We start from the raw sequence: 56,646 nt of genomic DNA, 5'->3' as shown, positions 1-56,646 counted from the left end.
CGCGGCGGCCGGCGTCCGGCTCCCCCGTCGGCTGCTCGGGTGCCGTGGTCTGCGCCGCGGTCGGTGCCGAGATCGGCGACGCGGGCAGCCCCAGTGTGGTCGGGTCCACGACCCCGGCGGTGAACGAGGACAGCGGCGCCTGCCCGGCGTACGGGTGCTCGCGCTGCTCACCGCGACGGCCACGGATCACGCCGCCGATCGCCGCGGCGAGCACGACGAGCAGCAGGATCAGCCACAGCACCGTCAGCGGCTGGAAGATCCCGCGCAGGGTGACGAGGAGCGGCTTCGTGGACTGCCACCCGGTGGTGGTGTTGCCGCGCTGGACGGCCTGGTCGGCACGCGCCAGGTCGATGGCGCTCGGCCCCTTGCCCGCGACCGAGTTGCCGGTGACGGTCGTGCCCTTCGACGGTCCGACCACGGTGACGCCGTGGGTGCGGGCGCCGGAGATCTCGTTGCCGTCCACGTCGGCGTCGGAGCCACGGCTGTAGATGCCGATGTCCGCGCCGGCGATCGTGTTGTCGCTGACCTCCGACGAGCGCACGCCGTCCAGGACCGCGATGCCGTTCTGGATGGACCCCTTGACGACGTTGTTGCGGATCGTGGTCTTCACGGCCTCCTGCCCGACGACGATCCCCATCCGGTTGCCGTCCATGGTGGAGCCGCTGACCTTGACGTTCTCGCCGCCGAGGACCTCGACGCCGTAGCGGCCGTTGTCCGACGCGGTGCTGTCGGTCAGGGAGTTGTTGCCGTAGTCGCCGGTGGGCATGCCGACCGCGTTCGGGCCGTCGGCGAGCGCCCCGCCGTTCAGCGTGATGCCGTTGCGCCCGTTGCGGTTCGCGGTGACCTGGCTGAGGACGATGCCGGTGGAGGCGCGGGTCATCTTGATCCCGTCCACCCCGTTGTCGTGCGAGTCGACCGAGGACAGCGTGCTGTTCGTCACGTAGCGGTGCAGGACGAGTCCGTCGATGAGCGAGTGTTCGATGGTGGAGTCCGACATGACGATGCCGTCCGCGCTGGTGAGGAACAAACCGTACGCGTTGCCGTCGAACTCGGTGTGCTGGATCTTCGCGGACACGAAGCTGTACGCGCCCGCGGCCGTGCTCTCGCCGGGGGTGGTGCCGTCGACCGCGCCGGTCGGCAGCAGGGTGCTGCCGAAGACGTCCTTCGTCGTGCGCAGGGTCTTCGCGGCCTGGGTGCCGGACGCCGCGTCGAGCGTGGAGAGGTCCGTGCCGGTGAGCGAGACGCCCCCGGTGGTGCCGCTCCAGAACCCGAGGTCGCGGAAGGCCGCGTAGCTCAGGGTGGCGGTGCCGCCCTGCACGCGGACGTAGGAACGCCCGTCGGTGGTGTCGGTGTCGACCTTGCCGGCCTGCGGGTCCCACGAGTCGATGACGACCGGGGCCTTGGCGGAACCGGCGATCTGGAGCGCCCCGGCCTGCGTGACGATCGACACGAAGCCGCGGTCGTCGCTCTGCAGGTGGATGTGCAGGCCGTCCGGGCTGGTGAGCCGCAGGGTCGCGCCGTTCTCGACGACGATGTTCTCGCTGAGCAGGTACGACCCGTCGGGCTGCTTGACGAACGTCGAGGGTGCGAGTCGCTTGAGGTCGTCGACGGTGTACGCCGAGCCGCGGGCGACGAGGACGAGCGTGTAGGAGCTGCCCGTCGCGAGTCGGTACGGCTTCGTCGTGACGAGTCCGCTCCACCGCGCGGCGGACGCGAGGGCCCGCACGTTGTAGATCCGCTCGTTCTCGGCGGCGACGAGCTTCGCCTCCTTGTTCGGGCTGCCCGGGTAGGCGTCGCCCGTGACGACGGTGGACCCGTCGGCGGCCCGGGAGCTGCCCGGGGTCGCCGCGTCGGCGGCCGTCGGGACGGTGAGGGCTGCGGCGCCGGCGAGCGCGAGGGCGAGCACGGCGCTCGTCGCGAGCCGGCCGGTGCGGGTGCCGCGGCGCGCGGCGGACGCGGGGGTGGGTCCGGTGCTCATGCTGCGGCGACCTCTCCGGCCTGGAGGCCCGGTGCGGGGACCGGGACACGTCCGGCTCCGGACGTGGTGGCGGCCGGGGCGACGGTCGTCGGCGCGGCCGGTGCGGGTGCCGCCGTGGTGGCGAACCCCGGTGCGGGGACGGTCAGCGGCGGGGCGACCGGTGCGGACTGCCCGGTCCCGTGGGTGGTCGGACGCTCGAGGGTCGCGGCGGTCTGGCCGTCGCCGCCCATCTGGTCGGCGTGCCGGGTGAGCCACCCCTGCTTGTTCATGGTGATGAACGAGAAGACCTTGATCGGCAGCGCGATGACGATGACCACGAGGGCGAGCACCGGCAGCACGAAGATGTCGAGCGGGTGGCGGCGGAGGTTCGAGAACCCACGGACGGCACGGCCGGCGAGCAGCCAGGCGATGGTGAACGCGGCGCCGATGACGCTGAGCTCGAGGCGGCTGAACAGCAGGTACCACATGGTGATGCCCATGGTCACCGGGGTGAGGATGATCTGCAGCACGGTGATCTTCGTCACGAAGGGCACGCGCCAGATCCAGCCCTTGGCGATGGCCGTCAGGTAGGTGCGGTACGAGTTGCGGCTCCAGCGGATGCGCTGCTTGAAGAACGCCTTGCCCGTGGCCGGGAACATCGAGAGGGCCTTCGCGCTCTCCTGGTGCACGGTCTTGAACCCCGAGGCGAGCACGAGCCACGTGAGGCGGCCGTCGTCACCGGCCACGCAGCGGCGACCGAGGAAGAACTCGTTCTCGAGGTTGTCCAGGACCGGCAGCACGGCCGAGCGGCGGTACGCGGCGGTGCGGCCGGACAGGCACGGGACGGCACCGGCGGCACCCATGGCGGGGACGTAGTTGAAGTACCGGAGGTTGACGAGCCAGTCGGCGATGATCCGCCAGATGCTCGAGTTGCGCTGGTACACGTTCTGCTGCGTGCCGACGCCGCCGACGGTGGTGTCGACGAACGGCATCTGCACGTTCTCGAGCAGGCCGGGCTCCCAGCTGGTGTCCGAGTCGACGAGGACGACGACGTCGTAGCGGGCGAGCCGGATGCCCTGCCCGAGGGCACTGCGCTTGCCGGCGTGGTGGAACAGGACCGGCTTCACGGTCGGGTCCCCGACGGCGACGATGCGGCGGTACGCCTCGGTGTCGGCGACGTCGAGCACGATGATGATCTCGTCGGGGTGCTGCGACCGCCACGAGTCGAGGCAGCGGAGCAGGATGTCGGGGTCCTCGTGGTAGCTCGGCACGACGACGGAGGTCGTGGTGCGGAAGCCGTTGCGGACCGGCTTCGCCCGCGCCGACAGCACGACGCGGTAGAGCCACAGGGCCCACACGATCACACCGGCGATGCCGACGGGGACGTACTTGAGTGCCTCGTGGCCGAAGGCGACGAGCTGGTCGATGACGACCTGGGTCGATGACTGGGATGCGGCGAGCGCGGCCAGGGTGTCCATGGGTTCGGGTCCTTCGGACTGGCGTGGGTGGGAGATCCGGGGTGCGCGGTGGTCAGCCGGGCGCAGACCGCCGGCGAGTGGGTGGCTCGCGGGGGCGGTCGAGACGACGTCGTCACCAGACGGTAGGTGGCCCCTGCGCGGACCGACAAGGGGATGCGGGGCACTCTTGCGCGTTCGCGCAAGCGGCTGCGGATGTGCGGTCCCCCGCGCCCGGTCCGCACCGGTGCGCGGCCCCGACGCCGGCGGGCACGTCGCCCGGCCCCGCTCGACCGGTCTCGCCCGGTTCTCTTTACATCGATGTACCTCGGCGGCCAGCATGGAGGGATGCACGCGCACCCCGGCACCGTCGCCGCCCCAGGTCTCCCGCTCGCCAGCCGCCAGGACGGGGAGTACCCGCGCCCCCAGATGATGCGGTCCCACTGGGCCGACCTCGACGGCACCTGGTCGTTCCGCAACACCGGCGACGACCCGGCCTGGCGCAACGGGTTCCCGGACGCCCGCGACATCCTCGTCCCGTTCCCGCCGGAGTCCGCCGCGTCCGGGATCGACGAGCCGGGGTTCCACCCGGTGGTCTGGTACGCGCGGGGCATCACGGCCGCCGACCTCGCCGCCGCCGGACACGACGAGGACCGCACGCGGCTGCTGCTCCACTTCGGCGCGGTCGACCACCGCGCCCGGGTCTGGGTCGACGGGCAGTTCATCGGCGAGCACGAGGGTGGGCACACGCCGTTCACGCTCGACGTCACCGAGGCGCTCACCGCCCCGGCGAGCGCCTCGGCGAGCGCCCCGGCGAGCGCCTCGGGCAACACCGATGCGGTCCACACGCTCGTCGTCCGCGCCGAGGACGACCCGCACGACCTCACCCAGCCCCGCGGCAAGCAGGACTGGCACGAGCAGGCGCACGACATCTGGTACCGCCGCACGACCGGGATCTGGCAGACCGTGTGGCTCGAGGCCGTTCCGGACCCCGCCGTCGCCGCACTGCGCTGGACGAACGTCGACCACGAGACCATGCGGCTGACCGTCCGGCTGGCGGGCGCCCACCCGGTCGGGACGCGCGTCCGCGTCGAGGCGCACTGGACCGAGCAGGACGAGCACCTCGCGACCGTCGAGGCCGTCGTCGGGCCGACCGCGCACGAGGTCGACGTCGTCGTCCCGATCGCCCGGCAGGCGAACGGCCAGGCCGAGCAGGAACTGCAGTGGAGCCCGGACGCACCGCACCTCGTCGACGCGGTCGTCACCCTGGTGGCCCCGGACGGGCACACCCTCGACGCCGTGAGCTCGTACTTCGGCATCCGCACCACGGCGATCGGCCACGGGCGCTTCCTGCTCAACGACCGCAGCACCGACGTGCGCAGCGTCCTGAACCAGGGCTACTGGCCCGAGTCGCACCTCACCGCCCCGACACGGCAGGCCCTGCGCCGCGAGGTGGAGCTCATCAAGGAGCTCGGATTCAACGCGGCGCGGAACCACCAGAAGATCGAGGACCCCCGCTTCCTGTACTGGGCGGACCGCCTCGGCCTGCTCGTCTGGGGTGAGGCGCCCGGCGCGTACGCGTTCTCGCCGACGGCCGTCCAGCGGCTCGTGCGGGAGTGGATGGACGCGGTGGAGCGGGACGCCTCGCACCCGTCGATCGTGACCTGGGTGCCCGCGAACGAGAGCTGGGGCGTGCAGCACATCGCGACGGACCCAGCGCAGCAGGCGTACGCCCGGGCGCTCGCGGACGTCACGCGCGCGCTCGACCCGACGCGGCCCGTCATCTCGAACGACGGCTGGGAGCACCCGGACTCCGACATCCTGTCCGTCCACGACTACGAGGGCGACGGGGAGCGCCTCGCCCGCACCTACGCCGACGACGAGGCCCGGACGCGCCTGCTCGCCGGGGTCGGCCCGGCGGACCGGCCGATCCTGGTCGGCGGCGCCGAGGACCGCGGGCAGCCGGTGATGCTCACGGAGTTCGGCGGGGTCAACCACCAGCCGGGTGCGCAGCGCGACGACGCTTGGGGCTACACGACCGCCGCGGACGGCGACGACTGGATCGCCCGGATCACGGCACTGTACGACGCGGTGCGGGCGAGCTCGTTCCTGGCGGGCAGCTGCTGGACCCAGCTCACCGACACGATGCAGGAGACGAACGGGCTGCTCAACGCGGACCGGACGCCGAAGGAGCCGATCGAGCGGATCCGCCGCGCCGTCCTCGGCCGCTGATCCCGGCCGCTGACCCCGGGAGGGGCGCCGCCGGGCCGGACCGCGGAACCGGACGGGAGGCCCGTGACCAGCTGGTCACGGGCCTCCCGTCCGGTGTCGGCCCCGTCGGGCCGGCCCTGCCGCTACTTCGCGAGGAAGCGCAGCACCGCCTGGTTCCACTCGTCGCGGTGCGAGGCGAGCACGCCGTGCGGGCCGCCCTCGATGACGTGCAGCTCCGCGTTCGGGATCGCCTCGGCGGTGCGCTTGCCGGAGACCTCGAAGGGCACGATGCCGTCGGCGTCGCCGTGGATGACGAGCGTCGGGACGTCGACCTTCGTCAGGTCGTCGCGGAAGTCCGTGGTCGCGAAGGCCGCGGTGCAGTCGAGCGTGCCCTTCGGCGACGCGAGCTCCGCGATCGCCAGGTCGTAGGCGCGCTGGTCGTCGCTCACGAGCGGCTTGTGGGTCAGCGAAACCTTGCCACCGGCGGTGTAGAACATGTCGACGAACTCGTGCAGGAACGCCGGGCGGTCACCCGTGATGCCGTTCGCGAACCAGTCGGCGAGGTCCTGGTCGACGCCGCCCTCCGGGTTCTCGTCCGACTTCCACAGGTACGGCGGCACGGCGCTGGCGAAGACGAGCTTGGCGACCTTGCCGGTGCCGTAGGTCGAGACGTAGCGGGCGAGCTCGCCGCCGCCCATCGAGAACCCGATGAGCGTCACGTTCGTCAGCCCGAGCTCGGTGATGAGCTTGTCGAGGTCCGCGGCGAAGGTGTCGTAGTCGTACCCGTTCCACGGCTGCGACGACTGGCCGAAGCCACGGCGGTCGTAGGCGATGACGCGGTGGCCGGCAGCGACGAGCGCCGGGACCTGGCCCTCCCACGAGCGGCCGGAGAGCGGCCAGCCGTGGATCAGCACGACCGGGTCGCCGGTGCCGAAGTCGTCGTAGTGCAGGTCGATGTCGTGGCCGTTTTCGGCGCCGACGGTGATGAACGGCATGGTGCCTCCGTGTGGTTGGTCTTCCAGGGAACGTCCGCGATGCAACGCGCAGCCGCTGGACGGCCGCTGGAGGTCGTGCGGCGAACGGACACGGCGCGCTCTGCCAGGATCGTGCGGGTGACGGACCAGGCGGAGACGACCCGCGCCTCCCGACCGGCCGCCCTGCGCCGGACGGTGACGGCCGTCCTGGAGGCGCGCTCCAGCAGGTGGACCACCCCCCTGCTCCTGTGGCTGGCCTCCCGCGTCGTCAGCACGGTGCTGCTCGTCACCGTCTACTGGCTCGCGACGGCGAACGGCTGGCACTTCGCCTCGGTGCGGCGCGACCCGTCCTTCGCCACCTTCTCCGGCTCGTGGGACGCGTCGTTCTACCGGACCATCGCCGAGCACGGGTACCCGACCGTCCTGCCGACGGACGGGGCCGGGCACGTCGTCCCGAACCCGTGGGCGTTCCTGCCGCTGTTCCCCGGCGTCGTGCGCGCCCTGATGACGGTGACCGGCGCATCGTTCTGGGTGGCCGGCATCGCGGTCGCCACCCTGTGCGGTGCGGGGGCCTGCGTCGTCCTGTACCGCCTCGTGCTCGCCGTGGCGGACGTGCGACGGGCGCGGTGGGCGACGGCGTTCTTCGCGTTCGGCGCCACCGGGTTCCTGCTGCAGGTCGCCTACGCCGAGAGCACGTTCCTGCTCCTGCTGTTCGGCGCCCTGCTCGCGCTCGTGCGGCGGCGGTACGGGCTCGTCGCGGTCCTCGGCGTCCTCGCGGCGTTCACCCGGCCCGGGGTGCTGGCACTCGCGGTCGCGCTCGCGGTGCACCTCGTCGTGCGGTGGGTCGCGGCGCGACGGGCGGGGGCGGCCGCGGCAGACGGCGGCGCCGGATCGTTCCCGTGGCGGGAGCGGCTGGCGGTCGTCCTCGCGGGGCTGGTCGTGGCGGCGGCCGGGCTGGCGTGGCCGTTCGTGGCGTCCGCCGTGACCGGGCACCCGGACGCCTACCTCGAGACGGAGCTGTCCTGGTGGGTCGGGTTCGTCGGGCGGCAGCACTTCGCACCGCTGACCCCGTGGTTCCTCATGGCGGGACGGTGGCTCGGTCCGGTGGGCATCGTGCTCGTGGTGGTCGTCCTCGCCGCCGCGGCGTGGTTCCTCCGCCGGCGGGACGTGCGGGCGCTCGGGCCGGAGGTCCCGGGCTTCGCGGTCGCCTACGTCGCCTACCTGGTCGCGGTGTTCCTGCCGCAGCAGAGCCTGCCGCGGCTGCTCATGCCCGTGGCGCCGCTGGGCGCGGCCGAGGCGTTCACGGCGACCCGGCGGCGTGCGGTCACGTGGCTCGTCGTCGGCGTGGGTCTGCAGGCGGTCGCGGTCGTGGTGCTCTGGTTCCTCGGGTACCCCTGAGGCCGCCTCGGGCGCTGGCGTCGCGGACGCTTGGGTGGCGCGCCTGTTGTGGGCGCTGGGGTGGGGTGCCAGGTGTGCGGCGCTGGCGTCCCGGGCGGCTAGGCGTCGAAGGTGTGGAACCAGGCGGAGCCGCCCGGGTGCTGCACCGTGATCATCTCGTCGAGGTCACGGTACGGGCCGTCCTGGTTGTGACTCGCCGACTTGATGCGGATGGTGCCGTCCTGCTCGGTGAAGACCTCGGACACGATCGTCGTGTGGTCGGGCGAACCGTTCGCGTTCCAGTCGAACATCACGATGTCGCCGACCTTGACGTGCTCGCGCTCGTCCGAGGTCCGGCGGGTGAGCCCGAAGGTCGCCGCGTTCTGGTCGAGCCACGGGTCCATCGCCGGGCAGTACGTCCAGGTCGCGGAGTGCTCGGCTCCGCCGGCGCGGTTGTACCAGTCGGCGCGCTGCTCCCACCCGCGGGCCTGCAGCGTCTGGTTGACGTAGTTCGCGCAGTCGCCGCCGATCGGGTTCATCGTCCCGTACTCGGCGGTGTTGTAGTCCTCCCAGTGGCGCATGGCGTACTCGAGCTGCCGGTCCACGTCGGTGGTCGCGGCGTAGGCGACCGTCGTCGTGGCGACCGCGGCGCTCGCGTCCGGCACCGGCGCGGCGGTGGGGGTCGGGGTCGCGGTGCTCGTGTCCTGGGTCGTGCCGCTCTGGCCGTCGTTCGCCTGGCTGCCGTTGCCGTCCGACGTGCGGTCCACCGACGGCGAGGGGGCGACCGGCTCGGTGAACAGGGCCACGTCGGCGCTGCCGGCGGTGTACATCGCCTGGTGCGGCGCCGTGAAGGTCACCCGCGAGGCGGTCGCCTCGACGTCCCGTGCCGCCACGCCGCCGACCGTGACACCCCGCACCGCGGCGAGCCCGGTCCCGGTGACCGTGACGGTCACACCGCCGGCGAGCGGGATCGTGCCCGGCTCGACCGACGAAGCCGCCGGTGCCGCGGACGCCGCGCTCGACGAGGAGCCCGTGGCGGTGGACGCCCCGCCGGAGGCCGCACCGGACGGCTTCCGCGTCGCCGGGCCGTCCGAGGAGCAGGCAGCGGCGACGAAGCCGACACCGGTGATGCCGGCGAGGGACAGGAGGGTGCGGCGCGTGATCGGAGCAGTCATGACCGGTCCAGGGTAGGCGACGCCGTCCGCGGATCGCCCGACCGCAGCGCCGTGGACCTCGGTGGGTCAGGCCGCCGGGGCGCTGATGTTCACGAGCCAGGAGACGCCGAACCGGTCGGTCACCATCCCGAACTCGTCGCCCCACGGTGCCGGTGTCAGCGGTTCGAGGACCGTCCCGCCCGCGGACAGTGCCCGGAAGTACCCACGCAGGTCCTCGGCGTCGGCGGCGTCGCCGGAGAGGGACAGCGAGATGTTGTTCGTCTCCGATCGCCCCATCGCCGCCGGGGTGTCCGACGCCATGAGGACGTACCCGTTCGTCGTCTCGAGCTGCCCGTGCATGACCTTGTCCGCGTCGGCCGGGTCCCCCTCGGCGCCCATCTCGGCGAACGTGCCGATGCGCAGGTCACCGCCGAACACCGACTGGTAGAACTCGAGCGCCTGCCGGGCGTCGTCCCGGAAGCCGAGGTAGGGGTTCAGCCGTGAGGTCATGATGGGCTCCTTCGTCCGTCGGCTCATCGTGCCAGCCCGATCCCCGGGCGGCAAGGACGTGCGCACCGGGACGGACGTACGCACGGGGACGGACGGGCGCCGGCCACGACGAGCGCCCGGCACGACGAGCACTGGAACGACGAGCACTGGAACGACGACAGCGCGGAACGACGAAGGCCCGGATCCGATCGGGTCCGGGCCTTCGTGCATCTGGTGGAGCTAAGGGGATTCGAACCCCTGACCTTCTCATTGCGAACGAGACGCGCTACCAACTGCGCCATAGCCCCAAGTGCTCGACCACGATAGCACCGGGTCGCAGCGAACCGAAATCGAGCCGCCGCGGTCGGGCGCGCCGCCCGTCCTGCCGCGTCAGACCGCGCGACGGCGACGCATGATCGCGTCGAGGTCGGTCTCGCCGTAGGCGTCGTCACCGATCACGCCCATGCCCGCCCACCGGCTCGGCGTGGCCGGTGTCTCCGGCTCGGCCGGGGCGGCGTCGGCCGGAGCGGCGGCAGCGGGAGCGGTGGCAGCAGGAGCCGCGTCGGCTCGGCCGGACGCCGTGGCACCGGAGCGGGAGGACGCCTCGGACGGTGCCGCGCGGAGACCCAGGCGCTCCGCCAGGCGTCCCTGGTCGTGCGAGGACAGCGCCGCGGCGGCCTGCTCGACGTCGGCACGCATCCGCGACACCCGGGCGAGCGACGGGTCGGACTCCCCCGCGCGGATGGCCGCGGCCTCGGCGTCCGCCTCGGCCTTCGCCTGCGCGACACGGTCCCGCAGCCGGGCGGCGAGCTCCGCCGACGACTCGGGTGACGGCCCGGGCTGCGTGGGCGTCTGCACGTAGAGCGGCTTCGGGAGCGGCCCCGGCGTCCAGCTCCGGTCGGCGGGAGCGGCCTGCGGCTGCTCGGTCGACAGCGGCGGTGCCGGGTCGGTCCAGGTGGTGGTCGGTGCGGAGGCCCGGCGCGGCTCCGGCGCACCGCCTGCGGCCCGCCGACGGCGAGCGGTCGCGACCTGGTGCAGCTGTGCGAGGACGGCGGCCGACCCGAGGGCGGCGACGAGTCCGGCGACCGCGAGCAGCCAGGCGCCGGGGGCGGTGACGAGGACGACGACCGCGAGGACGAGGCCGAGCGTGCCGAGGATCGTCGCACCGAGGCGCGAGCGACGCATGCGCATCGCGGTGAGCGCGGGCACCGAGGACGCCCGCTCGAGCACGGGCGCCTGCGCCGCCAGACGACGGGTGATCTCGCGCTGCCGAGCGGCCTCGTGCGCGCGGGTGATGGCGGCACGCTTGGCCTCCTCGGAGCGGGCGACGCGCTGCGCCTCCGCGAGGGACTTCGCGTTCATCTCGACCCGCACCTCGTCCGGCAGCTCGGCGGTCTGCGCGAGGATGCGGAGGGTCTGCTGCAGCCGGACGGCGTTGCGCTCCGTCGCGAGGTACTGCCGACGGGCGGCCCACGCGGGCATCAGGTAGACGACCCAGAGCACCGCCGCCACGAGCAGCACGATGCCGCCGCCCCAGGTCCCGAATCCCATGGGGCAACGGTAGGGGGAGCACACCGCCCGACCGCCCATTGCCGGGAGCGTGTCGAGCGAGTCGCGACCGAACCGGCGGACGTGCCCCGGGCCTCCCGGCCGGACCCGCCGGAGACGGCGACGGGACGGACCGCGCCGGTCAGCCCCGCGGGGAGGTCTGCAGCGGCACGGCCGCCTCGTCCCACGCGTCCGGCGGCACGCTGCCCACGCCGTGCGGGACCTGTCCGCGCACCCAGCGGTCGAGGACGCCCTCGCGGACCTCCTCGGCGACCAGGCCGAAGCAGAAGTGGTCGCGCCAGTCCCCGTTGATGTGGATGTACCGGCGGCGGAGCCCCTCGTAGCGGAAGCCGAGCTTCTCGACCACGCGCAGGCTCGGGGCGTTCTCCGGACGGATGCAGATCTCGAGCCGGTGGATGCCGACGGTGCGGAAGCAGTGGTCGGTCGCCAGCGCGACGGCGGTCGGCGTCACGTTGTGGCCGGCGGCGTCCTGCACCACCCAGTAGCCGATGGAGGCGCTCGCGAGCGAGCCGTACGTGATGCCCGACACGTTCAGCTGACCGACGAAGCGACCGTCGAGCTCCATGGCGAACGGGAGGCCCAACCCGGCCCGGGCGTTCGACTGCAGGGCGCGGATGCTGCCGCGGACGTCCGACGAGGCGAGTCCGGAGGGGTTGGTCGCCTCCCAGGTGCGGAGCCACGATCGGTTGCCGGCCAGCGCGAGGTCGAGGTCGCGGGAGTCGCGGACCCGGAGGGGGCGGATGGTGACCCGCCCGTGGGTGAGGGTCGGGATCGTCGTCATCGCTTCTGGTTCCTCCGGGGTCCCGCGCTCGGCGGGACGGGTGTCCCGCACGGGCCGGGGATCACCGGGCCCGTGCGGGATGGGTCGACTCATTCGCCCGCGTTGAACTCCTTGAGCCAGGACTTGAGGTCCGGGCCGAGGTCCTCGCGGTCCGAGGCGAGCTGCACGATCGCCTTGATGTAGTCGAGTTTGTCACCGGTGTCGTAGCGGCGTCCACGGAACACGACGCCGTACACGCCCCCTGTCCATTCCTCGGCGCTCGCCATCTTCATCAGGGCGTCGGTGAGCTGGATCTCGCCGCCCTTGCCCGGCTCCTGCTTCTCGAGGACGTCGAAGACCTCGGGGCGGATGACGTAGCGGCCGATGATGGCCAGGTTCGAGGGTGCCTCGCCCTGGGCCGGCTTCTCGACCAGGCCGGTGATCTTCACGACGTCGTCGGTGTCGGTCTCCTCGACGGTCGCGATGCCGTAGAGGTGGGTCTGCGACTCCGGGACCTCGAGCAGGGCGACGATGGTCGCCTTCTTCTCGCCCTGGACCTCGATCATGCGCTTGAGCAGCGGGTCCCGGGCGTCGATGATGTCGTCACCGAGGAGCACGGCGAACGGCTCGCGGCCGACGTGCATCTTCGCGCGGAGCACCGCGTGGCCGAGACCGAGCGGGTCGCCCTGACGGACGTAGTGCATGTCGGCGAGGTCGGTCGACTGGTTGACCTTCTGGAGCTTCTCGTGGTCGCCCTTCTTCTTGAGGGTCTCCTCGAGCTCCGAGACGTGGTCGAAGTGGTTCTCGAGCGCGTTCTTGTTGCGCCCGGTGATCATGAGGACGTCGGTGAGGCCGGCGTCGACGGCCTCTTCCACCACGTACTGGATGGCCGGCTTGTCGACGACGGGGAGCATCTCCTTCGGCATCGCCTTGGTCGCGGGGAGGAAGCGCGTGCCCAGCCCTGCGGCGGGGATCACGGCCTTCGAAATCTGGAAGCCCATGGGCAGACCGTATCCGAATCCCCCTTCACGGGCATGTCAACGGATAGGAGGACAGGGAGATCGGCGGGAAGCCGCATCACCCGTGCTCGCTACACTCGTCGCCATGACCGCCGATCTCGGGAACGAGAAGCGCGCCCTGCGAGCCGACCTCCGGCAGCGGCGGCGCAGCCGGACCTCGACCGAACGCGACACCGACTCCCTCGCCCTGACGGCGACGCTGCAGCGCTTCGTCGAGGAGCGTCAGATCACCTCCGTCGCGCTGTACCTGTCGGCGCCGGACGAGCCCGACGTCCGCCCCTTCCTGAACTGGGCGTTCGACCGGGGCATCCGCGTCCTGCTGCCCGTGACCCGTGAGGACGGCCTGCTCGACTGGGCGGTCGGCGACGGCTCGTCGGAGCGCGAGGGCCTGTTCGGGATGCCCGAGGTCGTCGGCGAGGTCCTCTCCCCCCTGGCGATCAACGACGTCGACGCGATCCTCGCCCCGGCCGCCGCGGTCGGGCACGACGGCGTCCGGATGGGCTGGGGCCGCGGGTACTACGACAAGACCCTCGGGTCCATGGCGAACCGCCCGCCCGTCTATGCTGTGGTGTTCGATGCGGAGTACCTCGACGAGGTCCCGCGCGAAGCCCACGACGAACCCGTGGACGGCATCATCACGCCGTCGCGCATCATCACGTTCCGGAGCTGACGTGCCCACCTACTCGTACCGCTGCACCGAGTGCGACAACGCGTTCGACATCAAGCAGGCCTTCTCCGACGACGCACTGACAGAGTGCCCGGTCTGCGGTGGAGTGCTGCGGAAGGTGTTCTCGCCGGTGGGGGTGACCTTCAACGGTGGGGGCTTCTACCGGACGGACTCGCGTGCGACGCCGAAGGGTGCGGGCAGCGGGGGGTCCGGGTCGGGATCGTCCGGGTCGGGGTCGTCGGGGTCCGGGTCGGGCTCGTCCGGGTCCGGGTCCTCCGGGTCCGGCTCCTCCGGGTCCGGGTCGTCCGGGTCCGGGTCGTCTTCGTCGGGAGCGTCGTCGTCGGGGTCCGGCTCGTCCGGCTCGTCGTCGGGCGGATCGTCGTCGGGCGGATCGTCCGCGTCCTGACCCACCCCGCGCCTCCTGGATAGGTTGGACCGGGCCGCCTCCCGGCGGCCGTCCACGACAGAAGGGGGGCTCGCGTGAAGGGCTTCAAGGAGTTCCTGCTCCGCGGCAACGTCATCGACCTGGCGGTCGCAGTGGTCATCGGTGCCGCGTTCACCGCCATCGTCACGAGCATCGTCAACGCGATCATCAACCCGCTCATCGGTGCGGTGTTCAACGCGTCGAGCCTGGACAAGGCCCTGATCTGGAAGATCCCCACCGTCTCGGGCGGGCACGCTCCGCTGATGTTCGGCTCGGTCATCGGCGCCGTCATCAACTTCGTCATCGTCGCCGCGGTCGTGTACTTCGCGCTCGTCGTGCCGGTGAACCACCTCAAGAAGGTCGCCTTCGACCGGGTGAAGAACAACGAGGAGCAGACACCGCAGGACGTCCCGCCCACCGACGTCGAGGTGCTCGTCGAGATCCGCGACCTGCTCCGTGCCCAGCAGGGTGGCGACGCCGCCGTCGGCGGGACCGGTGGAGGCGCCCACGTCGCCCCGCCGAGCGAGCCGGAGGGCCCCGGCATCGCGGGGACGACGAAGCTCTAGCGCCTGCGCAGTCGGCGGCCGCGCGGGGTTCGTGTCGCCGCCCCGGCCGAGGTCGCGCAACACGCCGCCGACCGCCCAGCGAGGTCGCACGACCTGACGCCTCCCGAGAGGGTCCGCGGCAGACCGTGCGACCTCGACGCCGTTCCCCGGGCGTGCCTCCCCAGACGTCGGCCCCCGCCGAGGTCGCGCAACCCGCCGCCCGCCAGACGCCCGCGTCGCACGAACCGCTGCGTTGCGAGGGGTTCGGCGGCTGATCGTGCGACCTCGACGTCGCCTACCGGGAGTGGCGGCGAGGCTCGGGGCGCCGCTTGCCGGGGTCGCACGACATGCCGCGGGCTCAACGCCGCGGTCGCACGACATGCCGCGGCCGAACACCGAGGTCGCACGAACTGCCGCCCCGAGAAGGGTTCGGCGGCAGTTCGTGCGACCTCGGCGCCGAGCGCCGGGTGTGGCGGCACGGGACGGGCGTCGCACTGGCGCGGCGGGCCTCCCCTCAGCGAAGTCGCACGACGTGCCGCGGGCCGGACGCCGGGGTCGCAGGACACGCCGCTTCCCGGGGACATGAGCGGCATGTCGTGCGACCTCGGCCCCCGCCCGGCCGCCTCCGGCCGCCGCCTCCGGCCGCCGCCTCCGGGCCGCCGCCGCGCCCGCGCCCGCGCTACGCCGGAGCGCGCTGCGTCCGGTGCTTCCGGGACATCTCCGCCGCGTACTGCAGCCCGGCCAGCACGTGGCCGATCGTTCCGAGCCAGACGAACACGAGCGCGATGTTCCGGATCCACTCGTGGTCCGCAGCCACCGAGGTCGACGAGAACAGCAGCACCGGCAGCCCGATGAACAGCAGCGCGGACCGGATCTTGCCCGTCCACGTCACGCGGAGGTCCGGGTTGCCGCGGAACCACGCGCTCGAGAGGGCGACCAGCGCCACGTCGACGGCCAGCACGATCACCACGACGATCCACGGCAGCAGCCCGACGAGCACGAGCGAGAGCACGATCGCGACGATGGCCAGCCGGTCGGCGACGGGGTCGAGCACCTTGCCGAGTGCGGACTCCTGGTGCAGTCGCCGCGCGAGGAACCCGTCCGCCCAGTCGCTCACCCCGAGGACGACGAGCGACGTCAGCGCCCACCCGGGGTGCCCCGCGACCACGAGTCCGACGTAGACGGGGATGAGGACGAAGCGCACCAGCGTGATGAGGTTCGGCCACGTCTGCCAGTCGGGCCGGCGCCGCCGGGAGGGGTCCGTCATCACACGCTTCCGTTCGGGGGTCGGATCCCCAGCGTACCGGTCAGCCCCAGTGCGGCGGCCGGTCGCGGAGCAGGCGGTCGTCGTTCTCGCCGTCCCCGTGCCGCGCGGGCTCCGGTGCGGGGGTCGGGTCGCTGCCCGGCACCGGCTGGGTGGTGACGCGTCTGCCCGCGCGGGTCGCGCCTCCCGGCCGGGACCGCTCGGGAGGCTCGCCCACCGTCGTCGACGACGCTCCCGTCGGCGGGGTGGTCGGCGTCGGTCGGCCGGCCGCCCCGGTCGGGTCGGCCGCCCCGGCCTGGTCGGTCGCGACGGGCGGGTCGGTCGCGGCGGGCGTCCACGTGCCGGTGAGCTGGTCGGTGGTGGCCGTGACCGGCCCCGCCGGGCGGGCGGCCCGACGCGACGGACGAGCCGTCATCGACGAGCGGGGACCGGCGGGATCGAGATCTCCTGCGTGGCACCGCGGTCGACGCCGAGCACCTGCGCGACCGTGTTCGCCACCCGGTCCGGGTCGGAGAACAGCTGGAACGCGTGCACGCGCACGTAGTGCCAGCCGAGTCGACGCAGGACCTCGGGGCGGAGGCGCAGGGACTCCCGGAGCGATCCGCGCACGAGCGACGCGTCGGTCTCGATCGTCACGCAGACACCGCCGTGCGCGGCGACCAGGCCGAGCTTGCCGCGGTGTCCGAGCGCGACCGGTATGCCGCGCATCTCGAGCCGCCGGGCGAGGTCGACGAGCAGCGGGTCGGAGTCGTCCGGAACGTACTCGGCGGTGGTGCGGGCGCGGACCTCGGCCAGGATCTCGGCGAGGGCGACGGTGCCGTGGCCCATGCGCTCGGCCTCGATGTCCGACGGCTGGAAGCAGGTGACGATGACCATCGAGCGGCGGGCACGGGTCATCGCGACCGCGAGCAGCCGCTCCCCGCCGGGCTTGCCGAGCGGACCGAAGTCGCGCAGGACGCGGCCGTGCGGCGTGCGGCCGTACCCGATCGAGAACACGACCCGGTCGCGGCTCTGCGCCACGGACTGCTCGAGCGTGGCGACGATGAACGGCTCGGGACGGTCGCCGATGACGAACTCGGTGAGGTCCTTGTGGCCCTGCGCGGCGGCGAGGACGGCCTGCTCGACGCGGACCGCGTGCTTCGCCGAGGCCGTGATGACCATGAGCGACTCGGTCGGTCGGGTCCGGGCGTGCTCGATGACGTGGCGGACGACGCGGTCCACCTCGGCGTCGACGCTCTCGACCGCTCCGGACTCGGGGTCGGGGACGGCCTTGCCCTCGCTGACGTAGTCGAGCGCGATGGACCCGTGGCCGAGGAACGACCCGGCCCACGGCAGCGACTCGATGCGGCCGCCGTAGAACCGGCGGTTGACGAGCTCCGCCAGGTCCTCGCCGCCGGCACGGTACGAGCGGGTGAGCGAGAGGGTCGGCAGCAGCGTCGAGAGCTTCGCCAGCGCCGAGTCGGCGTGCAGCGCGTCGAGCGTCTCCTCGTCCACCTGCAGGGCACGGTGCTCGGGGTCGACGGCGATGCGGAACGGTGACGGCGTCTGCGTGACCGGGTCGCCGAACACGACGGTCTGGCGGGCACGGCGGACGGCGCCGACGGTCTCGGCGATCGTGACCGCACCGGCGTCGACCAGGATCACGGTGTCGAACGGCATCGTGTCGGCGATGTGCGCGACCTCGTACGGCGAGGCGAGCCAGACCGGCGCGATGGCACGGGACAGGTGCGGCGCGGAGTCGTGCAGCAGGCGCGAGGTGATCGCACCCTCCTTGAGCTGCGTCTTCAGCGCGGCGGACTCCTCCGGCCAGTCGACGAGCCCGACCTTCCAGTTCTCGGCGAGCTGCCACGCCAGGCCCTGGGAGACCCCGGCCGCGTGCGCGTCGTCGACGAGGCGGAAGTCGGCCTCGACCCGGTCGAGCATGTCGGTGTTCGCGCCGAGGAGTGCCCGGTCCGACTCGAGCATGGTCTCGAGGGCGGACTGCCACCAGGCGAGCTCGAGCTCGGCGGGGACCTGCACGTCGGGCACGTGGCGGTTCGCCAGGTCCGTCAGCAGGGGCTCGAGCTGCAGGTCGCGGAGGGTCTGCATGAGCTCGGTGCGCTCCTGCAGGTTGTGCAGGACGTCGGACTCGGCCGCGAGTTCGGCGATCGTCGGCACGAGCTGGTCGATCGGCAGGTTCGCGAGCTGCTGGTCGCGGCTGGTGCGGCCGAGCGGCTCGTCGAGGCGTGCGAGGTCCTGGACGACGTTCGAGAACAGGACCTGGACGTCGGCGATGCCGGTGGGGACCTCGGGGTTCACGCCGGCGGCGACGTAGCGCTGCCAGAGGACCCGCTGCTGCTGCACGCGGGTCAGGGCCTCGTGCAGGTCGGACACGTGCACGCCCGGACGGACGTACTCCCGCGCGAGCTTCTTCAGCCGGCGGCGGTTCGTGCTCGACATCGGGGCGCCCTCGCCACGCGGGGCGGTCGCGGCGACCAGCTCGGACACCGAGCGGTCGAAGACGACGGGCAGGAAGCGGTCGAGGGTGTCCCGGATCTCGGTGAGCAGGCGCAGGTAGATGCCGAGCTCGTTGATCGTCGTGAACTGCCGCATGTGCGTCGAGGCGACGAGGTCGTGCGCACGCTGCAGGAGGGCCGGGAGCGCCCCGCCGTCGAGTTCCTGCGCGGTCCGGTGGGCGCGCTGGGCACCGTCGCTCGAGGTGAACTTCGCGCCGTACCAGGGCGAGTCGTCCGGGCCGTAGCGGAACTCGCCGAGGTTGGCGGCGCTCACCATGGTCTCGGCGACGCGGGCGCGACCGCTGACCATCGAGACGACGGACTGCTTCGACAGGCGGGCGGTGGTGGACGGCGCGACCGGCAGGAGCGACAGGCGCGACAGCTCGACGAGGCAGTCGAGCACGCTGACGCCGAAGTCGGGGTCGGTGCGGGTCAGGGCGCCGCGGTAGTCGGTGAGGACCTTGCGCAGGCGGACGAGGGCGTCGTCGACCTCGCGCAGGTTCGGACGGCTCGCCTTCTCGTTCCGGGCGATCGCGCGGACGACGTCGCGGCGGAGGGTGCCCGGCGTGACGGCGACACCGGGCAGGTGCACCTCACCGAAGCGGGCGGCGATGCCGCGGAGCGTGGCCCGTCGCGGGCTCACCACGAGGACGCGCTTGTTCGCGGCGACCAGGCCGCCGAGCGCGTTGACGATGGTCTGCGTGCCGCCCGTGCCGGGCAGCGTCTTCACGACGATGGAGTTGCCGGCCGTGATCTGCGCGATCACGTTCTCCTGCTCGTCGTCGGCGTCGAGGAGGAGCGTGTCGGTCTCGGGGCTGCGCTCGTCGGACGGCGTCTGCTCGACCGGGTGGTACGACTGCTCGACCTGCCACTTGGCGCTCGGGTTGCCGGCGAGCGCGTCGAGGACGGGGTGCGCCAGGTCCTCGGTGTCCTCGACCAGGCCGGTCGCGACCTCGGCGAACGTGGACACGACCAGGCGGGCGTGGACGGAGAATCCCGGGATGTGCGCGGTCAGCCCACGGAGCCGGTCGATCACCGGGTTGGGCGTGAACGAGCCGTCCTGCTGCGCGAGCGCGACGAACGACTGCGCGTCGAGGGTCACGCCGAACTGCTCACGCAGTGCGTCGGACAGTCCGGGGTTGAGGACGGGTTCGCCGAGCAGACGGACCTCGAAGTCACGGCCGTGGCGGCGGATCGCGAGCGGGCGGAGCAGCACCGGACCGCGGAAGTGCTCGTCGCCGTGCTGCCAGTCGGCGATGCCGATGCCCAGCTTGACGGCGTCGATGCCGCGGACGGTGGCGAGCTCGGTGCCCTTCGCCTCGACGTGCCCGGCGGCGACGCGGGCGGCGCGGAGGGCGACCTCGTCGCGGATCAGGCTGGAGAGCAGCGTCGTCTTGCCGGTGATGAACTGGGCGAGGCCACCCGGGTGCGTCGTCGAGAGCTCGATGCGACCGCGGGGGTGGTCGGCGAAGTGCACGAGCGGGCTCGTCCCGCCGACGCCGGCGAGCTGTTCCCGCCAGGCGTCCCAAGCGGGCTCGGCGGCGTTGCCCGCGGTCAGGCGGGGATCGCCGAGGCTGATCGCGTGCGGGCTGGTGACCTGGAGCTCGGGGCGCAGCGGTGACTGCTCGTCGGGCAGGTCGGCACCCTCGACCGAGGCGTCGTCGTTCACGTCGTCCCCGTCATCAGTCGCCCTGTCCACTCGCCACACACGCCCACTGTAGGCGGAGGCGCGGTGCCTCTCTGGCAATGAGCCCGCGGTTCCCGCCTTTTCCGTCCCGGGGCGGCGCCTCCACCGGTCGCACCACACCGCAGCCGGGCGACCGACGCCCGACGACGACCCGCCGGCGCCGCCCGTCGGCACGCGTCCGGCGTCCAGCCGTCGTGGCGCGCTCGCCGGAGCCCGGACGCCGGGGTGTGGTACCAACGGTGCATGGCCATCGACGACCGTCCCGCTCCGTCCACCCCTGCCGGCTCCCGGCGTCGATCGGTCCCCGCCGAGATCTCGCGCTCCTGGCTCCTCGTCGCCGGCACCGCCGCCGAGCGCTTCGACCGGGCCACCCGCTCCCGCGCCGACCAGGTGATCCTGGACATCGAGGACGCCGTCGACCCGGCAGCGAAGCCGTCCGCCCGGTCCACCGTCGCCGCGTGGCTCGCCGGTGGTGGCGAGGCCTGGGTGCGGATCAACGACGTCACGACCGACTTCTGGGCGGACGACGTCGAGGAGCTCCGCGGGCTGCCCGGGCTGCAGGGCGTGATGCTCGCGAAGACCGAGTCGCCGGCGCAGGTCACGGACACCTGGCACCGGCTCGGTGGACAGACGCCCGTGATCGCCCTGGTGGAGTCCGCCGTCGGCATCGAGGAGTCGACCAGCATCGCGAAGGCGCAGGGCGCGTTCCGCCTGGCGTTCGGCAGCGGTGACTACCGGCGCGACACCGGCACGAGCGCGGACACCCTCGCGATGGCCTACCCGCGGTCCCGCCTGGTCGTGGCCTCGCGCGTCGGCGACCTGCCCGGTCCGATCGACGGTCCGACGGTCGGGTCGTCGCACCCGATCCTCCGGGAGCAGTCGCAGGTCGCGGTGTCCCTCGGCCTGACCGGCAAGCTCTGCCTGGACACCGAGCAGCTGCCGGTCATCAACGAGGTCATCTCCCCGACCCCCACCGACGTCGCGTGGGCGCAGGACTTCCTCGACGACTTCGAGGCCCGCGGCCGGGTCATCCGCGACGGTTCCGACCTGCCGCGCCTCGGCCGGGCGCAGAAGATCCAGCGTCTCGCCCAGGCGTTCGGGGTCGAGCCCCGGTAGGACGGTCCCATGACCTGGTCGAACGTCCCCGGATCCGGACCCGAGCACCACCGCCCGCAGCAGGACGGGTGGTCGTCGCAGCGTGCGACCGACGCCGAGCGTGCCGCGTGGGAGCAGGGTGCCACCTCGCTGTTCCCGCCCGGGAAGATCGCCGACCGGGTGTCGACCGTCCTGCTCCTGGCGGCGGGTGCCGTCCTGACCGCGGTCGCGGCCGTCGCGGGCATCGTCGCGGTCGCGTCCGCGGCGACGTCCTGCGGAACGAGCGCGTCGTGCAGCACGGGCGGGCTCGTCGGTGGTGCCGTGCTCGCCGCCGGAGGGGCGTTCGTGGTGGGCGTCGTGACGCTGGTGTTCGCGGTCCGCGCCTGGATCCGCCGCCGGACCTCGTGGTGGATCGCCGGGATCGGCTTCGTGCTGGCGGTCGTCGCCGTCACGTGGGGCACCGTGCTCTTCGTCGGCACCCTCGACCAGCAGGGTGTCGGTCGGGACGGCGGGGTCGCGTCCGCGCAGCTGCCGACCGGCTGACCGCCCGGCTGCTGCCGCCCAGGTGGACGAGGGGCCGGACGACCGGTCGCCCGCCTGGCCCGAGCAGCCGCCCGACCGCCCGGCGGGACATCGGGGACCGGGACACGAGCGCGACGGTGGTCGCGGGTGCGCCCGGCGGACCCGTCGCGACGGGGAGCGCGCCGCCGAGTGCGTTCCGTGGCCTGCTCGCCTGGACGCCCACCCCGCCGCCGGGCGCATGCTGGGCCGATGAAGCAACGAGTCATCGGAGACACGTCCGTCAGCGCGATCGGTCTCGGCGGCATGCCGATGTCCATCGAGGGGCGGCCGGACGAACGGCGCTCCGTCGCCACCGTCCACGCCGCCCTCGAGGCCGGCGTCACCCTCATCGACACCGCCGACGCGTACCACCTGGCCGCGCACGACGAGGTCGGCCACAACGAGGAGCTCATCGCGAAGGCGGTCCGGGAGTTCTCGGGCGACACCTCGTCCGTGCTCATCGCCACGAAGGGCGGGCACCTGCGTCCGGAAGCCGGCGCGTGGGCGCAGAACGGCGACCCGGCGTACCTCAAGGAGGCGGCGAAGGCCTCGGCGAAGCGCCTCGGCGTCGAGGCGATCGGCCTCTACCAGTTCCACCGCCCGGACCCCGCGGTGCCGTACGCCGACTCGGTCGGTGCGCTCGCGGAACTGCTCGACGAGGGTGTCATCCGGATGGCTGGCATCTCGAACGCGACCGTCGACCAGATCCGCGAGGCGAACGACGTCCTGGGCGGCCGTCTCGCCTCGGTCCAGAACCGGTTCTCGCCGGTGTTCCGCTCGAGTGAGCCGGAACTCGAGCTCTGCGACGAGCTCGGCATCGCGTTCCTGCCGTGGAGCCCGCTCGGCGGCATCGGTGGTGCCGCGGACCTCGGCACGACGGCCGAGGACTTCGCCGTCATCGCCCGCGAGCGGGACGTCACCCCGCAGGTCATCGCGCTCGCGTGGGAGCTCGCCAAGAGCGACGTCGTCATCCCGATCCCGGGAGCGTCCCGGCCGCAGTCGATCCTCGACTCCGTCACGGCGGCGACCGTCAAGCTCCGCCCCGAGGAGGTCGACCGGCTCGACGCGTCGCGACCGGAGCAGGCCGCGTAGGCGACCGACGAGACGGGACGCGCCCCGTGCCTCCAGGCGGTCTGGAGGCACGGGGCGCGTCAGCGACGGCCGTCGCGTGTCAGGACTGGCAGGTCGTGTCGAAGTCGGTCCCGGCGGTCTGGACCGCGGTGGCCGACTCCTGGAACGCCGACAGGTCGGCGGACTCCGGGTCCTTCGTGATCTGCTCGAGACGGGTCACCATGTCGCCGTAGGCGCTCTGGAAGGCCTCGGCCTTGCCCTTCACCTCGGTGTTGCTGACCGAGTCGACGCCCTCGTCGATGCTCGCGTCGAGCTCCTTGAGCTTCGCGACCGCGGCGTCGGGGTCGGACTGCAGCTTCGTGGCCTCGGACTGCAGGCCCTCGGCGGCCGAGCGGACCTTGCTCTCGAAGGCCTTGCACGCGTCGGCCTTGGACTGCGAGTCCGACTGCTCCTCGGCGGCCTTCGACGGCGCGCTCGAGGAACCGCTCGTCGCACCCCCGGCGTCCTGGTTCCCCTCGGCCGTGGTGCTGCCGCCCGACGAGCACCCGGCGAGCAGGGCCATCGCGAGTGCCGCGGTCGCGAGGACGGAGACGTGCTTCGTGGACATGGGATCCCCCTTGGTTCGTGACGGGCTCCCGTTCGGGGCGCCGTTCCGCTCCGACAGTACTGACCGGATGCTCAGGAGTCCGGCACGGGCGACCGGGCCCGTCGGGCGGGCGCGTACGGTCGAGGGATGCGTGCCATCACCTTCTCCCAGCCCGGCGACGTCGACGTCCTCACCCTCGGCGAGCTCCCCGACCCCGTGCCCGGCGAGGGCGAGGTCCTCGTCGAGGTCGCGGCCGCGGGCGTCAACAACGCGGACCTGCAGCAGCGGCAGGGGAACTACCCGCCGCCGCCCGGCGCGTCCGACGTGCTCGGGCTCGAGGTCTCCGGAACGGTCCGCGCGCTCGGCGCCGGCGTGACCGGATGGGCGGTCGGCGACCGGGTCTGCGCCCTGCTGAGCGGCGGCGGGTACGCCTCGCTCGCGGTCGTGCCCGCGGCGCAGCTCCTGCCGGTGCCCGACGGGCTCGACCTGGTGGCCGCGGCCGCGCTCCCCGAGGCCGCGTGCACGGTGTACTCGAACATCGGGATGCTCGCCGGACTCCGCCCCGGGCAGACGCTCCTGGTGCACGGCGGCACCGGCGGGATGGGGTCGCACGCGGTGCTCTGGGCGAAGGCCCTCGGCGCCCGGGTGATCGCGACGAGCGGCGGCGCGCGGAAGGTGGCGGCCTCCCGCGAGCTCGGCGCGGACCTCGTCGTCGACCACCGCGAGGAGGACTTCGTCGAGCGCGCCCTCGCCTTCACGGACGGGGTCGGCGTCGACGTGGTGCTCGACGTGGTCGGGCCGTCCTACCTGCACCGGAACCTCGAGGTCCTGGCGCCGAACGGTCACCTCGCGATCATCGCGGCCGGGTCCGGGCCGGACGCCACCCTGCCGATCGGGCAGCTCATGCGCAAGCGGGCATCGGTCAGCGGGACGACCCTCCGGGCGCGGCCGTCCGCCGAGAAGGCCGCGATCGTCGCGGCGGTGCGGCGGGACGTCTGGCCGTTCGTCGAGGACGGGCGGGTGCGTCCGGTCGTGGACACGGTGCTGCCGCTCGCCGACGCGGCCGAGGCGCACCGGCGCCTGGCGTCCGGCGACGTCGTCGGGAAGCTGCTGCTCGCCGTGTAGGCCCGGTCAGGCGTGCACGCGCGCCAGGAACGCCCGGAGTGCCGGGTGCTGCGGGTCGTCGAGGACCGCCGCGGGAGCGCCCTCCTCGACGACCTCGCCCTGGTGCAGGAACACGATCCGGTCGGCGACGTTCCGCGCGAAGTGCATCTCGTGCGTCGTCATGAGGATGGTCGAGCCCTGCTGCTTGAGCTCGGTGACCAGGTCGAGGACCTCGCCCACGAGCTGCGGGTCGAGCGCACTGGTCACCTCGTCGAGCAGGAGCAGCTCCGGGTCGGACGCGATCGCCCGGACCACGGCGACGCGCTGCTGCTGTCCGCCGGACAACCGGTCCGGGTACGCCGACGCGAAGTCCGCGAGCCCGATCCGGTCCAGCAGGCGGCGTGCGGTCGCCTCGGCCTCGGCCCGGGAGGCGCGGTGCACCTTCCGCGAGGCGAGCGTCACGTTGTCGAGGACGCTCATGTGCGGGAACAGGTTGAACTGCTGGAACACGACGCCGATCCGGGCGCGGGTGGCGTCGACGTCGACCCGCGGGTCCGACACGTCGTCGCCGCGGAGCAGGATCTGGCCGTCGTCGATGCCCTCGAGCAGGTTCACGGTCTTCAGCAGCGTCGACTTGCCGGAGCCCGAGGCACCGATGACGCAGATCACCTCGTGCCGGTGCACCGCCAGGTTGATCCCGCGCAGGACCTGCTGGTCGCCGAAGGACTTGCGCAGGCCGCGCAGTTCGAGGACGGGAACGGTCTCGTCGCTCACACCGTGCCTCCGATCTGTTCGCGCTGCTGCTGCTTCCGGGCGATGCCGTCGGTGATGCGGATGAGCGGCAGGCTGATGAGGACGAAGAGCAGGCCGGCGACGAGGTACGGCGTGAAGTTCGTCTCCTCGGCCTGAGCGATCTGCGCGCTGCGGACGGCGTCGACCGCGCCGAGGATCGAGACCAGCCCGACGTCCTTCTGCATCGACACGAAGTCGTTCATGAGCGCCGGGGTGACCTTGCGGATCGCCTGCGGCAGCACGACCAACCGCAGCGTCTGGGCGTGGGACAGGCCGAGCGACCGAGCGGCCAGGCGCTGGGACGGGTGCACCGCCTCCATGCCGGCGCGGAGCACCTCGGCGACGTACGACGAGTACGTCAGCACGATGGCGATCGTGCCCCAGAACTCCGGGGCGAGGCGCGGGAAGACGCCGAGGCCGGGCAGGCCGAAGCCGACCAGGTAGAGCACGATGATGAGCGGCAGGCCGCGGAACAGGTCGGTGTAGCCGGTCGCGAGCATCCGCAGCGGGAAGAACACCGGGCTCCGCAGACCGCGGACGACCGCGAGCAGGGTGCCGAGGACGGCCACACCGATGCTCGCGAAGAACAGGATCCGCACGTTCAGCCACAGGCCGAGCAGGATGTCCGGCAGCGTCGCCCACGCAACGGCCGGGTCGAAGAACGACCGCTGCACCGCGGCCCACCCGGGGGTGTTGACGATGCCGGTCCAGACGAGCGCGACGACGACGAGCGTCGACACCACCGACACGGCGACCGAGCGGCGGCCGCGCTGCCGGCGGTAGAGCTGCCGTTCGCGCTCGACCTGGCTCGGTGCCGGGGCGACGACGGGGGTGCCGGCTCCCGCCGGACCGCCCGCGCCGGCGGGCAGGGTCATGCGCGGGTCACTTCAGGACCGGCGTGTTCGTCTCGGAGGACAGCCACTTGGTCTGCAGGTCCTCGAGCGTGCCGTCCGCGTCGAGCGACTCGATCGCGTCGTCGACCTTGCTCGTCAGGGCCGAGTCCTTGGGCAGCACGATGCCGAACTGGTCGCCCTTGCCGTCGGCCGGGAACTGCGCCGAGACGGTGCCGTCGTCGACCTGCGAGGCGGCGATGAAGAACGCGGTGGGCAGGTCGGTGACGATGGCGTCGATCTGACCGGACCCGAGCGCCAGGACGGCGTCGTCGTTCGAGTTGAACACCTGCGGGGTGACGCCGAGCACGTCCTTGACGCTCTGGATGCTCGTCGAACCGGCGGCGACGCCGATGGTGTCCTTCTTCAGCGACGCGACGGTGGTGTCCCCGGCTGCGGCGGACCCCGCGGACGTCACGACGGCCTGGGTGGTCGTGTAGTACGGCGACGACATGTCGACGGCCTTCTTGCGCTTGGCGTCGATCGAGAACTGTTGCAGGTTGAGGTCCCAGTCCTTCGCGCCCGGGGCGATGGCGCTGTCGAAGGTGCTGCGCTTCCACACGACGTCGGACTTCTCGTACCCCATCTCCTTCGCGACGGCGTAGGCGAGCGCGGCCTCGAAGCCCTTGCCGGACGCGGGGTCGTCGTCCTCGACCCAGGGCGAGTACGCGGGCTGGCCGGTGGCGATCGTGAGCTTGCCGTCGGTCACGGTGCCGTCGGCGTTGCTGCTCCCGCCGGACGAGCACCCGGCGAGGGCGGTCGCGGCGACGAGGGCCGAGGCGAGGGCGATGGTCAGGCGGAGGGGACGGGTCACGGTCTGGCCTTCGTCGAGAGGAGAACAGGGCAGGACGAAGTGTACTTCGCCGTGGGATACCAACGCGAAGCGGATGACTCCTCGCTACTCGGTGGGCTGGACCATCGTGAAGTCCTCGAACGAGAAGCCGGGCGACACCAGGCAGCTGAGGAGCACCTCGCCGTCCCCGGGGATCGTGCGCTGCCACACACCACCGCGGACGAACGCCTGCGCGTCGTTGACCCGGTCGCGCCCGGCGTCCGGGCCGAGGGTGATCCGTGCGCCGGGCTCGGGCTGCTCCCCGGACCCGCCGAGTTCGAGCTCGACCGTGTCGGGACCGTGCCACATCCAGATCTCGTCGCTCGTGACCCGGTGCCACGCCGACGCCTCGCCCGGCGGCAGGAGGAAGTGGATGAGGGTCGCGGCGGGTCGCTCCCCCGCGGGGGTCTGCACGGTGGCGGGCGAGGTCCAGGTGCGGACGTACCAGCCGCCCTCGGGGTGCGGCTCCATGCCGAGGGCGGCCGCGCGCTGCGGGACGTCGAGCCACTCGACGAGGTCGCCGGAGACGGTGCGGCGGGCGGCCGTGCCGGGGCGGGGCGGGGTGTCGGTCATCGGGACTCCTTGCTGGTGGTGACGGCTCCGGTGGTCGGGCCGCCGGGCATGGGGCTGCCGGGCGTGGGGCTGCCGGGCGTGGGGTTGCCGGCCGTGGGGCCGACGGTCGCGGCACCCGCGGTCCGGACGACCCCGCGGACCACGGTGGCGGCGGCACGTCCGGCGCCGTCCTCCACGAGCTCGGCGAGCGCGTCGGGCACGGTCCGCGCGTCGACGTCGAACACGGCCAGGTCCGCCCGCGCCCCCACGGCGAGGTGCCCGGTGCGGTCCGGACCGACCGCGAGCCCCATGGCGTGCGCGCCGCCCAGGGTCGCGGCCGCGAGCAGCCGTTCGTGCAGGTCGCGCGCGGCGTACCCCTGCGCGCGGGCGATGCGGTGCAGCGCGGTGACGTCGGCCATCGGGTCGAGGGACGGCGAGGACGACAGCGAGTCGGTGCCGACGGCGATCGGGCTGCCCTCGCGCAGGTAGTCGGCGACGGGCGGCGGGTCGAGTCCGATGACGGCGTTCGACCGCGGGCAGAGCGCGACGGCGGTCCCCCGTGCCCGGAGCAGCGCGCGGTCGGCCGCGGTCACGTAGACGCCGTGGGCGATGTGGCAGTCCGGACCGAGGACGCCGAGGCGGTCGACGAACGAGGTCGCGCTCGCACCGAACCCGAGCGCCCGCATGGCCCGGAAGGACGGCACGTTCGCCAGGTGCCAGTCCGCGCCGTGGCCGATCCCGGCGACACCGTCGAGCCCGGGGACCGGTTCGACGGCGGCGCGCTCCCCCTCGAAGGCGGCCTCGCCGAGGTGCAGGTGCAGGCGGAGGCCGCGCTGCCGCACGATGTCGGGCAGTTCCAGCAGCGGGGCGACGTCGAGCGAGTAGGGCGCGTGCGGGGACAGCCCGGCGCCGGGGCTGGTCGGGACGCGCTCGAGCTCGGCGAGGACCTGGGCGCGCCCGTGCTCCTGCCAGACCGCGTTCTCCCAGTCCATCACCTCCCAGTAGGCGATGCCGCCGAGCCCGTGGGCCTCGAGCGCGGTGGCCGCCTCGATGTCCGTCACGACGTCCGCGATGCTCGTCACCCCGGCCGCGATCGACTGCACGGCGCCCGCGGCGGCCTCGGCCCGCCAGTCGTGCGGCTCGGCGTAGTCGACGTTGAACGCGGCCGCCCAGTCCTCGAACCCGTTGTACTGCCGCTGCCCGACACTGGCCATGCCGGTGTACTGCAGGTGCGTGTGGGCATTGACGAGGCCCGGCAGCAGCGCACCGCGCCAGCGCCGCTCGGTGAACGGCGTGCCGTCGAGCTGGTCCACGACCCACGAGCGTTCGCCGACGTGCAGGATCCGGCCGTCGCGCACCGCCACCGCTCCGTCGGCGATCGGCGGCGCGGTCATCGGCACGACGATCCGCGCGGAGTGCACGGTCGTGGCCGCGGGGTCCGGTCGACCGGTCACGTCGGGTCCCCGAACCGTCGGGTCCGGACGTCGGGTTCCCGGTCGACGGGCTGCGCGGCGAGGCCGACGGCCTGCGCGGCGAGCGCGCCGGGTCCGTCGGTGCGGCCACCGGACGGCGCGGCGGTCCCGCCGGGAGGCGCGGCCACCGCCCCGAACACGGCGAGCGCCACCCGGGCGGTCGCCTCGTCCACCGCGGAGTCGATCGGCACGACGGCACGGTCGAGCTCGTCGCCCCGCTCGACGAGCATCCGCACGGCGCCGAGCTGCGCCGCGAACGACAGGTCCATGATCTCGATCGGGTTGCCCTCGGCAGCGGTGATGTTGATGCAGCCGCCCCCGTCGAGCAGGAGCACGGCGGGCCCGTCCGGCAGCGCCAGCCGCTCGACCTTCCGTCCGACCGGCGTGCGGACGGCCCCGGCGGCCACGGCCTCGTCGACCGCGACCTCCTGGTCCACCCCGCCCGCGACCGAGACGACGGCGTCGGGGGCGCAGGCCCGCAGGACCGCCACGCTGACCGTGTCGGGCACCCCGGTCGCACTGACCACGAGGTCGGCGGCGTGGACGGCCTCGGTGAGCGGTGCGACGGCGTACCCGGCGAACAGGGCCTGCAGCGCGCGGACCGGGTCGGTCTCCGCGACGGTGACCCGGAAGCCGAGCGCCCGGAGCACCAGGGCGACCCCCTCGCCCACGTGCCCGAACCCGGCGACGACCGCCGCGCCTCCCGTCAGCTCCGGCCGCACGGCGGGGTCGAGCGCGTCGACCAGGTCGAGCGTCGCGAACACCGTCGACTGCCCGGTGCCGTACCGGTTGTCGAAGAAGGTCTTGGTGCGGGCGTCGTTCACCGCGACGACCGGGATGCCGAGCTGCCCGCGGGCGGCGAGGACCCGCAACGGGCGCAGGCCGCTCGTGGTCTCCTCGGCCGCACCGAGCATCGTCGGCAGCAGGTCGGGGCGTTCCTGGTGCACGAGCCGCACGACGTGGGAGCCGTCGTCGACGAGCACGTGCGGCCGGGTGTCGAGCATCGCGAGGGCGAGGGCACGCTGCTCCGCCACCGTCGCGGTGCTGCTCGCGTGCACCGGCACACCCGCGGCACGGAGGACCGCGGCGACGGCGTCGTCGGTCTCGTCCGCGTGGGCGTAGACCACGACCTCGGCGCCGGCGTCCCGCAGCAGGAGCGACAGCACGGCGGTCTTCGGTTCGAGGAACAGGCTCACGCCGATGCGGGTGCCGCGCAGCAGGCCTCCCTGCCGGAGTTCGTCGGCGACCGCGCGGGAGACCGGCATCGACCGGCGGGCCCAGCGGATGCGTGCGGCGGCGGCGGGGTCGTCCTCGGCGTCGCGGCCGGTCGAGACGAGGAAGACGTCGTCGGAGAGCATCGGGACGCCGAGCACCCCCGGTCGGGCGAGGGTCGTCGGGCCGGCGGCGTCCTCGTCGACGGCGGGGACGTGACGCCCGGCGTCGACGACGAGGAGCGTGGCACCCCGGGCGCGGTCGGTGGTGGCGGTCTCGACGGCGGCGGCGCTCTCGTCGGGCGTGCCGAGGCACCAGAGCTGGTCGACCGCGGTGCCGTCGGCGGCGTCGGCCGGTCGTGCGCCGAGGCCGGTGAGCAGGTGGTGCAGGACGGCGGCCTCCCGCCGGTCACCGCCGACGATGCGGAAGCGGCGGGCCGCGACGAGCATGTTCGTCACGCGGGCGACGTGGCGGACCGCGGTGGAGGCCCAGTGCAGCGTGGCCGGGTCGGCGCGGGTCGTCGGGTCGGCGCGCGGCATGGAGCCATCGTAGGACGCGGACGGGCCGCGTCGGGCCGCGTCGGGCCCGGTCCGGTCTGGTCCGGTCCGGTCCGGTCAGAGCGTGTGCCGCGGTGGCGTCCGGTGCCAGACCGGGCCCTCGTCCTCGCCGTCGCCCCGTCCGCCGTCCATGGGGACCTGCCACGGTCCGCCGTCCCCGGGCAGTGGCCACGGTCCGCCGACCCCGGCGTCCCGGGCGTCCCGGGCGGCGTCGATCCGTCGGGCCTGCCGCCGGTGGTGCAGGAGCACGCCGACGAGCACGCCGACGCCGATCACGGACACGACGACGAGTCCAGCCACGTACAGGGCCGTGACGAGCCCGGCGAGCGCCGCGGGCACGCTCCCGTCCTGCGCCGCCGACAACGGGGTCCCGGTGATGACGAACGCCAGCAGGGTCGAGATCGTCGCGTTCGAGTCCCACAGACCGTGCAGCACGGCGACCACGACGTAGGCGAGCAGCACCTGCCACGTCCACCGGAACCGGGCCCGTCCGTGCGCGACCCCGAAGAGCACCGCACCGAGGATCGCCGTCCAGAGCACGTGGCCGACCGGCGAGAGCACCGCGCGGAAGACCTCGGTCTGCAGCAGCGAGGCCAGGTCGATCCCCCGCGTGGTGATCGCCGCGTTGAAGGCGTACCCGGCGGACTCGAACGCCGAGAAGCCGGCACCGACCGTCGCCCCGAGCAGCGCACCCTGCCGGGCCATCCTCGGCCGCACCCGCCAGCCGACGACGACGAGCAGGACCCCCTTGACGAGTTCCTCCACGAAGCCGACGAGCAGGTACAGCCCGGCGCCGGGCCGCAGGTCGGCCTCGAGCAGGGACGCGCCGAGCACCCCGAGGATCCCGCCGACGAAGAACGCCGTGACGAGCTGCAGCGTGCTGACCGTGCCCGTGACCCGTTCGATGACGAAGAGCACCACGGCGAAGGGCACGAGGAAGCTGCCCAGCAGGATGATCGTCGGGACGAGGTTCGTGTTCTGCGTGGCGACGGTGACGACGATCGTCACGACCCACAGCAGCAGACCGCCGAGCAGCGTCTTCCACCACCAGCCGTGGCGGTGGTGCGGGTGGTCGGCGACGGGCAGGGTCTCCAGCGTCATGGGCCCCATCGTGCTCCGGCCCGCGCCGGAGGGTCACCGGGAATACCGCGGACGCACCACGCGTAGTGACGGACATGAGTGACGAGACGTTCGACAAGGTGACCATGTTCGGCGCGGACTGGTGCCGCGACTGCCGCCGGTCCAAGGCGCTGCTGGACCGCCTGGGCGTGGACTACGAGTACGTGGACGTCGAGGCCGACCTGTCCGCCGCGGACCGTGCCGAGGCGATCAGCGGACGCAAGAACATCCCGGTCGTCGTGCTCCCGAACGGCAAGCACTTCGTGGAGCCGTCCGACGCCGAACTGCAGGGTGAGCTGGAGGCCTCGGGCGCGGTCTGAGCACACGGCACGGCTCCCAGGGAACCGCCCCGAGCGGCTTCCTGGGAGCACGCTGAGCCGGAGGCGTGTTCACTCGGGCGTCGGCCCTGAGCTCGGCGATCCGCCGCTGCCTCGGACCGGCCGCAGAACAAGGAGGACACCGTGCTCGGTCTCATCATCAGCCTGATCATCGTCGGTCTCATCGCCGGCGCACTCGCCCGTCTCATCATCCCGGGCAAGCAGCACATGTCCATCCTGATGACCATCGTCCTCGGGATCGTCGGCTCGTTCGTCGGCGGCCTGCTGGGCTTCCTGATCTTCCAGCACGACGCGACCGACGGCTTCTTCCAGCCGGCCGGCATCATCGGCTCGATCATCGGCGCCGTCATCGTGCTGTTCCTCTACACCCGCTTCGCGGGTCGGGGTGCGAACCGCCGCTGACACCGGTCGCGCACCTGCGCTGACGTACGACGGGAAGCCCGGTACCAGTTGGTACCGGGCTTCCCGTCGTCGTGTGCGCACCGCGGGCCGGCAGCACCGCGTCCCCCGTGTCCGGAACGCGCGCAGGCGCGGAGCGTACGGTCCACGACATGACCGACGACAACGACACCCGTCGCCCAGAGCAGGACGCCGCCCGACTCGGCCTCGTCGTCGTCGGCGAGGCCGCCGCGCTGCAGTCCGGCGACGAAGCAGCCATGGACGCGAGCGAGGAGAACATCCGCGACGCCGTCGACGAACTCGTCGACGTGCCCCTCACGCCACGGCAGGAGGAGGTCGTCGAGCGACTCGCCCAGGCCGGCGGAACCCTGACGGCCGGGCTCAGCGGCGCCCTCGCCGCGCAGACCGGCAACAGCGTCGACGACGTCCTCGAGGGCGCCGCCCGCAGCATCCTCTGGCAGGAGCGGCTCGCCCAGCAGGCCGACGCCGGACACCCCGACGGCGGTCGCGCTGACGCCGGACGCTCCGACGCCGGCCACCCGGACACGCGACCCGAGGACCACGGCGACCGCGACACCGCCTGACCGACCGCAGACGCACGGGAGGCTCCCCACCGGTCCGGTGGGGAGCCTCCCGTGCGTCTGCGGCGTCGTCGCGACGGCGTCGCCGTCGGATCAGGCCGTCGCGCGCCACCAGTCGTCGAACGGGGACGCCGGCACCTGGCGCTTGTGCTCCGTCGCGCGGTAGCGCGCCTCGATCGCCTCGGCCACCTCGACCGGGACGTCGTGACCCTGCAGGTAGGCGTCGAGCTCGGCGTACGTCAGGCCGAGGTTCGCCTCGTCCGTCTGACCGGGCAGGTCGTCGAGCAGGTCGGCGGTCGGCGCCTTCTCGTACAGACGGGCCGGCGCACCGAGGTGCTCGAGCAGCTGGCGTCCCTGGCTCTTCGTCAGGCCGGTCAACGGCGTGAGGTCGACGCCGCCGTCGCCGTACTTCGTGAAGAATCCGGTCACCGCCTCGGCCGCGTGGTCGGTGCCGATGACCAGGAGCCCGCGCTGCCCGGCCACGGCGTACTGCGCGACCATGCGCATGCGGGCCTTGACGTTGCCCTTGACGAAGTCGCTCAGCGCGACGCCGGCGTCCGCGGTGTCCTGCACCACGCCGTCGACCCCGTGCTCGATGTTCACGACGATGCCCGGCTCCGCGGCGATGAACTGCAGGGCGAGCTGCGCGTCGTCCTCGTCGGCCTGCACGCGGTACGGCATGCGCACCGTGGTGAACTCGACGGCGTGGCCCTCGGACCGGAGCGACTCGACCGCCAACTGCGTGAGGCGACCGGCCAGGGTGGAGTCCTGCCCGCCGCTGACGGCGAGGACGTAGCCCTTCGCGCCGGTGGTCAGGAGGTAGTCGCGCAGGAAGCCCACGCGCCGGGCGACCTCCTGCTCGGGGTCGATGGTCGGCTGGACGTTGAGGTCCGCGGCGATGGCGGCTTGGAGTTCTCGCACTCCCCCAGTATCCGCCTGCACCGCGCCGGACGCACGGGGTCACCGCACGGGGTCGGCGGCGCGGGGTCGTCGCACGCGGTCGGCGCGCGGGGTCGTCGCACGCGGTCGGCGCGCGGGGTCGCCGGCGCGGCTGCTCGCTAGAGTGAGCCGCAGACCGGGCGGAGGCCGCACCCGCACCGGTGACGACGGAGGTCGATCGTGACGGACCAGCGCCGCGCGGGACTGCTCGCCGTCACCGTGACCGCCCTGCTGTGGGGCACCACCGGCACCGCGGCGACCTTCGCGCCCGACGTCGGCCCGCTCGCGATCGGCGCGGCGGCGCTCGGGATCGGCGGACTCCTGCAGGCGGCCGTGGGCGCGCGGTCGCTGCGGACGAACGTCCCGCTGCTCGCGCGGCGCCGGGGGCTGGTCCTCGTCGGGGCGGTCGCCGTCGCGGTGTACCCGCTCGCGTTCTACAGCGCGATGCACACGGCGGGGGTGGCCGTCGGCTCCGTGGTGTCGCTGGCGTCCGCGCCCCTGGCCTCGGGAGTCCTCGAGCGGGTCGTCGACCGCCGACCGCTCAGCTGCTGGTGGGTGCTCGCGGCGGTGCTCGGCGTCCTCGGGAGCGCGCTGCTCTGCCTGTCCAGCGTGGCCGGGGCGACGGGCCCAGCGGCGGACGGGAGCGGCCCGGCCGACGGCGCCGGCGCCGGCGACGGCGACGGCGACGGCGGATCGATGGTCCTCGGCGTCGTGCTCGGCCTCGTGGCCGGGGTCACGTACGCGGTGTACTCGTGGGCGTCGCGGCGGCTCATGGTCGACGGGGTCCCGCGGGCGGCCGCGATGGGCGCCGTGTTCGGTGGCGGCGGGCTGCTCCTCGTGCCGGTCCTCGCCGTCACCGGTGCACCGCTGCTCGCCGCAGCGCAGAACATCGCGGTCGGGGCCTACATGGCGCTCGTGCCGATGTTCCTCGGCTACCTGCTGTTCGGCTACGGCCTGTCCAGGATCCCGGCGAGCACCGCCACGACCGTGACCCTCACCGAGCCGGCGGTCGCGGCCGTGCTCGCGGTGCTGGTCGTCGGCGAACGGCTGACCGCGCTCGGGTGGGTCGCCCTGGGCGTGATCGGGGCCGCGCTCGTCGTCCTGGCGCTCGCACCGACGAACACGACGGACGGCACCCGTCCCTGAGGACGGGACCGAGCGGACCTGCGCCGGTGACGGTCAGGACGACCTCGGCTGGTCCCCGCCGACGGCCTCGGCGTCGTCGTCCGGGTGCAGCGAGGCGTCCGCCGGGGTGGTCCGCCAGCTGGTGAAGCGCACGGTCAGGTCGTCCCGGGAGGGTGCGCAGCAGAACGGGCCGGCGGCGGCGACCGCGTCCGGAGCGAGCGGCGCGACCCGGACGAGACGCCAGGGCTCGTCGTCCACCCGGGCCCGGACGGTGAGGGCGTCCCCGGAACGGCTGACCCGCACCGTCACGAGGCGGCCACGCCACGACGGCACCGGTGCGAGCGACCAGTCGGACACACCCCGGGTGACCACGGCGCCCAGGCCCTCCTCGCCGTCGCTCAGCTCCACGCCGGCCTTGACCCAGGTGGTGTCGTCGACGCGGACGAAGACCCCGGCCTGGTCGAACTGGGCCGAGAAGTCGAGCCGGAAGGACACCTCGGTGGCGGTCCCGGGGGCGAAGGGTGCCAGGAGGGCGTGCTCGGTGTCGTGCACGAAGCCGTACGACGTGGTGCGCCACGCGTCGCTGCCGGCGCGGGCGGTGACGGCCAGGCCGTCCTGGTCGGCGACGACACGGGCGGGCGGGTTGGTCCAGGTGCCGGCGGACCACTCGACGTCGTGTGCGGTGGTCGGGAGCGCGTCGGCGGCGGACGATCGGGACACGGGTACCTCCGGGACTGCGTCGTCTGGTGGTGGCCTGGCGGTGCGGACGGACCACCGGAGTGCCCCTGGAGGGACTCGAACCCCCAACCCTTTCCTGAGGGCGGGACCGGACGGACCACCGGAGTGCCCCTGGAGGGACTCGAACCCCCAACCCTTTCCTGAGGGCGGGACCGGACGGACCACCGGAGTGCCCCTGGAGGGACTCGAACCCCCAACCCTTTCCTTAGGACGGAACTGCTCTTCCATTGAGCTACAGAGGCCGGCCCGACCACTCTAGCGGGAGCCGCCGGACCCGCCCGATGATGAGGGATGCAACAGGTTCCCTGGACGCACGGCACCCTCACAACTAGCGTCGTCACGACCCCCGGTCGGGGGTGCCCCGAACCGGAGGACCAGCATGCCCTTCCCCGCTCCCCTGCGCCGCTCCGCGGCGATCGCAGCCGTCACCGCCGCGGCGCTCGCCGGCGGCCTGCTCAGCGGCACCGCCGCCGACGCGGCCACCGCGAGCACCGCCTCCACGACCGTCACGACCGGCAGCGCCCACACCAGCCGGACCGACCGGCACCTGACCCCGCGGACCCACTTCACGATGGCGCCGGACGGCTCGTCAGGCGCGACCGAGGGCGGCGAGGGCATCCCGAACATCGACTCCGTCAAGAAGACCATCGCGACGTACTACGGCGACCCGGGCACCGGCATCGCCGACAAGACCGACAGCCCGTACATCCGGGAGATGCGGTCGATCGTCGCGAAGCAGACCCGTGCCCTCCAGCGCACCTACGACCGCGCGGTCCGGCACGGCGAGAAGCCCGCGATCGTGTTCGACGCCGACGACACCACCCTCGAGACGTACGACATGGAGGTCGCGGACATGCACTTCGTGTTCGACCCGGCCGAGCAGGACGTCTGGGTGCAGGGGCAGCGCTTCCCGGCGACCCCGTCGATGGTCGGCTTCGTGAACGCGGCGCAGCGGATCGGCTTCACGGTCTTCGGGATCACCGGCCGGAACGACGACCAGAAGGCCGCGACGCTCGGCAACCTGGCGAAGGTCGGCTACTCGGGCTTCACCGCCGACCGGTTCTTCACGAAGTGGACCGGCAAGGGCGCCTCGCAGCAGCCGAGCTACGTCACGTGTGCCACGGCGAAGTGCACCACGGTCGAGTACAAGGCCCTGACCCGCAAGCACATCGAGCAGGACCTCGGCTACGACATCACCCTCAACGTGGGCGACCAGTGGTCCGACCTGCAGGGTGGCTTCGCGGACCGGACCCTCAAGCTCCCGAACCCGACGTACTACCTCCCCTCGGCAGACCTCCCCGGCGTGCGTGAGCCGAAGCTGGCGCCGCGCACGCACTTCCGGATGGCCGCGGACGGCTCCTCCGGCCGGACGCAGGGCGGCGAGGGCATCCCGAACATCGACTCGGTGAAGGCCACCATCGCGACGTACTACGGCGACCCGGGCACGGGCATCGCGGACAAGACCGACAGCCCCTACATCCGTGAGATGCGGTCCGTCGTCGCGCGACAGACCCCGGCGATCACCGCGGCCTGCACCGCCGCCGAGCCTCGGCACCGCAAGCCGGCGATCGTCCTCGACGCCGACGACACGACCCTGTGGACGTACGACATGGAGGTCGCGGACATGCACTTCGTGTTCAACCCGGCCGAGCAGGACGTCTGGGTGCAGGACGAGCGGTTCCCGGCCACCCCGGCGATGACCGGGCTCGTGGCGGCCGCCCAGCGGGCCGGCTGCACCGTGATCGGCCTGACCGGGCGGAACGAGGCGCAGCAGACCGCGACCATCGAGAACCTGCACAAGGTGGGCTTCCCGCAGTTCACGGCGACGCAGGACGGCAACCGCACGTACTACACGAAGTGGACCGGCACCGGATCGTCCGAGCAGCCGTCCTACGTGCACTGCGCCACCGCGAAGTGCACGACGATCGAGTACAAGGCGCAGACCCGCGCGCACGTCGAGTCGCGGGCCGGCGGCGGCTACGACGTCGTCGCCAACGTCGGCGACCAGTACAGCGACCTCGTCGGCGGCTCCGCCGACCGGTCGGTGAAGCTGCCGAACCCGACGTACTACCTGCCCTGACGACCGACCGCACGACGGACGGGAGGCCCGTGGCGAGCTCGCCACGGGCCTCCCGTCCGTCGTGCCCCGGGGACGCCGCTACGCGGCGACCAGGTACTCGTCCCAGTCCGGCTGCGGCCGCTCGATGCCGCGCACGACCCAGGCCGAACCGTGCGGGGCCTTCGGCGGGAAGCGCAGCGTCCACCCCATCTCGCGCGGGGTGCGGTCGCCCTTGACGTTGTTGCAGGCGAGGCAGCACGCCACGAGGTTCTCCCACGAATCGCGCCCCCCGCGGGACTTCGGCTGCACGTGGTCGATCGTGGTGGCGTTCCGCCCGCAGTAGGCGCACCGGTTGGCGTCCCGGCGGAGCACACCGCGCCGGGACACCGGGATCAGCCGGGACTGCGGGATGCGCACGTACCGGGTCAGGATGATGACGGACGGTCGGTCGTAGCTGACGGCGGCACCGGTGACGGGGTGCAGGGTGTCGGCGGCGACGACAGATGCCTTCTGGTTCATGACGAGGACCAGGGCTCGACGGAACGAGATCACCGCGAGGGGCTCGTAACCGGCGTTGAGGACGAGAGTGCGCATGGGTTCCCTTCCGACGTGCCTGGACGGCTTCCAGGCGGTGCGGGCACCGGGTCGGTCGGCGTCGAGCGGGTGGTCACGGCCTCCGGCACCGGGGTGGCACCGGCCGGCGCTGCCCCACCGCGGTGGGGAGGGCCGGAAACACGAAGAGCACCACCCGTCAGGGCAGTGCTCTGGTCAGTCGCGTGCGGGTCGAGGCCCGCAGGCTGTGGTCGTCCGTATGTCGACGTGCACGCGCAGACCCATGGTGCGGGTCGTGCGTGACGTCGACATGTGGTCTCCCGTTCGGGTCGAGTCGAACCGATGCATGGAGGCTAACCCAGAAACCGGCCCCGCACGAGGGGTGCGGGGCCGGTTCGGACGGTGTTCACATGGTCGACGGCAGGACGTCGGACACGGTGCTCCGGGGAAGTCAGATCCCGAAGCGCACGATGTGGTAGTCGCTCGTCCAGATTGGACGGATCGAGATCGCGCCACCGGGCTTCGGGGCGTCCATGATCATGCCGTTGCCCATGTAGAAGCCGTCGTGCGCCTCGTTGTTGAAGATGACCACGTCGCCGGGCTGCGCCTCGGACTCGGGGATCGTGGTGCCGGCCTGGTCCTGCAGCGGGACCGAGTGCGCCAGGCTGATGCCGTACTGCGCGTACACGTACATGACGTAGCCGGAGCAGTCGAAGCCGGCCGGGGTGGCGCCGCCGAAGACGTAGGGCGTCCCGATGTACTGCTTCGCGGTGGCGACCACGGCGGGCAGGGAGAACGGGGTGCCGGCGGCGGGGGCGGCAGCGGCCGGCGCGGCCGAGGTGGTGGTCGCGGCCGTGTCCGTGGTGGTGGAGGTCGTCGTCGAGTCGGCGAGGTAGTCCTTCGCCGTCTTGCCGTCGTAGGCGAACTCGGCGGCCTTCGCGGCGCGGGCGGCCTCGACCTCCGTCGCGTGCTCGGCCTGCTTCTCGGCTGCGAGCGTCGCGGTCGAGGTGGCGCCGAAGCCGTCGCGCGAGGTGTCGGCGGTGCCCGCGGCGGCGGAGACGTCGAACTCCTGCGTCTGGACCGGGGCTGCGGCGCGGGCGGCGTCCGCGGTCGTCGGCTGGGTGTTCGCGAAGGCGGCGGGGACGGCCATCGTGCCGAACATGCCGGCGGCGACCGCGAGCACGACGGGCGCCATGAACTTCCGCTTGCGCGAGGAGCTCGTCGGCGCTGCTGCCGAGCGGGTGGCGGCGGTGCGGGTGACACCGAGTGCGCTGCCGGTGCGGGCCGCCGTCGGGCGGGCCGCGGTCGTGCGGGCGGGGGTGGACGCCGTGCGGGCGAGCGGTCGGCGCGTGGCACGCTCGGCTGCTTCGCGTGCTGCCCTGCGGGTCAGGGGAGCTGCGGTGGCGTCACCGGAGGTCGTCGGGTTCGCGGTCGTCGAGTCGTCCGCGGCGGTACCGGTGTGGGTCAAGTGGGTCTCCGGCGTCTCATCGACACGCACCCGGTGGTCGACCGAGCGTGTGCAACCCCATCCGTTCGTCATCGTTTCCGATCCAGGCAGGAGACGGGTCGTGAGACGTCCTGCCACGGGTCCCCGCGATCGCTGCTCCCGGGGACTCGTCGAGTGTACGGGCGCTCGGTCACGCTGTCGAGATGAAACCGTGATCTGGTAACGAACAGGTGAAGAAGCCCCGGTCAGAGCGCTGTCGAAGGCGTTGGACCGGTGCGCCCGGTTCTTGTACGTCCGCAAAGGTGTTGTACCCCCGACGTGTACCCCCTATGGTTCGCCCACCACGAGGGCCCAGGCGCGAGTTCACCGCCGCGATCCCGGTCCACCAACGGACCCTCGTGCTGTGACGCCCGGCACCCTGGCCCGTGCTGTGCCGGCGGGCGACAGGTCACTCGCCGGAGAGGTCCTCGGCGATGTCGTCGGCGTTGCCGGGGAAGCACAGCGAGACCGCCTGCACGGTGTAGTTCCCGGGGTACGCGTACGCGCTGATCGACGCGATCTTCCCGCCACCGCTGCCGATGACCGCCGGACCGTCGCTCGACTCGCGGCGGACGACCTGCATCCCCTGGGACTTCCAGTGCTCCTCCATGCGGGTGGCGTCCTCGTCGGGCGACCCCTCGAGCGTGCTCCCGCTCAGGTAGCGCCACTGCGCCCCTGGCATGCCGTCCTCGAGTTCGCAGTCTTCCGGGTAGTCCGGGCCGGTGCGCGCCTTCCACTCCCCACCGAGTCGCTCGGTGGCGTCGTCGACGGCTTCGATCATCTGCTGCTTCGCGGTGTCGGCGTCCACGGTCGGCTCCGTTCGTCCTGGTGCTGCGGTGTCGGGTCCCCGCAGGACACAGCCTGCGAGCACGGTGGTGGTGGCCGTCATGACGAGGACGCCCGCGACGGCGCGCCTCGCCGTGGTCCATCGTGCGGTGGTCGTCGTCGTCATCGTCCCGCCATCCACCAGGGCTTCCCGTCGATCAGGTCCTGGTCTCGCTTCGTCGGTGGTTTCGGGTGGTACGCGGTCGCATCGTCCTCGTGCCCCGTCGTGACCCGCCCCACGTTGTACACGGACTCGGTGTCGGCGTCCAGGTAGCCGGACCCGTCACCGGTGAGCGGGTCGTGGTTGAGGACCGGCTTCCGGTCCGCCGCGTCGGCGGGGTTCGAGTCCGTCCCGAAGACCGTCGCACCGAAGACCTCTCGGGACGGGTCCACGTGGTGCCCGGGTGCCCTGCGTCCCAGCGCTGCGAGGTGGTCGCCCTGTCCGGCCTCGTCGGGGAGGACGTTCCGTGCCTGGCCGACGTAGACGTGCTCGGCGTGCACCTTGCCGGCCGAGTCGACCGCGTTCGGCAGGCCGGCGGACCCCAGCGCGACGAACCGGTCGACGTGCGCGTCCGTCGTCGAGAGCGCCTGTGCCGAGACGGTCGTGCCGTACGAGTGCGCGACGACGTTGGTCTCGGGCATCCGTCCGGCTCGCACGGCGCCGAGGCCGTTGATCGACGCGGCCAGCCGAGGCGCACCGGCCTCGGCCTTGCCCATCCCGAGGACGGTGGTGGCGTCAGGCGCCTCGTAGCCGATCCAGGCGAGCACCGCTCGGTCCGGCGGGTTCCCACTTCGTCCCTGCTCGTCGTAGATGTTCTGCGCAGCCCGGGTCCAGCTGCTCATGTCGGCCGTGGTCGTGTTCATGCCCGGGACGGCCCAGGTCACGTCGTCGGCGGTGTCGAGGTCGCCGATGGAGACCGACGCGAGCGGCGGGTGGTCGTCGGTCAGGGAGATGAGCGACCGCGCTCCCTCGGCGTCCTTCGGCTTGGCCAGCGCCGCGTTGATGTTCCGCAGCGACTTCAGGTCCTTCTCCAGCATGGCCATCCGTGCCAGCACCGCGGTCGACGCGTCGCGGGAGAACGGCAGGGACGCCTCCAGGCGGTCGAGCTCGAGCTCGATGTCGCCCATCCGCTGGTTGAGCACGACCGCGTTCGCGGTGCTCCGCGCCCAGTAGGGGACGCCCTCGAGGTTGCCGAGCTGTGCGAGCACCGACGTCGGCAGCCCTTCGAGCGCCGTTCGGTCGGCCGTCGTCAGACCGAGTTCCGTCCACTTCGCAGCGACCTCCGCGGGGGTGAGACCCGAGGCGAAGAGCGCCTGCACCGCGGGAGCGCGCTGGCCCATCGTCGCGATGTCGAGCAGGACGTCCGACAGCGAACCACCTCCGGCGTCCTCGAACGCCCCCGCGGTCTTCGTCATCCAGGAGCGGTCCTCGCCGTTCTCGTCGACGTACCGTTCGAAGCCCTGGGCGACGCTCTTCCGGTCGAAGTCGACCCACCCGCAGGAGGACGTGAAGGTGTTCCACGCCGAACGGACGCTCACCGCTTCGGTGTGCGCCGCGATGTCCAGGCCGGACGTGGTGGAGACGAACCCGCGCAGCGCGGCGGGATCAGCCGAGCTCTTCCCCCCGCTGCCGCCCCCGGCGTACCGCGCGCGCTCCCGGGCTCGGAACTCCGCGTCGACGACGGGTCGGGCGCCGGGCTCGTTCGACGGCTCCCGGTCGACGACGGCGTCCCAGGTGTCCACGACGGCGTCGGCGAGGAGCCCGGCACCGGACTGTGCCGCTGCCGTTCGACGCTCGCTCTCCCGCGCCGTCCACGCCGCGTGCTCGCGGATGCGCTCGCGCTCGCGTTCGGCAGCGGCGACGGCGGCGTCGACCGCGGTGGCGAGGTCGGTGAGCACGCCGACGAGCTTCGACCGGTCCTCGGACTCGATCACGACGGCGTCGTTGAACCGGTCGGCGTAGGACCCGGCGAAGTCCGCGAGCGCTGACTCCGCTGCCGACGACCGCGATCCGCTCTGCCCGCGCAGCGTGTCGGCGGCCGCCCGCGCAGTCCGGGCCATCGCCTTCGCGTCGCCTGCGTCGAACTCGATGTCCGTCACTGTGCCTCCCCCGGTCGGCGTCGTAGTTCCCCCGCGACGCAGACTAGCTCACCCGTGTGCCCGTGGAGCAGGACCGCCGCTCCGATCGCCGGAGCACGGCGCTCAGAGCACCTCAGTCGGTGCTGATGTAGACGTGCTGCGCGACCTCGGTCGGCAGTTCGATCCCGGCGTCCTCGCCGTCGACGCGGACCGACACGTAGGCGCCCGCACGCTGCACGCTCGCCGTCCGCCCGGGCATGACCCCGGCACTGCGGAGCTGGTGCAGGAGCTCCGGTTCGAACTGCACCGGCTCACCCAGGCGCCGGATGACGCCGGTCGCGACGGCGTCGGTGTCGTCGGTGGCCGCCACGATGTTCCGCACGCCGTCGAGGAAGCCCGGAGCGGTGGGACCGCCGATCTCCGCCAGGCCCGGGATCGGGTTGCCGTACGGGGACTCGGTCGGGTTGCCGAGCATCTCGAGCAGGCGGACCTCCACCTGCTCGCTCATGACGTGCTCCCACCGGCAGGCCTCGTCGTGGACGAACGCCCAGTCGAGCCCGATGACGTCGGCGAGCAGCCGCTCCGCCAGCCGGTGCTTGCGCATGACGTGCGTGGCCCGCGACCGACCGGGGTCGGTGAGTTCGAGGTGCCGGTCGCCCGAGACGACGACCAGACCGTCCCGCTCCATGCGGGCGATGGTCTGCGAGACCGTGGGACCCGAGTGCCCGAGCCGCTCCGAGATCCGGGCGCGCAGGGGCACGATCCCCTCTTCTTCGAGGTCGAGGATGGTGCGGAGGTACATCTCCGTGGTGTCGACGAGATCGGTCACGGTCCGCCTCTCATGGTCCGGGCCCAGCGCCTCCCACACTACTTGCTGTGTCCGACGAGCCGGCACCGACACCGTGCGCTCTGCGCGGACACCGGTCCGGGAGGCCCGCCCCACCCCCGCCCCGTCCGGCCGGTCCACGGGCCGGCAGCACCGCCGTCGCTAGGATCGGCCCATGGCAGACATCGTCATCCCAGCCGACCTCCTCCCCACCGACGGCCGCTTCGGATGCGGTCCGTCGAAGATCCGCGGAGCGCAGCTCGAGACCCTCGTCACCCGCGGGGCCACCGTCCTCGGCACCTCGCACCGGCAGAAGCCCGTCAAGGACCTGGTCGGCTCCGTCCGGCAGGGCCTCGCCGACCTGTTCCAGGTGCCGGACGGCTACGAGGTCGTCCTCGGCAACGGCGGCTCGACCGCGTTCTGGGACGCCGCGGCCTTCGGTCTCATCGAGCGCCGGGCCGAGAACCTGTCGTTCGGCGAGTTCGGGTCGAAGTTCGCCAAGGCCGCCGCCGCCCCCTGGCTCGAGGCGCCGCACGTGGTCGAGGCCCCGGGCGGTTCCCGCGCCGAGCTCGAGATCGTCGAGGGTGTCGACGTGTACGCCTACCCGCACAACGAGACGTCGACCGGCGTGATGGCCCCGGTCGTCCGGGCCGCGGGCGACCCGGGCGCGCTGACGGTGGTCGACGCCACGAGCGCCGCCGGCGGTGCCGCGTTCGACGTCGACCAGACCGACGTCTACTACTTCGCCCCGCAGAAGAACTTCGCCTCGGACGGTGGGCTCTGGCTCGCGCTGTTCTCCCCCGCAGCGATCGAGCGCGTCGAGCGGATCGCCGCGTCGGGCCGGTACATCCCGGAGTTCCTGTCGCTCAAGAACGCGGTCGACAACTCCCGGTTGGACCAGACGCTGAACACCCCGGCGATCACGACCCTGCTGCTCCTCGACGACCAGGTGCGGTGGATGAACCAGTCCGGCGGGCTCGCGTGGGCGGACGGCCGGACCAAGACCTCGTCGTCGACGCTGTACGACTGGGCCGAGGCGTCCGACTACGCGACACCGTTCGTCACCGACCCGGCGCACCGGTCGCAGGTCGTCGTGACGATCGACCTCGACGATGCGGTCGACGCCAAGGCCGTGGCTGCCACCCTGCGCCAGAACGGCATCGTCGACACCGAGCCGTACCGGAAGCTCGGACGCAACCAGCTCCGTGTCGCGACGTTCACCGCGATCGACCCGGACGACGTGACGAAGCTCACGCGCGCGATCGACCACGTGGTCGGGGCACTCGCGAGCTGACCGGCTCCCGCCGCGTGACGAGACGTGGGCGGTCCTGCGCATCGGTGTCCCGGTGCGCGGGACCGCCCACGTTCGTGTGTCGGCAGGTGGCCGGTGCGGGGTCAGGCCCGGTGGAAGCCGGGGTCCGTCTCGCCGGCGTCGAGCTGGTCGAGGTCCAGGTCGTCGTCGGGGTCGACCGGGCGGACGCGACGGGTCCGGCGGCGGCCACGGGTACGCGCGGGCGGGGCGGGCGCTTCGTCGGCGTCGTCGTCCTCGCCCGACTCGTCGTCGTCCGACTCGTCGTCCTCATCGTCGTCCGACTCGTCGTCGTCCTCGGACTCGTCGTCGAAGTCGTCATCGTCGTCCGACTCGTCGTCGTCGTCCGACTCGTCGTCGTCGTCCGACTCGTCGTCGTCCGACTCCTCGTCGTCCTGCGCCGCCCGGTAGTCCGCCAGTCGCTCGGACCACGGCACCCACTCCGGCGCGAGGAGCGACCCGTCGCCCGGCATCAGCTCGACCTCGAGCACGGTCGGCTCGTCGCCCTCGACCTGCGCGATGCTGACGGTCCACCGCCACCCCGGGTAGCCCGGCATGCGGTTCGCGAAGAGGACGGACACGACGCCGTCACCCTCGTCGACGGTGCCGACGGCGTTCCCGACGGTCGACTCGGGCGTGATCTCGAGCAGTGCGCCGCGGGCGAGCTCGGTGAGGTCGGTGGTCATGTCTATGCGTCCAACTGGTCGGCGACGTGTCGCAGGATGGTGGCGATGCGCTCACCGTTCTTCGGGTAGCGACCGCGCTTGAGGTCGCCGCTGATCCGGTCGAGTTCCTTCACGAGGTCCTCGACGATCACGGCCATGTCGTCGGCGGACCGCCGGGTCATCTTCGACAGGGACTGCGGGGCCTCGAGGATCCGCACGGTCAGCGCCTGCGATCCCTTCTTGCCCTGCACGACCCCGTACTCGAGCTTGGTCCCGGCCTTCACCGTCACCACACCGTCGGGCAGGGAGGAGGCGTGCAGGAAGACCTGGTCGCCGTCGTCTCCGGAGATGAAGCCGAAGCCCTTCTGGTCGTCGTAGAACTTGACCTTGCCGGTGGGCATGCTGGGACTCCTCGATACGTGGACGGCCGCGGTGCGTCGGATATCCTGGGCCGATGGCCAAGCCGACCCCATCCACCAGGGACTCCCGCACTGCTGCGGAACCCCTGGCGACGTTCAATCGTACCGAACGCACGCTCGCGTTCATGGTCGGTGGGATCGTCCTGCTCATCCTGACGTGCTTCATCATCATGATCACCGGGTGGTTGACCCTGCCGCGGATCCCCGGCGACGGCATCTGGCCCGTCGCGCTCGGGGTCGTCTACTTCGGCCCGCCGATCGCCTTCGTGCTCATGCTGACGCTCCTGGCGATCACGTGGACCCGCAAGGCCCGGCAGCACCGCACAGAGGCGCGCTGACGTCCGCCACGGACGCCGGCCGAGGACGATGACGACCACGACGGACCTCGCTGCGCGTCTGCGCGAGCTCCCCGACGACGCGCTCGAGCGACTCGTGCTCGCGCGCTCCCTGCCCACCGCAGCACTCGGCGAGTCCGGGCCGCAGCACATCGCGGACTTCTTCGACCTCGCCGAGGCGCTGCGCACCGACGACGCCGTCGACGCCGCCATCGAGCGGCTGCCGCGTCGCGCGCTCCTCGCCCTGCGGACCGGTGGTCCCGTCGCGGACCTCGCCCCGGCCGTCGCGCTGGGACTCGTCGACGAGAGCGGCGCGGTCGACGACGCGGTCGCCTCCCGGCTGGCCGCCCGCCCCGACGTCGTGCCGGACGAGCCGGGAGGCCCGGCTCCGGACCGCCCCGTCGCCACCGACCGGCAGGACCCGGCCGACGACGACGAGCGCGCCCGCGCGACCGGCGCCGAGCACGCCTTCGAGACGCTCACGGTCCTGGCGGAGCTCCTCCGCGCTGCCGACGCCGGTGCGGTGCGGGAACTCGCCAAGGGCGGGATCGGCGCGCCGCTCGCCCGACAGCTCGCCGAACGCACCGGTGCCGACGCCGCGGTGGTCCCGGACCGCCTCGTGCTGCTCGACCGCGTCGGCGCCGCGCACCCCGAGGACGGCTCGTGGAAGGTGTCCGACCACGGGCACACCTGGCTCCGCTCGTCGTGGCCGGACCGCTGGGCCACGCTCGTGCACGACTGGCGGGAGGGGCTCGACCCGGCCGTCGTCGAGGTCCTCGGCCTCGCAGGCGACGAGCTCACCGACGTCGTCGCGCTCGGCCGCTGGGCGTACCCGGCGGGTGCGCGCTGGCTCGACGCCGTCCTGCTGGAGGCCGCCGGGACCGCCCGGGTCCTCGGGCTCGCCGTCGACGGTCGGCTGACCTCCACCGGTCGGGCGCTGCTCGGGGACGACCCGGACGCCGCGCGCTCCGCCGCTGCCGCCGACCTGCCGGGCACGGTGGACGGGGTCTACCTGCAGCCCGACCTGACCGTCATCGCCCCGGGGCCGCTCGCACCGGCGGACGACGACGACCTCCGCGCCGTGGCCGACCTCGAGGCACCGGGACTCGCGGCCCGCTACCGGGTGTCCGAGGACTCGCTCCGCCGGGCGCTCCGGGACGGTCGCACCCGCGACGAGGTGCTCGCGCTCTTCACCCGACTGGGCGCGACCGAGGTCCCGCAGCCCCTCACCTACCTCATCGACCAGGTGGCCACCCGCGACGGCAGCGTCGTGGTGGGCCGTGGCGAGGGCGACCTCGGCTCGGTGCTGCACGGGACGCCCGAGCAGCTCGACCTGATCGGGGTGGACGCGGAACTCCGGCAGCTGGCGTGGGAACGGCCGGACCTCACCACGCTCGTCACGAAGTACCCGCCGCACGTCGTGGCGAGCGCACTCGAGGACCAGCGCTACCCGGCCGTGCTCGCAGCCGACGCCCGCCCGGAGACGCGATCCGGGCCTCCCGTCCGACGGCGCACGCCGAGCCGGTCGCCGGAGCAGGCGGCGCGGGCACTCGTGGAGCGCCTCCGGCTGACGACGGAGCGCGGCGACGCCGAGCCGGAGCAGGAGTGGATGGCGCGGCAGATCGACATGGCCGTCCGCGGGCGGACGCCGATCCGCGTCACCGTCCGCATGCCGGACGGCTCGGAGCGGCCGTTCTCGATCGTGCCGACCTCGATGGCGGCCGGCCGCGTGCGGGGCAAGGACACCGCGGTGGACGTCGAACGGACGCTCCCGCTGTCCCTCGTCGTCGGCATCGAGAGCGACGCGTGACGGACGCCCTGTGGACAACCGGGAGATGCACCAGCTGCGCCGCCTAGGCTGATCCGTCATGAACGGACCGCTGATCGTGCAGAGTGACCGCACCGTCCTGCTCGAGGTCGCGCACCCCGACGCAGAGGACGCCCGCCACGCGCTCGCGGTCTTCGCGGAGCTCGAACGGGCGCCCGAACACGTGCACACGTACCGCATCACCCGCCTCGGGCTCTGGAACGCGCGAGCCGCGGGGCACGACGCCGCGTCGATGACCGCCACGCTCGAACGCTTCGCCAAGTTCCCCGTCCCGCAGAGCGTCACGGTCGACATCGAGGACACCGTGTCCCGCTACGGCCGTCTCGTCATCCGGCGCGAGGACCCCGAGGACGCCCCGGCGATCGCGAACTCCCCGGCCGAAGCGCTCGAGGTGCAGCCGGCGCTGGTGCTCACCGCGTCGGACCCCGCGATCCTGGCCGAGGTCGTCCGGTCGAAGCGCATCCAACCCCTGCTCGGCGAGCGCCGCTCCGACACCGCGGTCGAGCTGCAGGCGTGGGCGCGCGGGCAGGTCAAGCAGGAGCTCGTGAAGATCGGCTGGCCGGCCGAGGACCTCGCCGGGTACACGCCCGGGCAGCCGCACGCCATCGACCTCGACACCTCCGACTGGGACCTGCGGCCGTACCAGCACGACGCGGTCGACAGCTTCTTCCAGCAGGGCTCCGGCGTGGTCGTGCTGCCCTGTGGCGCCGGCAAGACGCTCGTCGGCGCCGGGGCGATGGCGACGGTCAAGGCGACCACGCTCATCCTCGTCACCAACACGGTCTCCGCCCGACAGTGGCGCACCGAGCTGCTCAAGCGGACGACCCTGACCGAGGACGAGATCGGGGAGTACTCCGGCAGCGTCAAGGAGATCCGACCGGTCACGATCGCGACGTACCAGATCCTCACGGCCCGGCGGAAGGGCGAGTACACACACCTGTCCCTCCTCGACGCCCTCGACTGGGGTCTCGTGGTCTACGACGAGGTCCACCTGCTGCCGGCTCCGGTCTTCAAGCTGACGGCGGACCTGCAGGCACGCCGCCGCCTCGGGCTCACCGCCACGCTCGTGCGCGAGGACGGGCGGGAGGGCGACGTCTTCTCGCTCATCGGCCCGAAGCGCTACGACGCCCCGTGGAAGGAGATCGAGGCGCAGGGCTACATCTCCCCGGCCGAGTGCTACGAGGTCCGGATCGACCTCGCACACGAGGACCGGCTCGAGTACGCGGCCTCGAGCGACGACGAGCGGTACCGGCTGGCGGCGACCTCGCCCGCCAAGACGCCCGTCGTCCGTGACCTCATCGCGAAGCACCGCGGCGAGCAGATCCTGGTGATCGGCCAGTACATCGACCAGCTCGACGAACTCGCGGCCTCGCTCGACGCGGCCGAGATCACCGGGGCGACGCCGGTCGACGAGCGCGAACGGCTCTACCAGGCGTTCCGCACCGGGGAGATCGACGTGCTCGTGGTCTCGAAGGTCGCGAACTTCTCGGTCGACCTGCCCGACGCGACCGTGGCGATCCAGGTGTCCGGCTCGTTCGGCTCCCGGCAGGAAGAGGCCCAGCGGCTCGGGCGGTTGCTCCGGCCGAACAAGGACGGCGTCCCGGCGTCGTTCTACACACTCGTCACGCGGGACACCGTCGACCAGGACTTCGCGCAGAACCGGCAGCGGTTCCTCGCCGAGCAGGGGTACTCGTACACGATCCTCGACGCCGACCAGGTGGCTCCGACCCACGCGTGACGTCGTGGGACGGGCCTCCTGGCCGACACACGAACCGCTCCCAGGAAGCAACCAGGGAACAGTCAGATGATGGTCGCATGACCGACGGACCCAAGATCCTCATCGTCGACGACGAGCCGAACATCCGCGATCTCCTCACGACCTCGCTGCGCTTCGCCGGATTCGCGGTGCGTGCGGTCGGCAACGGGGCACAGGCGATCTCCGCCGTGCTCGAGGAGGAACCGGACCTCATCATCCTCGACGTCATGCTCCCCGACATGAACGGCTTCGGCGTGACCAAGCGCCTCCGCTCGTCGGGCTACACCTCGCCGATCCTCTTCCTCACGGCGAAGGACGACACCGAGGACAAGATCACCGGCCTCACGGTCGGTGGCGACGACTACGTCACCAAGCCGTTCTCGCTCGACGAGATCGTCGCCCGCATCAAGGCGATCCTGCGTCGCACGATGAACGACGAGGAAGACGCGATCATCCGCGCCGGCGAGCTCACGATGGACCAGGACACGCACGAGGTCACCATCGGGGACGCGCAGATCGAGCTCTCCCCCACCGAGTTCAAGCTGCTGCGCTACCTGATGCTCAACCCGAACCGCGTGCTGTCGAAGGCGCAGATCCTCGACCACGTCTGGGAGTACGACTTCAACGGGGACGCCGGCATCGTCGAGTCCTACATCTCGTACCTCCGTCGCAAGCTCGACCAGTACTCGGCCGAGCCGATCATCCAGACCAAGCGCGGCTTCGGCTACATGCTCAAGGCGTCCAAGGCCTCCTGAGTCATCAGCGGGTCCGGTCACACAGCTGACTGTCGGCGGCCGCCGGGTTCCTCCCGGCGGCCGCCGCTTACTGTTGGGGAAGCATGCACGCGCGAATGAGCCACTGGTGGGACGCGATCTCCCTCCGTACGAAGATCACCGGGATCACCGTCCTCCTGGTCGCGCTGGGCCTGCTCGTCGCCGGCCTCGGCACCATGACGGTGCTGAGCACGTACCTGATGCGTCAGCTCGACAACCAGGTGACGACGACGACCTCGCAGCTCGAGGGGCAGAACGTCAGCGACGGGGACGAGTACTGCAAGCTGTCGGTCGTCCTGGCGAAGAGCGCGTACGTCGCCGCATACGACGGGGATGCCAAGCAGATCTGCGACACCCCTTCGTCGTCGCAGCCCGACATCACCCGCGTGGACTTCCCGCAGGCGGCCGGCATCAACGGCCCGTTCAGCCTGTACGACAAGCAGCACAACCACGAGTGGCGTGCGCAGGTCATCCCGGCGAACCTGCAGAACCTGTCCACCGGTGACACCGAGACCGGGTACGTCCTGGTCGCCGTCTCCAGCGCCGGCACCGACCAGACCATCGTCCAGTTCACCGTCATCTTCCTGCTCTTCGGCATCTCGGTGATCCTGCTCGGTGCGATGCTCACGCGCCTCCTCGTCACCGCCACGTTCGACCCGCTCCGGAACGTCGAGGACACCGCGGCCCGCTTCGCCGCCGGCGACTTCAACCAGCGCCTCGACGCGGACACCCCGAACACCGAGGTCGGGCGGCTCAACCGCTCGCTGAACACGATGCTCGAACGGATCGACGACGCCTTCGAGGACCGTCAACGCACCATCGACCAGATGCGCCGCTTCGTCGGCGACGCGTCGCACGAACTCCGCACCCCCCTCGTCTCGCTCCGCGGGTACGCCGAGCTGTACCGGATGGGTGCGCTCCGCAAGGAAGAGGACGTGGCGCAGGCGATGGAGCGCATCGAGAAGGAGGCGCAGCGCATGGGCCTCCTCGTGCAGGACCTGCTGCAGCTCGCGCGCATCGACGAGTCCAAGCCGCTCGAACTCGGTCCGGTCGACCTGGTCGCCATCGCGCGCGACTCCGCGCTCGACACCATGGCGTCGAACCCCGACCGCGAGATCCAGGTGCTCGTCGAGGACGCCCTGACCGGCGAGAACGTGCCGCAGGCCGTCCGGCCGGTGAGCTCGTTCGGGGTGGCCGCCTCCGGTGCCGACGGTTCCGAGGGCGACGGGTCCCCGAACGGTCCCACCTCGCCGTCGCTGAACACCACCGGTCCGATCGCCTTCTCACGGCAGACGATCGCACGCCTGCGTGCCCGTCGGACCCGGGCGATGAGCGCTGACGGCAAGAGCCCCACGGCCGAGACGACGCCGCTGCCGACGATCGTCCTGCCGAAGCGCCCGCCGATCGTCCTGGCCGAGGAGAACAAGATCCGCCAGGTCATCACGAACCTGATGGGCAACGCCATGCGGTTCACGAACCACGACGACCCGATCGAGATCGGCATCGGCGTGGACGACGACCGCGGCATGGCCCACATCGACGTGATCGACCACGGCGAGGGCATCCCGCCGCAGCTGCGCGAGAAGATCTTCCAGCGCTTCTGGCGTGCCGACACCTCGCGTGCGCGGGACACCGGCGGTTCGGGCCTCGGGCTGGCGATCGTGTCGGGCATCGTGCACGCGCACCACGGGTCCGTCGAGGTGTTCGACACCCCCGGCGGCGGCGCCACCTTCCGCGTGTGGCTCCCCCTGCTTCCCCGCGACTCCGCTCCCGCCGCCCCCACCTTGTCCTGACGCGGGGCGGCGCCGGAGTCGCCGGCGCCGCGCGTGCGGCAAGTCCCGCGACCTCGACCAGGAGCGCCGAGGTCGCACGGCCCGCCGTCCTACCTCGGCCGAAGTCACGAAGTCTGCCGCCCGGCGGGGCCCGCCGCAGCACATCGTGCGACCTCGGCGACTCACGTGCGGCAAGTCCCGCGACCTCGACCAGGAGCGCCGAGGTCGCACACCCCGCCGTCCTACCTCCGCCGAAGTCGCACGACCTGCTGCCCGCCGGGGCCCGCCGCAGCACATCGTGCGACCTCGGCGACTCACGTGCGGCAAGTCCCGCGATCTCGGCCGGCAGCGCCGCCGAAGTCCTCCCACCCGGTGGTCGAGCGGGTCACCCGCCGTGACGACGCCGACATCGCGCGAACTGCCGCCCCGCTCGCGCCGCAGTCACGTGATCTGCCGCCCATCCCCGTTTCCAGCAGCAGCCCGTGCGACCTCGACGGTCACCGTGCGGCACGTCCTGCGACTCAGAGCCAGAAGCCGGAGCCAGAAGCCGGAGTCAGATCGGCAACCGGCGGCGCGAGGGGTCAGGCACCCCGGCGGCGAGCCTCGAACGCCTGCCGGAGCCGCTCGAAGACCAAGGCAGGGCGGGCGGCATCGAGGGCTGTGGCGTGCACCACCAACCAGTCGTTCACGACGAACCCGTTGTCGCGCCGATGGTCGTGCCGGAACACCTCCCGCTCCCGGTGGTGATCGCCGTCGTACTCGAAGGCGATGCGGAACTCGGGCCAGGCCATGTCCACGCGGCCGAGGAAGACCCCGTCGGCGTCGTGGACGTCGACGTTCAACTCCGGCTCCGGGAACCCGGCGTCGACGACGGCGAGCCGGAACCACGTCTCCATCGCTGATTCCGCACCGACCCGCACGAGCTCCAATGCGGCTCGTGCGACCGTCACGTACCGATGCCCGCGGAGGAGCGCCGCTGCCAGTCCGTCGATCGTCGTCAAGCCCGCCCTGCCGACGAGGGCATCCCCGACGGCGACGAGCTCCCGGACGGTGAGGACCGAAGCGCACTCCCACCAACTCCGCTCGGGCGTGCTGAGGCGCGCCCCGAACGCCATGGTCGTCGCGACGTCCGCTGCAGCACGGTGCCCGATGACGCCGGGTCGTCGCATGAGCGCGGCATGCCCTGCGGTCGACACGTGCACCCCCAACTGGACGCGTTGCGGGAGCGGCGCTCCCCAGAGCCCGGCGGCGGTGGTGTGGCTGAAGAACTGGTCGGACCGGAGGAGCGGCATGAGCGCCCCGACCATCGTCACGTCCTCCTCAGCCCTGACCCGGACCCCGTGGACGGGGCGTTGCAGGTCGAGTCGTCGGAGCCGCCCTGGGTCCACCCCCGCCGCGAGTGCATCTCGGACCAGGAACGCGCCAGCAGCGAAGGGCTCGGGCAACGGACGTGGCTTCACCATCACCGGAGTCTCGAGCAGCCGGGGCGACGGCGGGAGTTTTCCGTGACCCTGTGGAGAAGACGGCGGGAGGAGCCTCCTGTGCAGGGACGCGTAGCCCGAGCGCCGAGGTCGTCTGTGCCGAGTGCCCGCGGCTCGGGTCGCACGACCCGCCGCCGGGGTCGCACGACGTGCCGGGCCGAGCGCGCACGGGCGGCAGAACGCGCGACCTCGGCACGGGGCCAGCCCGAGCGTTCCGCCCGCCCGACCGGGGCGAGGGCGGCACGGGCGGCCGGGTCGCACGACCCGCCGCCGGGCCTCCGCCGAGGTCGCACGACGTGCCGAGCCGAGCACGCACCGGCGGCAGAACGCGCGACCTCGGCACGGGGCCAGCCCGAGCATTCCGTCCGCCCGACCGGGGCGAGGGCGGCACGGACGGCCGGGTCGCACGACCCGCCGCCGGGCCTCCGCCGAGGTCGCACGACGTGCCGGGCCGAGCGCGCACCGGCGGCAGAACGCGCGACCTCGGCACGGGGCCGGCCCGAGCGTGCCCGCCCGACCGGGGCGAGGGCGGCACGGGCAGCCGGGTCGCACGACCCGCCGCCGGGCCTCCGCCGAGGTCGCACGACGTGCCGGGCCGAGCGCGCACCGGCGGCCGAACGCGCGCCCTCGGCGACCAGCGCACGCGACCCAGCACACCCCGGCCCCCGCCGGCCGGCCCGCCCCCGCCAGCCCGCCTGCGAGCCCTCGCGCCGCGCACGCGGAAGGGCCCCCGCACGCCGAAGCGTGCGGGGGCCCGTGCCGAGCAGACGGACTAGAAGTCCATGCCACCCGTGGGGTCGCCGGCCGGCATGGCCGGGGTCTTCTCCGGCTTGTCGGCGACGACGGCCTCGGTCGTGAGGAACAGACCGGCGATCGACGCAGCGTTCTGCAGCGCCGAACGCGTGACCTTGGCGGGGTCGATGATGCCGGTGGCGATCAGGTCGACGTACTCGCCGGTCGCGGCGTTGAGGCCCCAACCGGACTCGAGCTCGCGGACCTTGGCAGCCACGACACCCGGCTCGAGACCGGCGTTCAGCGCGATCTGCTTGAGCGGGGCGTCGATCGCGACGCGGACGATGTTCGCGCCGGTCGCCTCGTCACCCTCGAGGGTGAGCGAGTCGAGCGCGACCTTGCCGGCCTGGATGAGGGCGACGCCACCACCGGCGACGATGCCCTCTTCGACGGCAGCCTTCGCGTTGCGGACGGCGTCCTCGATGCGGTGCTTGCGCTCCTTGAGCTCGACCTCGGTCGCGGCACCCGCCTTGATGACGGCGACGCCACCGGCGAGCTTCGCGAGGCGCTCCTGGAGCTTCTCGCGGTCGTAGTCGGAGTCGGTCGCGTCGATCTCGGAGCGGATCTGGCGGACACGGCCGGCGATCTGCTCGGCGTCGCCGGCACCCTCGACGATCGTGGTCTCGTCCTTGGTGATGACGACCTTGCGGGCACGACCGAGGAGGTCGAGCGTCGCGTTCTCGAGCTTGAGGCCGACCTCTTCCGAGATGACCTGGCCGCCGGTGAGGATCGCGATGTCCTGCAGCATGGCCTTGCGGCGGTCGCCGAAGCCCGGGGCCTTAACGGCGACGGACTTGAAGATGCCGCGGATCTTGTTCACGACGAGCGTGGCCAGGGCCTCGCCGTCGACGTCCTCGGCGATGATCAGGAGCTGCTTGCCCGCCTGGATCACCTTGTCGACGACCGGCAGGAGGTCCTTGATGTTCGAGATCTTCGAGTTGACGATCAGGATGTAGGCGTCCTCGAAGACGGCTTCCTGACGCTCGGGGTCGGTGACGAAGTACTGCGACAGGTAGCCCTTGTCGAAGCGCATGCCCTCGGTCAGCTCGAGCTCGGTGCCGAAGGTGTTCGACTCCTCGACGGTGACGACACCTTCCTTGCCGACCTTGTCGATCGCCTCGGCGATGAGCTCGCCGATGGTCGGGTCAGCGGCCGAGATCGACGCAGTCGCGGCGATCTGGTCCTTGGTCTCGATCTCCTTGGCGTCGGCGAGCAGCTGCTCGGAGACGGCCTTGACGGCCTTCTCGATGCCGCGCTTGAGGGAGATGGGGTCGGCGCCGGCGGCGACGTTGCGGAGGCCCTCGCGGACGAGCGCCTGGGCGAGCACGGTCGCGGTGGTCGTACCGTCACCGGCGACGTCGTCGGTCTTCTTGGCGACCTCCTTGACGAGCTCCGCACCGATCTTCTCGTACGGGTCGTCGAGCTCGATCTCCTTGGCGATGGAGACACCGTCGTTCGTGATCGTGGGGGCGCCCCACTTCTTCTCGAGGACGACGTTGCGGCCGCGCGGGCCGAGCGTCACCTTCACGGCGTCGGCCAGCTGGTTGAGGCCGCGCTCGAGGCCGCGTCGGGCCTCTTCGTTGAAAGCAATGATCTTTGCCATGTGAGTTCTTCGTCCCTCCCGGACGTCGTCATCGGGGTCGTTCTGGCACTCCGCTGGGCCGAGTGCCAAGCCCGATT

The 56,646-nt window shown here is 72.5% G+C and carries 50 protein-coding genes, 2 tRNA genes and 1 pseudogene (1 of these 53 cut by a window edge); 20 read left to right on the top strand and 33 right to left on the bottom strand.

Annotated features, from left to right (window positions below; genetic code table 11):
* Window positions 1–1,978 carry the 5' portion of a right-handed parallel beta-helix repeat-containing protein gene (locus KM842_RS15670; protein ID WP_216259802.1) on the bottom strand. The gene continues 83 nt to the left of window position 1, outside the view, so only the first 1,978 of its 2,061 coding nucleotides appear in the window; its start codon is at window positions 1,976–1,978; its stop codon lies off the left edge, out of view.
* Window positions 1,975–3,435, bottom strand: coding sequence for a glycosyltransferase (locus KM842_RS15665; RefSeq protein ID WP_216259801.1), 1,461 nt, complete (start codon window positions 3,433–3,435; stop codon window positions 1,975–1,977). Before KM842_RS15665 ends, KM842_RS15670 begins: the two co-directional genes overlap by 4 nt.
* A 324-nt stretch (window positions 3,436–3,759) precedes the next feature.
* On the opposite strand from KM842_RS15665, the gene KM842_RS15660 reads away from it, so the two are divergent.
* Complete coding sequence (locus tag KM842_RS15660) at window positions 3,760–5,643, top strand: glycoside hydrolase family 2 protein (RefSeq protein ID WP_216259800.1); 1,884 nt, start codon at window positions 3,760–3,762, stop codon at window positions 5,641–5,643.
* Window positions 5,644–5,765: 122 nt separating this feature from the next.
* Here the strand turns inward: KM842_RS15660 and KM842_RS15655 are convergent, their stop codons facing one another.
* Window positions 5,766–6,617: an alpha/beta fold hydrolase gene (locus tag KM842_RS15655; protein WP_216259799.1), complete on the bottom strand. Its 852-nt coding sequence runs from the start codon at window positions 6,615–6,617 to the stop codon at window positions 5,766–5,768.
* A 117-nt stretch (window positions 6,618–6,734) separates the two neighbouring features.
* Here KM842_RS15655 and KM842_RS15650 point away from each other — a divergent pair, with 117 nt between their 5' ends.
* Window positions 6,735–7,994, top strand: a complete 1,260-nt coding sequence (locus KM842_RS15650) for a putative hexosyltransferase (protein ID WP_216259797.1) — start codon at window positions 6,735–6,737, stop codon at window positions 7,992–7,994.
* Between the two features lie 98 nt (window positions 7,995–8,092).
* On the opposite strand, the gene KM842_RS15645 is transcribed toward KM842_RS15650, so the two are convergent.
* The 6 genes from KM842_RS15645 to galU form a co-directional block, all read right to left on the bottom strand.
* A complete protein-coding gene (locus KM842_RS15645; RefSeq protein ID WP_216259796.1) occupies window positions 8,093–9,148 on the bottom strand; it encodes an amidase domain-containing protein in 1,056 nt (351 codons plus the stop codon).
* A gap of 66 nt (window positions 9,149–9,214) precedes the next feature.
* Complete coding sequence (locus KM842_RS15640; RefSeq protein WP_216259794.1) at window positions 9,215–9,637, bottom strand: VOC family protein; 423 nt, start codon at window positions 9,635–9,637, stop codon at window positions 9,215–9,217.
* A gap of 211 nt (window positions 9,638–9,848) precedes the next feature.
* Window positions 9,849–9,924: transfer RNA gene (locus KM842_RS15635), tRNA-Ala, on the bottom strand.
* Window positions 9,925–10,006: 82 nt separating this feature from the next.
* Window positions 10,007–11,167, bottom strand: a complete 1,161-nt coding sequence (locus KM842_RS15630) for a hypothetical protein (RefSeq protein WP_216259792.1) — start codon at window positions 11,165–11,167, stop codon at window positions 10,007–10,009.
* 139 nt (window positions 11,168–11,306) lie between these two features.
* On the bottom strand, window positions 11,307–11,966 hold the full coding sequence (locus tag KM842_RS15625) for a GNAT family N-acetyltransferase (protein ID WP_216259790.1): 660 nt from the start codon (window positions 11,964–11,966) through the stop codon (window positions 11,307–11,309).
* Between the two features lie 89 nt (window positions 11,967–12,055).
* Window positions 12,056–12,946 (bottom strand): UTP--glucose-1-phosphate uridylyltransferase GalU, encoded by an 891-nt coding sequence (gene galU / locus KM842_RS15620; protein ID WP_216259788.1) that lies wholly within the window; start codon window positions 12,944–12,946, stop codon window positions 12,056–12,058.
* 103 nt (window positions 12,947–13,049) lie between these two features.
* On the opposite strand from galU, the gene KM842_RS15615 reads away from it, so the two are divergent.
* Together KM842_RS15615 and KM842_RS16100 are read left to right on the top strand one after the other, a co-directional pair.
* Complete coding sequence (locus KM842_RS15615; protein ID WP_216259786.1) at window positions 13,050–13,634, top strand: 5-formyltetrahydrofolate cyclo-ligase; 585 nt, start codon at window positions 13,050–13,052, stop codon at window positions 13,632–13,634.
* A pseudogene (locus tag KM842_RS16100) lies at window positions 13,525–13,776 on the top strand (FmdB family zinc ribbon protein); the annotation flags it as partial. The gene KM842_RS15615 and the pseudogene KM842_RS16100, both read left to right, overlap by 110 nt.
* Window positions 13,777–13,790: 14 nt before the next feature.
* Here the strand turns inward: KM842_RS16100 and KM842_RS16095 are convergent.
* Window positions 13,791–14,042 (bottom strand): hypothetical protein, encoded by a 252-nt coding sequence (locus tag KM842_RS16095; protein WP_367397725.1) that lies wholly within the window; start codon window positions 14,040–14,042, stop codon window positions 13,791–13,793.
* A gap of 69 nt (window positions 14,043–14,111) precedes the next feature.
* On the opposite strand from KM842_RS16095, the gene mscL reads away from it, so the two are divergent.
* Window positions 14,112–14,621 carry a large conductance mechanosensitive channel protein MscL gene (gene mscL / locus KM842_RS15605; RefSeq protein ID WP_216259782.1) on the top strand — a complete coding sequence of 170 codons (510 nt, stop codon included), beginning with the start codon at window positions 14,112–14,114 and terminating at the stop codon, window positions 14,619–14,621.
* A 658-nt stretch (window positions 14,622–15,279) separates the two neighbouring features.
* On the opposite strand, the gene KM842_RS15600 is transcribed toward mscL, so the two are convergent.
* The 3 genes from KM842_RS15600 to KM842_RS15590 are packed head-to-tail and all read right to left on the bottom strand — an operon-like array spanning window position 15,280 to window position 20,028.
* Window positions 15,280–15,867, bottom strand: coding sequence for a CDP-alcohol phosphatidyltransferase family protein (locus KM842_RS15600; RefSeq protein ID WP_216259780.1), 588 nt, complete (start codon window positions 15,865–15,867; stop codon window positions 15,280–15,282).
* A gap of 40 nt (window positions 15,868–15,907) precedes the next feature.
* Window positions 15,908–16,279, bottom strand: a complete 372-nt coding sequence (locus KM842_RS15595; RefSeq protein ID WP_216259778.1) for a hypothetical protein — start codon at window positions 16,277–16,279, stop codon at window positions 15,908–15,910.
* Window positions 16,276–20,028 (bottom strand): AAA family ATPase, encoded by a 3,753-nt coding sequence (locus KM842_RS15590; RefSeq protein ID WP_437124534.1) that lies wholly within the window; start codon window positions 20,026–20,028, stop codon window positions 16,276–16,278. The genes KM842_RS15595 and KM842_RS15590 overlap by 4 nt, the downstream gene beginning before the upstream one ends.
* Before the next feature lie 261 nt (window positions 20,029–20,289).
* On the opposite strand from KM842_RS15590, the gene KM842_RS15585 reads away from it, so the two are divergent.
* The 3 genes from KM842_RS15585 to KM842_RS15575 all read left to right on the top strand — a co-directional run bounded on the left by KM842_RS15585 (window position 20,290) and on the right by KM842_RS15575 (window position 22,794).
* Window positions 20,290–21,162: an HpcH/HpaI aldolase/citrate lyase family protein gene (locus KM842_RS15585; RefSeq protein ID WP_216259774.1), complete on the top strand. Its 873-nt coding sequence runs from the start codon at window positions 20,290–20,292 to the stop codon at window positions 21,160–21,162.
* A gap of 9 nt (window positions 21,163–21,171) precedes the next feature.
* Complete coding sequence (locus tag KM842_RS15580) at window positions 21,172–21,684, top strand: DUF6264 family protein (RefSeq protein ID WP_216259773.1); 513 nt, start codon at window positions 21,172–21,174, stop codon at window positions 21,682–21,684.
* A 228-nt stretch (window positions 21,685–21,912) separates the two neighbouring features.
* Window positions 21,913–22,794, top strand: coding sequence for an aldo/keto reductase (locus tag KM842_RS15575; protein WP_216259771.1), 882 nt, complete (start codon window positions 21,913–21,915; stop codon window positions 22,792–22,794).
* Window positions 22,795–22,873: 79 nt separating this feature from the next.
* Here the strand turns inward: KM842_RS15575 and KM842_RS15570 are convergent, their stop codons facing one another.
* Window positions 22,874–23,380, bottom strand: coding sequence for a hypothetical protein (locus KM842_RS15570; protein WP_216259769.1), 507 nt, complete (start codon window positions 23,378–23,380; stop codon window positions 22,874–22,876).
* 126 nt (window positions 23,381–23,506) lie between these two features.
* On the opposite strand from KM842_RS15570, the gene KM842_RS15565 reads away from it, so the two are divergent.
* Entirely contained in the window at window positions 23,507–24,484 is a 978-nt protein-coding gene (locus tag KM842_RS15565) for an NAD(P)H-quinone oxidoreductase (protein WP_216259767.1), read from the top strand.
* Between the two features lie 6 nt (window positions 24,485–24,490).
* On the opposite strand, the gene KM842_RS15560 is transcribed toward KM842_RS15565, so the two are convergent.
* From KM842_RS15560 to KM842_RS15530, 7 genes are all read right to left on the bottom strand, one after another.
* Window positions 24,491–25,237: an amino acid ABC transporter ATP-binding protein gene (locus KM842_RS15560; RefSeq protein WP_216259765.1), complete on the bottom strand. Its 747-nt coding sequence runs from the start codon at window positions 25,235–25,237 to the stop codon at window positions 24,491–24,493.
* On the bottom strand, window positions 25,234–26,130 hold the full coding sequence (locus KM842_RS15555) for an amino acid ABC transporter permease (RefSeq protein ID WP_216259763.1): 897 nt from the start codon (window positions 26,128–26,130) through the stop codon (window positions 25,234–25,236). Before KM842_RS15555 ends, KM842_RS15560 begins: the two co-directional genes overlap by 4 nt.
* 7 nt (window positions 26,131–26,137) lie before the next feature.
* Window positions 26,138–26,959, bottom strand: coding sequence for an ABC transporter substrate-binding protein (locus KM842_RS15550; protein ID WP_216259761.1), 822 nt, complete (start codon window positions 26,957–26,959; stop codon window positions 26,138–26,140).
* 84 nt (window positions 26,960–27,043) lie between these two features.
* Window positions 27,044–27,550 (bottom strand): cupin domain-containing protein, encoded by a 507-nt coding sequence (locus KM842_RS15545; protein ID WP_216259759.1) that lies wholly within the window; start codon window positions 27,548–27,550, stop codon window positions 27,044–27,046.
* Complete coding sequence (locus KM842_RS15540; protein WP_367397698.1) at window positions 27,547–28,983, bottom strand: amidohydrolase family protein; 1,437 nt, start codon at window positions 28,981–28,983, stop codon at window positions 27,547–27,549. Before KM842_RS15540 ends, KM842_RS15545 begins: the two co-directional genes overlap by 4 nt.
* Window positions 28,980–30,752: an adenosylhomocysteinase gene (locus KM842_RS15535; protein ID WP_216259757.1), complete on the bottom strand. Its 1,773-nt coding sequence runs from the start codon at window positions 30,750–30,752 to the stop codon at window positions 28,980–28,982. The genes KM842_RS15540 and KM842_RS15535 overlap by 4 nt, the downstream gene beginning before the upstream one ends.
* A gap of 75 nt (window positions 30,753–30,827) precedes the next feature.
* Window positions 30,828–31,871, bottom strand: a complete 1,044-nt coding sequence (locus KM842_RS15530) for a PrsW family glutamic-type intramembrane protease (RefSeq protein ID WP_253206162.1) — start codon at window positions 31,869–31,871, stop codon at window positions 30,828–30,830.
* 74 nt (window positions 31,872–31,945) lie between these two features.
* Here KM842_RS15530 and KM842_RS15525 point away from each other — a divergent pair, with 74 nt between their 5' ends.
* From KM842_RS15525 to KM842_RS15515, 3 genes are all read left to right on the top strand, one after another.
* Window positions 31,946–32,209 carry a glutaredoxin family protein gene (locus KM842_RS15525; protein WP_216259753.1) on the top strand — a complete coding sequence of 88 codons (264 nt, stop codon included), beginning with the start codon at window positions 31,946–31,948 and terminating at the stop codon, window positions 32,207–32,209.
* Window positions 32,210–32,350: 141 nt separating this feature from the next.
* Complete coding sequence (locus KM842_RS15520) at window positions 32,351–32,629, top strand: GlsB/YeaQ/YmgE family stress response membrane protein (protein ID WP_216259752.1); 279 nt, start codon at window positions 32,351–32,353, stop codon at window positions 32,627–32,629.
* Between the two features lie 149 nt (window positions 32,630–32,778).
* A complete protein-coding gene (locus KM842_RS15515; RefSeq protein WP_216259750.1) occupies window positions 32,779–33,210 on the top strand; it encodes a hypothetical protein in 432 nt (143 codons plus the stop codon).
* A 90-nt stretch (window positions 33,211–33,300) separates the two neighbouring features.
* Here the strand turns inward: KM842_RS15515 and nadE are convergent, their stop codons facing one another.
* Complete coding sequence (gene nadE / locus KM842_RS15510) at window positions 33,301–34,128, bottom strand: NAD(+) synthase (protein ID WP_216259748.1); 828 nt, start codon at window positions 34,126–34,128, stop codon at window positions 33,301–33,303.
* Between the two features lie 198 nt (window positions 34,129–34,326).
* Between nadE and KM842_RS15505 the strand changes: the two genes are divergently transcribed.
* Entirely contained in the window at window positions 34,327–35,292 is a 966-nt protein-coding gene (locus KM842_RS15505; protein WP_216259746.1) for a DMT family transporter, read from the top strand.
* A gap of 33 nt (window positions 35,293–35,325) precedes the next feature.
* Here KM842_RS15505 and KM842_RS15500 read toward each other — a convergent pair whose 3' ends face one another.
* Window positions 35,326–35,991, bottom strand: a complete 666-nt coding sequence (locus KM842_RS15500; protein WP_216259743.1) for a DUF1349 domain-containing protein — start codon at window positions 35,989–35,991, stop codon at window positions 35,326–35,328.
* 188 nt (window positions 35,992–36,179) lie between these two features.
* Window positions 36,180–36,251 (bottom strand) — tRNA-Arg (locus tag KM842_RS15495).
* A 137-nt stretch (window positions 36,252–36,388) separates the two neighbouring features.
* Here KM842_RS15495 and KM842_RS15490 point away from each other — a divergent pair.
* On the top strand, window positions 36,389–38,089 hold the full coding sequence (locus tag KM842_RS15490; RefSeq protein WP_216259741.1) for an HAD family acid phosphatase: 1,701 nt from the start codon (window positions 36,389–36,391) through the stop codon (window positions 38,087–38,089).
* 78 nt (window positions 38,090–38,167) lie between these two features.
* On the opposite strand, the gene KM842_RS15485 is transcribed toward KM842_RS15490, so the two are convergent.
* From KM842_RS15485 to KM842_RS15465, 5 genes are all read right to left on the bottom strand, one after another.
* Window positions 38,168–38,662, bottom strand: a complete 495-nt coding sequence (locus KM842_RS15485; protein ID WP_110824428.1) for an HNH endonuclease — start codon at window positions 38,660–38,662, stop codon at window positions 38,168–38,170.
* 409 nt (window positions 38,663–39,071) lie between these two features.
* A complete protein-coding gene (locus KM842_RS16000; protein WP_216259739.1) occupies window positions 39,072–40,088 on the bottom strand; it encodes a C40 family peptidase in 1,017 nt (338 codons plus the stop codon).
* Between the two features lie 427 nt (window positions 40,089–40,515).
* Window positions 40,516–40,914 carry a hypothetical protein gene (locus KM842_RS15475; RefSeq protein ID WP_216259737.1) on the bottom strand — a complete coding sequence of 133 codons (399 nt, stop codon included), beginning with the start codon at window positions 40,912–40,914 and terminating at the stop codon, window positions 40,516–40,518.
* A gap of 140 nt (window positions 40,915–41,054) precedes the next feature.
* Window positions 41,055–43,031, bottom strand: coding sequence for an alpha/beta hydrolase (locus KM842_RS15470; RefSeq protein WP_216259735.1), 1,977 nt, complete (start codon window positions 43,029–43,031; stop codon window positions 41,055–41,057).
* A 112-nt stretch (window positions 43,032–43,143) separates the two neighbouring features.
* The gene (locus KM842_RS15465; protein ID WP_216259733.1) at window positions 43,144–43,839 is read right to left on the bottom strand and encodes an iron-dependent transcriptional repressor DtxR; all 696 of its coding nucleotides are present in this window, start codon (window positions 43,837–43,839) and stop codon (window positions 43,144–43,146) included.
* A 172-nt stretch (window positions 43,840–44,011) separates the two neighbouring features.
* On the opposite strand from KM842_RS15465, the gene serC reads away from it, so the two are divergent.
* Window positions 44,012–45,130: a phosphoserine transaminase gene (gene serC, locus KM842_RS15460; protein WP_216259731.1), complete on the top strand. Its 1,119-nt coding sequence runs from the start codon at window positions 44,012–44,014 to the stop codon at window positions 45,128–45,130.
* A 101-nt stretch (window positions 45,131–45,231) separates the two neighbouring features.
* Here the strand turns inward: serC and KM842_RS15455 are convergent, their stop codons facing one another.
* Together KM842_RS15455 and KM842_RS15450 are read right to left on the bottom strand one after the other, a co-directional pair.
* Window positions 45,232–45,831, bottom strand: a complete 600-nt coding sequence (locus KM842_RS15455) for a DUF3027 domain-containing protein (RefSeq protein ID WP_216259729.1) — start codon at window positions 45,829–45,831, stop codon at window positions 45,232–45,234.
* A 2-nt stretch (window positions 45,832–45,833) separates the two neighbouring features.
* Window positions 45,834–46,211, bottom strand: coding sequence for a cold-shock protein (locus KM842_RS15450; RefSeq protein WP_216259727.1), 378 nt, complete (start codon window positions 46,209–46,211; stop codon window positions 45,834–45,836).
* Between the two features lie 53 nt (window positions 46,212–46,264).
* Here KM842_RS15450 and KM842_RS15445 point away from each other — a divergent pair, with 53 nt between their 5' ends.
* The 5 genes from KM842_RS15445 (at window position 46,265) to KM842_RS15425 (ending at window position 52,714) form a co-directional block, all read left to right on the top strand.
* The gene (locus tag KM842_RS15445) at window positions 46,265–46,567 is read left to right on the top strand and encodes a multidrug ABC transporter ATPase (RefSeq protein ID WP_216259725.1); all 303 of its coding nucleotides are present in this window, start codon (window positions 46,265–46,267) and stop codon (window positions 46,565–46,567) included.
* Window positions 46,568–46,595: 28 nt separating this feature from the next.
* On the top strand, window positions 46,596–48,374 hold the full coding sequence (locus tag KM842_RS15440) for a helicase-associated domain-containing protein (protein ID WP_216259723.1): 1,779 nt from the start codon (window positions 46,596–46,598) through the stop codon (window positions 48,372–48,374).
* A gap of 58 nt (window positions 48,375–48,432) precedes the next feature.
* On the top strand, window positions 48,433–50,130 hold the full coding sequence (locus KM842_RS15435; RefSeq protein ID WP_216259721.1) for a DNA repair helicase XPB: 1,698 nt from the start codon (window positions 48,433–48,435) through the stop codon (window positions 50,128–50,130).
* Between the two features lie 77 nt (window positions 50,131–50,207).
* The gene (locus tag KM842_RS15430) at window positions 50,208–50,903 is read left to right on the top strand and encodes a response regulator transcription factor (protein WP_123656292.1); all 696 of its coding nucleotides are present in this window, start codon (window positions 50,208–50,210) and stop codon (window positions 50,901–50,903) included.
* An 83-nt stretch (window positions 50,904–50,986) separates the two neighbouring features.
* Window positions 50,987–52,714, top strand: a complete 1,728-nt coding sequence (locus tag KM842_RS15425; RefSeq protein ID WP_216259719.1) for a sensor histidine kinase — start codon at window positions 50,987–50,989, stop codon at window positions 52,712–52,714.
* A gap of 560 nt (window positions 52,715–53,274) precedes the next feature.
* Here KM842_RS15425 and KM842_RS15420 read toward each other — a convergent pair.
* Together KM842_RS15420 and groL are read right to left on the bottom strand one after the other, a co-directional pair.
* Entirely contained in the window at window positions 53,275–54,156 is an 882-nt protein-coding gene (locus KM842_RS15420) for a putative endonuclease domain-containing protein (RefSeq protein ID WP_216259717.1), read from the bottom strand.
* Between the two features lie 790 nt (window positions 54,157–54,946).
* Window positions 54,947–56,569: a chaperonin GroEL gene (gene groL / locus KM842_RS15415; protein ID WP_216259715.1), complete on the bottom strand. Its 1,623-nt coding sequence runs from the start codon at window positions 56,567–56,569 to the stop codon at window positions 54,947–54,949.
* Between the last annotated feature and the right edge of the window lie 77 nt (window positions 56,570–56,646).

The organism is Curtobacterium sp. L6-1, from assembly GCF_018885305.1.
GTDB classification, from domain to species: Bacteria; Actinomycetota; Actinomycetes; order Actinomycetales; family Microbacteriaceae; genus Curtobacterium; species Curtobacterium aetherium.
Note: the sequence above shows the minus strand (reverse complement) of the source record. Positions and strands in the feature narration are given on the sequence as shown.

Bases quoted from the DNA above. Each gene is read 5' to 3' on its own strand.
- KM842_RS15665 (WP_216259801.1), bottom strand. From the start codon at position 3,435: ATGGACACCCTGGCCGCGCTCGCCGCATCCCAGTCATCGACCCAGGTC.
- KM842_RS15660 (WP_216259800.1), top strand. From the start codon at position 3,760: ATGCACGCGCACCCCGGCACCGTCGCCGCCCCAGGTCTCCCGCTCGCC.
- KM842_RS15655 (WP_216259799.1), bottom strand. From the start codon at position 6,617: ATGCCGTTCATCACCGTCGGCGCCGAAAACGGCCACGACATCGACCTG.
- KM842_RS15645 (WP_216259796.1), bottom strand. From the start codon at position 9,148: ATGACTGCTCCGATCACGCGCCGCACCCTCCTGTCCCTCGCCGGCATC.
- KM842_RS15640 (WP_216259794.1), bottom strand. From the start codon at position 9,637: ATGACCTCACGGCTGAACCCCTACCTCGGCTTCCGGGACGACGCCCGG.
- KM842_RS15630 (WP_216259792.1), bottom strand. From the start codon at position 11,167: ATGGGATTCGGGACCTGGGGCGGCGGCATCGTGCTGCTCGTGGCGGCG.
- KM842_RS15625 (WP_216259790.1), bottom strand. From the start codon at position 11,966: ATGACGACGATCCCGACCCTCACCCACGGGCGGGTCACCATCCGCCCC.
- galU (WP_216259788.1), bottom strand. From the start codon at position 12,946: ATGGGCTTCCAGATTTCGAAGGCCGTGATCCCCGCCGCAGGGCTGGGC.
- KM842_RS15615 (WP_216259786.1), top strand. From the start codon at position 13,050: ATGACCGCCGATCTCGGGAACGAGAAGCGCGCCCTGCGAGCCGACCTC.
- KM842_RS15600 (WP_216259780.1), bottom strand. From the start codon at position 15,867: ATGACGGACCCCTCCCGGCGGCGCCGGCCCGACTGGCAGACGTGGCCG.
- KM842_RS15595 (WP_216259778.1), bottom strand. From the start codon at position 16,279: ATGACGGCTCGTCCGTCGCGTCGGGCCGCCCGCCCGGCGGGGCCGGTC.
- KM842_RS15585 (WP_216259774.1), top strand. From the start codon at position 20,290: ATGGCCATCGACGACCGTCCCGCTCCGTCCACCCCTGCCGGCTCCCGG.
- KM842_RS15580 (WP_216259773.1), top strand. From the start codon at position 21,172: ATGACCTGGTCGAACGTCCCCGGATCCGGACCCGAGCACCACCGCCCG.
- KM842_RS15575 (WP_216259771.1), top strand. From the start codon at position 21,913: ATGAAGCAACGAGTCATCGGAGACACGTCCGTCAGCGCGATCGGTCTC.
- KM842_RS15570 (WP_216259769.1), bottom strand. From the start codon at position 23,380: ATGTCCACGAAGCACGTCTCCGTCCTCGCGACCGCGGCACTCGCGATG.
- KM842_RS15565 (WP_216259767.1), top strand. From the start codon at position 23,507: ATGCGTGCCATCACCTTCTCCCAGCCCGGCGACGTCGACGTCCTCACC.
- KM842_RS15555 (WP_216259763.1), bottom strand. From the start codon at position 26,130: ATGACCCTGCCCGCCGGCGCGGGCGGTCCGGCGGGAGCCGGCACCCCC.
- KM842_RS15545 (WP_216259759.1), bottom strand. From the start codon at position 27,550: ATGACCGACACCCCGCCCCGCCCCGGCACGGCCGCCCGCCGCACCGTC.
- KM842_RS15535 (WP_216259757.1), bottom strand. From the start codon at position 30,752: ATGCCGCGCGCCGACCCGACGACCCGCGCCGACCCGGCCACGCTGCAC.
- KM842_RS15530 (WP_253206162.1), bottom strand. From the start codon at position 31,871: ATGACGCTGGAGACCCTGCCCGTCGCCGACCACCCGCACCACCGCCAC.
- KM842_RS15525 (WP_216259753.1), top strand. From the start codon at position 31,946: ATGAGTGACGAGACGTTCGACAAGGTGACCATGTTCGGCGCGGACTGG.
- KM842_RS15515 (WP_216259750.1), top strand. From the start codon at position 32,779: ATGACCGACGACAACGACACCCGTCGCCCAGAGCAGGACGCCGCCCGA.
- KM842_RS15490 (WP_216259741.1), top strand. From the start codon at position 36,389: ATGCCCTTCCCCGCTCCCCTGCGCCGCTCCGCGGCGATCGCAGCCGTC.
- KM842_RS15485 (WP_110824428.1), bottom strand. From the start codon at position 38,662: ATGCGCACTCTCGTCCTCAACGCCGGTTACGAGCCCCTCGCGGTGATC.
- serC (WP_216259731.1), top strand. From the start codon at position 44,012: ATGGCAGACATCGTCATCCCAGCCGACCTCCTCCCCACCGACGGCCGC.
- KM842_RS15455 (WP_216259729.1), bottom strand. From the start codon at position 45,831: ATGACCACCGACCTCACCGAGCTCGCCCGCGGCGCACTGCTCGAGATC.
- KM842_RS15450 (WP_216259727.1), bottom strand. From the start codon at position 46,211: ATGCCCACCGGCAAGGTCAAGTTCTACGACGACCAGAAGGGCTTCGGC.
- KM842_RS15445 (WP_216259725.1), top strand. From the start codon at position 46,265: ATGGCCAAGCCGACCCCATCCACCAGGGACTCCCGCACTGCTGCGGAA.
- KM842_RS15440 (WP_216259723.1), top strand. From the start codon at position 46,596: ATGACGACCACGACGGACCTCGCTGCGCGTCTGCGCGAGCTCCCCGAC.
- KM842_RS15435 (WP_216259721.1), top strand. From the start codon at position 48,433: ATGAACGGACCGCTGATCGTGCAGAGTGACCGCACCGTCCTGCTCGAG.
- KM842_RS15430 (WP_123656292.1), top strand. From the start codon at position 50,208: ATGACCGACGGACCCAAGATCCTCATCGTCGACGACGAGCCGAACATC.
- KM842_RS15425 (WP_216259719.1), top strand. From the start codon at position 50,987: ATGCACGCGCGAATGAGCCACTGGTGGGACGCGATCTCCCTCCGTACG.
- KM842_RS15420 (WP_216259717.1), bottom strand. From the start codon at position 54,156: ATGGTGAAGCCACGTCCGTTGCCCGAGCCCTTCGCTGCTGGCGCGTTC.
- groL (WP_216259715.1), bottom strand. From the start codon at position 56,569: ATGGCAAAGATCATTGCTTTCAACGAAGAGGCCCGACGCGGCCTCGAG.